Genomic DNA, 57,671 nt, shown 5'->3' with positions numbered 1-57,671 from the left:
CAAAAGCGTCGAGACATGGCTGTGCACCATCGCCTCGGCCCCGCCGGTCAACTGGCGAGGCGTCATGCCCTGGACGATCAGCTTGGAGGTGAAGGGATCGACGGCGTTGGCAACGACCGACGACGCATAGGGGTGGACGAGGCCGGTCGTCGCCGCGGACAGCGCGGCCACGAAATCGATCGCCGCAGATAACAGTGCAAGGCGCGGTTTCAGCACCTTGGAACGGCTGAAGACCACAGCGCCTACGCCGGCGGCGAAGGCGACGGCCAGCAAGGCGAAACCGGGCACGAACGCGGAGGAACCGTGCTCGACGCCCAGGATGGCGCGCAGCGAGCGCTGATAGTCGGCCGACGAGGCAAAGAGGTAGACGATGAACGGCAGCGCGGCTGCAATGATGAGATTGCTTGGCCGAAGGCGCATCAGGAGCTGCATCGGTGACCGTCCTCCAACAAAAGGCCCCGGCGCGGCGGGGCCTTGGACCACGATTACTTCACGCCCCAGTACTTGCTGATCAGCGCGTCCAGCGTGCCATCCTTCTTGATGGCCTCGATGCCTTCGTTGAAGGCGGCGACGTTTTCGTCACCCTTGCGGAAGACGAGGCCGAGCGGATCCGACTGGAGATTGCGGATCGGCACCACTAGCTCGCCCGCGAACTCCTTCTCGTAGGCGGCCGCATTGGCACCGTTGATGACGACGCCGTCGACATCCTTGTTCTTGAGCGCAATGACGGAGGCGCTGAAGCTATCATAGGCGACGACATTGTCCTTGCCGACTATGCCTTCGGCGACTTGGGCGTCGGTGGTGTTGGCTTGGGCCGAGAGCTTCTTGCCCTTCGACTTGAAGTCGTCGACGTTCAAGCCTTCATCCGCGACGCGCATCAGCACGGCTTGGCTGTTGACGATGTAGGGCTCGGAGAAATCCATGGCCTTCTTGCGCTCGTCGGTGATTGAGACGCCGGAGGCGACGAAGTCGAAATTGCCTTGGTCGAGCGCCGCGAAGATGCCGTCCCAGCCGGTGGTGACGAATTCGGCCTTGCAGTTGATCTTCGCGCAGACCGCGTTGACGACATCGACGTCGAAGCCGACGATCTGCCCGGTCGCGGTGTCGACGCTTTCCATCGGCGGCGAGGTGGTATCGGAACCCACCTTCAGCAGCTTGCCGCCAAGATCGGCCGCATGCGCGGTGCCGGACGCCAGCAAAGCCAGCGCCACGCCAAAAAGGATTTTCTTCATTCTGCTTCCTCCATTTTTCAAGGATTGGGGCAACCGAGGCGGCCGCCGAGATTGTCGGCCTGCCGCGCGATCAATTGCGGGCGGAAGACCTGGGTAAGTTGCGTGGCATTCTCGCCGGCCATTAGCCGCAGCAAGAACTCGCCCAGCCGGCGGCCGAGCACTTCGATGGGCTGATAGAGCGTCGTGACGGGTGGGCTGAAATAGGCGCTGACATTGATGTCGTCATAGGCGATGACGTCGACGTCCTCGCCGACCCGCAGGCCAAGCGCGTCAAGCGCCGACAGGGCGCCGAGCGTGGTGGATTCGTTGACACAGACCAACGCCGTCGGCGGCTGCGGCAGGGCGCGCAATGCAAGGGTGCTTTCGCACCCGAAGCGGGTGGAAAGGTCGCCGTCGGCAACCAGATCGAGCGACGGTTCGAGCCCTGCCTCGCGAAAGGCCCCAACAAAGCCGTCGATCCTGTCGAGCGCGTAGGAAAAGCGTCGGTCGGCGTTGATCAGGGCGATGCGGCGGTGGCCGCCGGCGATCAGTCGGGCAGTGGCGGCGTGGGAAGCCCATTCGTTGTCGACGTCGACATGGGCGTAGACGAGCGGCTTGCGGCAGCGACCGAGCGAGACAAAGGGGAAGTCCGCGCCCGTCAGCATGGCAATGCGTGCGTCATCTGCCAGGACGCCGGAGAAGATCAGCCCGTCAGCTAGCTTCTGATCGGCGACGCGGCGGGCAATCGCGCAAGCGTCGTCGAAGGAGCGATAACCGTAAACCGAGAGCTGGTAGTCACTGCCGTCAAGCGCCTGACTGATGCCGCTCAGGATCTGGGTGTATTCGACGCCATCCCATTCGTAGCCGGATGCCGAGGTGAGCGGCATCAGCACCGCCGCCTGGCAGGTCTTGCCGGTGCGCAGCGCCATGCCGCGCGCATTGGCCTGATAGCCGAGTTCCTTCGCCGCGGCGAGAATGGCCTCGCGGGTCTGCTCGGTGACCACGGGCGAGCCGCGCAGCGCCTTCGAGATCGTGCCGATGGAATAGCCGGTATGCGCCGCCAGCGTCTTGATGGTCGGCGAAAGCTGGCTTGCATGCTTCCTGCCCTCTGTCACTCGCCTTTCCTCTCTCCTTACGAAGGCATTACCGGCAAATAAAAACGATTTCAAGAAAAATAAAAACGTTTTTATTACGAAAAAAGGCAGCCTTGGAAGCCGTGCGGCCTGCGCTACTCGCTACTGCGCGCCGGACAGCACGGCTTCGAAGGTGTCCTCCAGGACCGACAGAAGATGGTCGGCGTTGTTCCGCGTGAAGATCATCGGCGGGCGCATCTTGAGCACATTGTCGAACGGCCCTTCCGTGCCCATCAGCACACCGCGCGCCCGGGCGCCGTCGCAAATCTTTTTGGCCAATGCGGTTGCCGGTTCCTTGGTGCGGCGGTCGGCGACCAGCTCGATGCCGAGGAACAGCCCCATGCCGCGCACGTCGCCGATCGCCTCGTGGCGTGCCTGCATGTCGCGGAAACGCTGGATCAGATAGTTGCCGATTTCGAACGCATTGCGACGAAGGTCGCCCTGCTCGATCACGTCGAGCACCGCCAGCCCCGCGGCACAGGACACCGGATTGCCGCCGAACGTGTTGAAATACTCCATGCCATTGTTGAACGAGGCCGCGACCTCGCGTGTCGTCATCAGCGCCGCCATAGGATGGGCGTTGCCGATCGGCTTGCCCATCGTGACGATATCGGGCACGACCCCTTGTGTCTCGAACGCCCACCAGTGGCTGCCGACGCGGCCGAAGCCCACCTGCACCTCGTCGGCCACGCACAGGCCGCCGGCCTCGCGCACCATGGCATAGACCTCGCCGAGGTAGCCTTCCGGCAGGAACACCTGTCCGGCGACGCTGGGGATCGACTCGGCCATGAACAGTGCCGGGGCGCGGCCCCCTCGGCGCATGGCGTCGATCTGTTCGGCAACGCTTGCGGCGAAGCGCCTCGCATGCTCCTCGACCGGCCAATCCGCGGGCGCGCGATAGCTGTCGGGGATGACCGCCTCGAAGACGTGCGGCTTGCGCCCCTTGCCGCCCTTGCGCTTGTATTTGTAGGGGCTGAGGTCGATCAGTTCCTGGGTCGTGCCGTGATAGGCCCAGTCGAGCACGATGGCTTCCTCGCGACCGGTGTGGGTGCGCGCCATGCGCAGCATCAGGCTGTTGGCCTCGCTGCCCGAGCAGGCGAAGGAGGCGACGCAGAGTTCCGGCGGCAGCGTCGCCGTCAAGCGCTCGGCATAGGCCACGATGTTGTCGTGCAGGTAGCGTGTGTTGGTGTTGAGCTTGGCGGCCTGCCGGGCGATGGCCTCCACGACATGCGGATGCGCGTGGCCGAGATGGCAGACATTGTTGAAGCAGTCGAGATAGGCGCGGCCGCGATCATCGATCAGCCAGACGCCGTCGCCACGAACGAACTTGATCGGCTCCGAATAGGAGATCGACAGGTTGGGCAGCATCGTCGCTTTGCGGGCAGCGACGATCTCGGCCGGGCTGCGGCCGGACTGCGTGAAAATCTCTGGCGGAATGCCGGCCAGCGCCGCCGCGTCGGGGAACAGTTCGCGCCAGACGTCCAGGTAGCCCGCCTCGCCGACACCCAGTATCGCGCGTGCCGAAAGGCTAATATCGGCCGAAATCTGCAGATGCAGATGCGGCGCCCAGCCGCCGTTTTCCGCATGCCTACCCATTGCGCCGACAAGCGCGCCGGCGGCAAGCTTCTGGCCGGGCTTCAGCCGCGCGACGACCTCGTGGGCAAGATGCCCCCAAAGCGTAACGAAGGGCGGGCAGTCCTCGGGCTCGTGCAGCAACGCCACGAGGCCGCCATAGCCGAGCGGTTCCTCCTCGACCTCGACGCTCCGGACCGTCGCGGCGAGCGGCGAATGGACCTTGGTGCCCGCCGGCATGAAAAGGTCGAGGCCGAGATGGCGGTCACGTCGTCCGCCGTCGATGAAGCGCGACTTGAACATGTCGCCGGAGTAGACGGTGCGCGCCTCGCCCCATGGCCCGATGCCGAGCGCGACGCCGGTTTTGCCCGCATGGGCGTCCCACCAGGCGGACGCTTTCTCGGGGTCGGCGGCGGCCGAGGCCACAGTCATCGGATTTGCGGCATCGCCATAGGGCACCAGCGCCTTGGCCAGCGTGGCGGGGTGCGGTTGCACGATCGGCGCCATGCTTTTGGCATTGCCATCGATCCAGGCCGCGATGTCGGTTGCGCCGGCCACCGCATCAAAACCGCAGGCATGGCGCAGGACCGCCGTGGCAAAGCGCGGGTTCATCGCATCGAGGCGGCGCAGCATGCGCCAGGCCGGCGCCTCGCTGATCGCCAGATATGGGTTGTCGCCGACGCGGCTGCGGCGCGCCGCCGAAAGCGTCACGCTGATGACCAACCGCGCCATGATGAGGTCGAACAAAAGGTCGAGCTCTTCCTCGCGCACCGGATAGCGGGCGTGGAAGCCGGCGGTCAGTTCGGCCGCAGCGCCGATCGGATCCTCCTGATCGAGAATCGCATAGGCGCAGGCCACCGCCACTTCGGCGATTAGCACCGTGTGCAGGGCGTCGCCGAAATCGATCATGCCGGCAACGTTGCCGGGGTGGTCCGGGTCGACGAGGACGTTCCAGTCATTGGCGTCGTTGTGGATCACCTGGGCCCGCAGCGTCGACAGCCGGGGCGCTACCTCGGCGTCGAAGCGGTCGAGGAAACGCTCGATCAAGGCCCGGTCGCCGGCATCGGCGACATGGGCGGAGCGCGCGCGGGCCTCCCCGGCGCGACGGATGTCCCAGTCCAGTTGGCGCAGCGCGCCCGGGTGTATGAAGCCCTGCAAGGCACGATCCATGCGGCCCAGCATCTGGCCGAGCGAATTGAGCACCGCGGGCGTGCGCTTGCTTTCGGCAAGGGGCCGGCCCGGAAGCCACGACACCATGCGCAGCGAATGACGGTCGCCCGAAGCCGCGAGGACCGTCGCCAGCGCCGTGCCCGATGCTGTCTTGCGCAGGCGCGGCAGCGAAAGCTCCGGCGCGACAGCCGCCAGATGGTCGAGCAAAGCGACCTGGAAAGCGCTTTCCAGGTCAGGTTCGCTGGCGTTGATGATCTTGAAGGTCCAGGTACCAGCGCCCGAAGCCAGCCTGAAATTCTGGTCGCGCTCGCTGTCCAGTAGGCTGAACTCGCCTTCCAGGCCGAAATGCTCCCTGGCCAGAAGGGCGGCCTGGCCGAGCGGGAAAGCGGGTGCGGGGTGGTGAAGATCGGTCATCGGGTCCGCCGGTTGTCGGAAAATGGGCTGGTCGAGAAAATCGGTGGATAGTTTTGCATGAGCGTGCAAATCAGACACCCGGCGAAGCGCCGGCCTGGCCGGCAGTCTGACGTGATCGGCCGGCATATTGTCGGCGTGCCATGGAGCCCGCGGTGAAGCAGCCGGATGTAAAAGACCAGGAGATCCTCGCCATCCTGTCGAAGGAGGCGCGGATTCCGCTGAAGGCGCTGGCCGCCCGGGTCGGCCTTTCGCGCAGCGCCGCCAGCGAGCGGGTGGCCCAACTGGAGCGTACTGGCGTGATCCGCGGCTACCGGGCCGATATTGGCCAGATGGACCGGGATGTTATCCGGGCCTTCCTGCTGGTGACGCTGGCACGCACGCCATCGATGAGCATTCTCGACAAGCTCGCCGGTTACGCCGAGGTCCGACGCGTCTCCTCGATCAGCGGCCAGCTCGACCTCGTCGTCGAGGTCGAGGTGCCGTCGATCGACCGGCTGAACAATCTGCGCGACAATATCGCCGGCGGCCCGGCGGTGCAGGACCTGACGACGCTGATTGTGCTGCGCCGGGATATCGACAGGGAGCAATGAGTGGGCGCTCAGATTATACTCCTCGGTTTCCTATATTGCCCGTCATCATGGCAGTTCTTTGCGCAAGACCCCAACGACCGCAGGCGGCTCAATGATCGGACTCGCTGATCTGACTGGCGAGGTCGGTTCGGCGTGGCCTATGCTCGGTTGTCCTTGGCATCCAATTGGGCTTTGACCTTCTGGCGCCGTACCCTTGCCGGCCCGAACGCTGCGCCGAACCGACCGGCGGCGCGGGTATCCGGAGTGTCGTCGCGCCGCCGGTCTAACGCCGATATCGAGGAGGCATCGCATTTTGGGAACACAGAGCCTTCGACGTGGGCGTATTACGTGAGATCGTCAGAAAACATGACGCTGCAAATGTTTTCCTATGCATTCATCAGGTCAGAGCCCTCGACCCGTTGGCACTCATCGTGTCGAAAATCCTCTGGCCGGCGACGCCGAAGCAATGCGCAAGGCCATCCTACTCCACCGCCCCAATTCCCTCCCATCGCCGTACCATGCCAGCGTCTATGTCAAAGAGATCGAGGACACGGCCGACCGTATGGCTGACCATGTCGTCGAGGCTCTGCGGCCTGGCATAGAAGGCCGGAACCGGCGGGTAGATGATGCCGCCCATCTCCGTCACCTGCGCCATGTTGCGGATATGTCCGAGATGAAGCGGTGTCTCGCGCAGCATCAGCACAAGCCGGCGACGCTCCTTCAAGACGACGTCGGCGGCACGGGATAGAAGATTGTCCGTCGTTCCCGTCGCGATCTCGGCAAGCGTCTTCACCGAGCAAGGAGCGACGATCATGCCGAGCGTCTTGTAGGAACCCGACGAGCAGACGGCGCCGATATCCTTGTTGGAATGCGTGACCGTCGCCAGCGCCTCAAGGTCCTGCTTGGTAAACTCCGCTTCGCTCGCGAGCGTGATACAGGCGGCCCGCGACACGATCAGGTGCGTCTCGATCTGCAGGTCGCGGAGCACTTCGAGCAGGCGTTTTCCGTAGACCACGCCGGAAGCGCCCGAAATGCCGACGATTATGCGTCTTGGGCGATCCGTCATCGCCTATCCCGCGGTTTTGAGGAGCAGGGCGGCGCGGGCCGCCGCCGCGTCGCTGATGCGGGCACGGACACCGTGGAAGTTCGGGCCGCGAGTCGCATCGAGGCCCATGCGGGAGGTCGTGCCGATGCCGCTCGCCGACGGGTCGAGCGCATTGCCGGGCAGACCTTCGACGATGACGACATCCTTGTGCGGCTGGAAATGCGTGGCGAGCGCCCAGAGCACCTCGCTGTCGCGGGTGATATCGACATCCTCATCCACGACGACGACGGTCTTGAGGTATTGGTCCCAGCCGAGCAGGCCGAGCATGACCTGCCGCGCTTCGCCCTCGCGCAGTTGCTTCATCGCGATATAAGCGTGGAAATGCGTGCCCGACGACGGGTAATGCACGGCGGTGATCGAGGGAAAGCGCGCCTTCAGCTTCTCCACCACCTCCGCCTCGCGCGGCACGCGGCCAAGGTTGAGGTGCTCGGCGGAATTGCCGCCGGCGACGCTGACGAGGATGGCGTCGCGCCGGCGCATCACGGTTTCGACCTTGAAGAGGTTATTGGTCGAGCGATCCGAGGAATAACCGGTGAACTCGCCGAACGGCCCCTCCTCCACATGGGCTTCGGGATCCAGGACGCCCTCCAGCACGATCTCGGCATGGGCGGGAATGCGGATGCCATATTTTGGCGTTCGCACAACCTGCAAATGCTCGCCCATCAACCCGCCGGCGACGTCGCGTTCGTCTTCGCCGAAGGCAAGGCGTGCCGAGGCGGCAAGCATGAAGAGCGGATGGCCGCCGATTACCATGGCGACCGGCATGGGCATGCCCCTCTCCTTCGCCATGTTCATCAAACGCCAGAGATGACCGCGCGAGTGCAACGATGTCGCCAGCGAATTCTTCGAATGGATCATCGCGCGGTGATAGCTGAGATTGCCGGCGCCGGTTTCCGGATGCTCGCCGATGATGATGCCGCTGGTGATGTATTTCGCGCGATCGGTATCAAAATGCTTCAGCATCGGCAGCATGTGGAGATCGACGGCATCGCCGCGGATGATCTGTTCGCTGATCGGGCCGGTTTCCAAAAGCTCCGGCTTCAGGGGTCGGTTGGCGCGGGCCTGGTAAGCTTCGTGCAGGCGGTCGGCAGTCGAGCCCAGAAGGCTCGCGATGCGATCCCGCGAGGCAAAGATGTTGCAGACCACCTCGCTATCGATGCCGTTGACATTTGTAAGGTGCAGCATTGGATGCCGCCCCTTGTCAGCGAGATTCCAAATCAGCGCTGTCGCGTCCTGATCGTCCGAAACCGGCCGGTCGATGGTGATGACGTCCTCCGGGTGTTCGGCCCGGTAGTCGGCCAGGAATCGGCGGACGTCTTGCCTATGGTGCTGGGTCATATCCGGGCCTTGGTGCTGCGCGTGGGCGATGGCGCCCCGCGGGGCGCCATCGTAGCAAATCAGGCGAGTTCCAGATGTTTGCCGCTGGCGCGGTCGACGCCGGCGTAGGAATCCTTCAGGCGAGCCTGGGCGTCTTTCAGGTCGCGCGGCGGAGGCGAAGGATCGATGCCGACGAGCTTAGCGATGTTGTTGCCGAGATAGCCCTCGAGATTGTCCTCGGACAGGTTGATACCGTGCGGCGGATCCTTGCACAGCACTTCCAACTCGCGCAGCCACATCCCCGGATCGTTTGGCGGGCTGTCGGTGCCGAAGACGATCTTGTTCTTGGGCAGTTGCTGGGCGAACTCGACGATCCGCGACTGGAAGCACCAGCCGGATTCGCAATAGACGTTGGGCGTGTCCATCGCCATCCAGAATGACTCGAACGAGTAATTGCCGCCCGTCTGGATGCCGAAATGACCGATGATGAAGTTGACCATCGGGAATTCGCGGATGATCGGGTAGAACATCGTCGGGATCGTGTACGGACCGTCGCCGGTGTGGATCAGCACGACGACGCCGAGCTCGGCGCACTTCTTCATCGCCGGACGCAGCCAGTCGAGCGCGCGGTCGGGACGATAGCCATGCATGTTCGCGTGCAGTTTCAACATCTTGAAGCCGTATTCCTTGACGTGGAATTCCAGCTCCGCCGCGCCGTTTTCGGGGCCCCAGCGCGGATTGTAGTTGAAGTTGCCGATGAAGCGATCCGGGTACTTCTGGCAGAGCTCGGCGCAATAGGCCATATAGTCGCGAATGCCGTCGCGACCCTTGCGGTTGCCGTCGCGGTAACCGGTGTTGCCCGGCGGTGGCTGGATAAAGCCCATGTCGATCCGGCGCGGCTTACCATTGATCATGTAGGGGCCGTCCATAAGCTTGAGCATGCGCTCGCCCGTGAACGGCGTGCCGGTGTGACGCCAGGCCTCGTCGACGAGGTTGGTCGGGTGAAGATGGGTATCGATAATCATTGTTCGCTCCGTTCAAAATTAAGCCGCGAGCGCGACGCCGTGCTTGCGCAGGTAAGCTTCGGCTTCCGCAACGGTGGCCGGCGGCTTGGTCGGATCGAGGCCGATCATGCGGGCGGTGTTGTTGCCGAGGTAGTCCTCCAGCGTATCCTCATCGAGATTGAGGCCCTGGGGTGGCTCGTGGCAAAGCACTTCGAGAAGGTTGATCCACATGCCTGGCTCGTTCGGTGGTGTGTCGGAGCCGAAGAGGATCTTGTGCTTGGGCAGAACCTTGGCGAATTCGACGATACGCGACTGGAGGCACCAACCGGATTCGACGTAGACACTCGGCGTGTCGAGCGCCATCTGCATCGGCTCGAACACATAGACGCCGCCGGTCTGCACGCCGAAATGCGCCAGGATGAAGTTCACTTCCGGGAACTCGCGGATGATCGGGTAGAACTCGGTCGGGATCGAGTACGGACCGTCGCCGGTGTGTACCTTTACCATCAGGCCGAGCTCGGCGCATTTCTTCAAGGCCGGGCGCAGCCAGTCGAGCGCGCGGTCGGGGCGGTAGGCGTGCATGTTCGCCTGCAGCTGCACCATCTTGAAATCGAATTCCTTGGCATAGCGTTCGATCTCTTCGGCGCCGTTCTGCGTGCCATAGCGCGGGTTGTAGACGAAACAGCCGAGGAAACGGTCGGGATGCTCCGTCACCATCTTTTCCGTATAGGCCATGTACTGGCGGATGGCGGCTTTGCCTTCCAGGTCCATGACCTCGTGGGTGTAAATGGTGTTGCCTTGCGGCGGTTGGATGAAGGCCTTGTCGATGCGGCGCGGCTTGCCGTTCACATAATACGGGCCGTCCATCATCTTCAAAAGCTTGTCGCCGGTGAAGGGTGGTCCATCGTGGCGCCAAGCCAGGTCCGCCAGGTCGGTGGGGTAGCAGCTTAGGTCAATTATCATTCTTGTTCTCCTGTCGTAGCGGGTCCGGTCGATGTGGGCCGCGCGATGAACGCCATGCCGGCAAACACCGGGCGTGGATCCGCGAACTCAGGAAACGCCGATGACGGAGAAGAACGGCCGGGGGGGGGCACAAACGGCGGGTGTTCCTTTCGTAGCCAGCATCGACATCGCAGCCTCATCTTCCAACAGACGTGAGCAATTGTCGGTGCTTCTACTCGACATCATAGGAACCATGGGGCCGACTTTTTGTCAACAAGATAATCACTCTAAGCAACTGTTTTTATGGCTTTTTTTTAAAAACGGCATCCACCGCCGCCTGCACTGGAGGATGCGCCTGCGGTTCAGACGGAGGACTTGGGCCAGCGTCAAGCGACAGGAGAAGCGCGGCTAGGCCGCCAAGCATGCGCGTAAGTTTCTGTCGATGCAGTCACGGTCGAGATTGCGGCCGATGAAGACGAACTTCGATTTGCGCGTATCCTCGCCCCAGGAGTGATCCGGACGGAAATCGACCAGCTTGTGCACTGCCTGGAGCACGAAGAAGCGCTCGTCGTTCGCCACTGAGACAATGCCCTTGGTGCGGAAGATGTCGTCGCCATACTCGCTGAGGTAATCCTTGAGGAAGCCCGCGAGCTTTTCGCCGTCGAAGGACTGCGGATAGACGAAGGAGTGGGATTTCACCGTCGCATCGTGCTGGTGCGGACGGAGCACGCTTGCCGGAGCACGATCATGACCGTGGTCATGGTGGTGGTCGCGCTCATGGTCATGGTCCGGATGATTGCACGTCGCGTCGTAGCATTCGAGATGTTGCTGGCCGTGCGCGTCGTGATCATCCTCCATATCGATGTCGAGGATTTCCGCCCGCTCGCGTACATAGGACGGCCGGAAGCCGTTGACGCCGAGGATGTTGGACAGGTCCACCTTGCCGTAGGTGGAACGCAGGATCGGCGCCGTCTGGTTGAGCTTGCGCAGCGTGTCCTCCAGAGAGCCGAGCGCTTCCTCGGAGGCAAGGTCGATCTTGTTGACGAGGATGCGGTCGGCGGCGACGATCTGGTTGACCGCCTGGTTGTCGCTGCCGTCGAGCACGGGATCGTAGAGATGCTGGTCGATATGCATGGCATCGACCAGCGTCACGACGGCATCGAGTTCGACTTCCTCAGCGACGCTGCGGTCGACGAAGAAGGCAGTAGCGACGGGAGTCGGATCGGCAAGGCCAGAGGTCTCAACGATGATATGGTCGAACTTGTCCTTGTGGCTCAAAAGCTTCTTCATCACCTCGATGAGGTCGTTGCGAACGTCGACGAAGCAGCAGATGCAGCCGTTCTGCATCTGGAATATCTCTTCGTCCGAGGCGAGCACGAGGTCGCTGTCGACATCCACTTCGCCGAACTCGTTCTCGATGACGGCGATGCGGTGGCCATGGCGCTCGGTGAGGATGTAGTTGAGCAGCGTCGTCTTTCCCGATCCCAGAAAACCGGTGAGGATCGTGATCGGGAGCTTCTTGTTGGCCGGCTCGATATGCATGTTCATGCGCCCTTCTCCCTCAAGGCTTTCAGGATGTCTTCGGGGGTGATCGGATAGTGATGGAAGCGGACGCCGATGGCGTCGTGGATGGCATTGGCGATGGCGGGGCCGATGGCGATGATCGGGTCTTCGCCGACGCCCTTGGCGCCCCATGGGCCGCCCGGATCGGGCGCGGCTTCGAGGATGATCGTCTCGATATCGGGCATGTCCATGGAGAGCGGCATCTTGTAGTCGACGAGGCCGGCGTTCAGCGACCGGCCGGTCTTCTTGTCGATGATGTAGTCCTCGGTCAGCGTGTGGCCGATGCCTTGCTGGATGCCGCCCTCGATCTGGCCCTGCGCCGCAATCGGGTGGATGACCCGGCCGATATCATGCACCGGGATAACGCGCTTGACCTCGACGATGCCCGTTTCCGTATCCACGTCCACTTCTGTGAAATGCGCGGCGAAGGAATAGGATTTCGTCGGCTCGTAGGTGCCATTGGCCACGATGTTGGCGGCCGGGATGCCGCGCGAGGGACCCATCGCCTCGGCAACCATCATGAAGCGGCCCGGCTCAGCCGTGACGAATATCCGGCCTTCGGAAAGGTCGATCTCGCTGGGCGTGACCTGCAGCTTCATCGCAGCCCGCTCGAGAACGGCCCCGCGCACCTTGGTGGCCGCCATCTTGGCAGCGGTGCCGACCAGATAGGTCGTGTGGCTGGCGAAGGCGCCGATGTCCCACGGCACGACATCCGTATCGCCATGGATGGTGCCGACATCTTCGAAGCGCACGCCGAGTTCTTCGGCAACGATCTGTGCCAGCGCCGTATGCGCGCCGGTGCCGAGACCGGCAGCGCCCGTGAGCAGTGTCACCGTGCCGTCCTCGTTGACCTTCACGGTCGCGTTGCCCTGTTCCTTGATGCCCGGATAGGCTGAAGAACCGTGCATTTCGCACCCGATGCCCCAGCCCTTGCGGATATGGGGGTGCTTCGGGTCCGGTGTACGGTCACGGTTGCGCAGTTTCTTCCAGTCGAGCACATCGATGCCGTGCTGAAGGCAGATTTCCAGGCCGTGGCCGAGGATCGGGTGACCGGACGGGGCGATATCGCCCGCGCGCACCACGTTCTTCAGCTTCAGGTCCGCCGGGTCCACGCCGAGCCTTTCAGCCGCCTCGTCCATCTGGATGTCGAGCGCATAGTAGCTCTGCACCACGCCGTAGCCGCGGAAGGCGCCGTTGATCGGCGTATTGGTGTAGACGCAGCGACCTTCTAACCGAACGTTCTCGCAGCGATAGAGCGAGGTCGCGGCATTGGTGCCGACGATGGTCACGCCCGGGCCATGCGAGCCGTAAGCGCCGGAGTCATAGACAAGCTTCATGTCACGCGCCACGAGCGTGCCGTCATTCTTGAAGCCCTGCTTCAACCAGACCCTGCACGGGTGACGCGAACGGCCGGCGACGAAGGTCTCGTGGCGGGTGAATTCCATCTTCACGGGCCGGCGCGTTTCCTTTGCGAGAAGTGCGCAAAGGAATTCGTGCTGGAAACAGTCCTGCTTGGCGCCGAAGCCGCCGCCCATGTGGTCGACGAGAACGCGCACCTTGGTGAGTGGCAGGCCGAGCACTTCGGCCAGGATGCCGCGCACCATGAAGGCGGTCTGCGTCGAGGTCCAGAAGGTCAGCTTGTTGGAGCCGTCCCAGTCGGCGATGCAGACATTCGGCTCCATATAGGCCGGATGCGGCCGCCCGCCGGAGAAGGTGCCTTCGAGTACGAAATCCGCCTCCGCAAACCCGGCGTCGATATCCCCGCGATTGACGCGCACCGGATCGAGTACCAGGTTGCCGCCAGGGCCGACGGCGTGGATCAGCGGCGCACCGGGTTGGGCTGCGTCTTCCGGCTCGAAGACGGCCGGCAAGGGCTCGTATTCGACCTCGATCAGATCGAGCCCCTCGTCGGCGATCTCTTCGCTGATGGCCGCAACGGCGGCGACGCCCTCACCCCAGAACCGCACCTTGTCGTCGAGGATATACTGGTCCTTGGTGCAAGAGGCCGAGCGCGGATGCGGTGAGCCGTAATGCAGCACGCGCGGCACGTTTTCATGGGTCAGCACGGCCTTCACACCGGGATAGGCGAGCGCCTTGCTGACATCGATGCTCTTGATGCGGGCGTGCGCAATGGCGGCGCGCTTGATCTTGCCGTGCAGCATGCCTGGCAGTTTGACGTCGCCTGTATATTCGGCCTCGCCCGTCACCTTTTCCAACACGTCGTCGCGCTTGACGCTCTTGCCGACAATCTTGAATTCCCGCTCTTCGATAGAGGTTGCCACGTTCATGACCTTGCTGCCTCCATCTCGAGCGCGGCGGATTTGATCGCGTCGAAAATCTTGGTGTACCCGGTGCAGCGGCAGATGTTGCCGCTGAGGCCGAAGCGGATGTCCTCGTCCGTCGGGCGTGGATTGTCGACGAGCAGCTTCTTGGCCATCATCAAGATGCCCGGCGTGCAGAAGCCGCATTGCGAGGCGCCGTGCCGCATGAAGGCATCCTGCAGCGGATGCAGCGTATCGACGCCGGGCTGGAGCCCTTCCACCGTCTCCACCGTCCGGCCCTCGGCCTCAACGGCGAGCATCAGGCAGGCATTGACGGGTTCGCCGTCGACGATAACGGTGCAGGCGCCGCAGTCGCCGACGTCGCAGCCCTTCTTGGTGCCGGTAAGACCGAGGTCGTCGCGTAGCGCGTCGAGTAGCGAACGGCAGGTATCCACCGTCATGTCGCGGGGCTCGCCATTGATGGTGAGTTCGACGGTCCGTTTCACGCGAAAGCCTCCAATGCCTGTTTGATCGCACGGCCGGTCAGCACACCGACCATGTCGCGTCGGTAATCGGCGCTGGCCCGCACGTTGCTGATCGGAGTGCACTCTTCCATCGCCTTGTTGGCAGCACTCTTGACGGTTGCCGCGTCGAGCCGGGTGCCACGCAGAACGGCTTCCGCTCCCGGCGCCCGCAGCACGGTCGCACCGACCGCGCCGAGCGCGATGCGGATGTCGCTGCACACGCCATCGTCCATGCAAAGGCTGACGGCGACGCCGACGGTGGAAAGCTCCATCGCTTTGCGACGGCCGTGCTTGAGATAGGCCTTGCCGCTGTTGTCGCCGGCCGGCGGCACGGTTATGCCGGTGACGATCTCGCCCTTGGCGAGCACGGTCTTGCCGGGGCCGGTGAAGAATTCGGCGAGCGGCACGACGCGCATGTTCGTGCGGCTGTAGATATGAATGAAGGCGCCGTCGGCGATCAGCGGCGGGATCGTGTCCGCCGACGGGGAGGCTCGACAGACATTACCGATGACGGTGGCGCGATTGCGCACCTGGATGGAGCCCAGCGAGGCGAAGGCCGCACGCAGGTTCGGATAACGCTGGCGCACCAGCATAAGGTGCTCCAGCCGACCGACGGTCACCAGCGCGCCAAACGTCAGGCCGCGGGTTTCGTCATAGGTGATGTCGGAGAGGCCGGGGATCTGCTTGATATCGACGACATTGCGCACGCGGCGCAGCCGTTCGCGGATTTCGACCAGAAGGTCCGTACCACCATTGAACAGAAAGGTGTCGTCGCCGAGATGGGTGAGAAGGCGGGACGCCTGCTCCAGTGTGTCCGCCCTATGGTATTCAAAGCGCCTCATGGCAGTCCTCATGGGTTCGGGGCTCTCCGGCGGCGCTAGGCCGCCGGACTATTGCTTGCCATTTCAGGCGGGGTCGGCTGCGCGGGCACACCGCTGTGCTGCTCAGTGTCCTGAGGCTCCTTCGCAGGCACGCCATTGAAGAGAATATTGAGCAATGCCGCTGCAAAGGTGCCGACCAGCACGCCGCTGTGCAGAAACTTTCCAACCGTGCCCGGCAGTTGATCGAAGATGTTTTCCGCAACGACCGGCACCATGGCCAGGCCGACACTGACCGCGACGATGTAGAGGTTGCACCGGTTGGTGGCGAAATCGACCTTTGACAGTATTTTCACACCGGTCGCCGAGACCATGCCGAACATCACGATAGCGGCGCCGCCGACGACGTAGCTCGGGATCGACGCGCTGACGAAGGCCACTTTCGGCAGCACACCCAGCAGGATCAGGATGACACCCCCTGCGGCGACCACGAAGCGGCTGAGCACGCCGGTAATCTGGAGCAGACCGACATTCTGTGCATAGGTCGTATAGGTGAAGGTGTTGAGCAGGCCGCCGATGATGTTGCCGACGCCATCGGTGCGCAGGCCGCGGGTGAGATCGCGCTGGGTGATCTTGCGCCCCGTCATCTCGCCGACCGCCAGGAACTGCCCGGTTGATTCGATCATCATGACCGTCATGACGGCACATAACGACAGGGTGGACCAGAATTCGAAGACCGGCCAGCCGAAGGCGAGCGGGTGGATGACACGCACCCAGTCGGCATCCGCCACGCCATGGAAATCGACCTTGCCGGCGGCAATGGTGATGGCAAAGCCGATGCCGATTCCCATCAGCACGGCTAGGTTCGACAGGAATCCCTTGAGAACACGGGTGAGCAGCAGGATCGAAAGCAGCACGACGGCCGCAACGGCAAGCGCGAAGGGCGCGCCATAGGCGGGGTTCGGGATCATGCCATCTGGTCCCTTGATCATCGGCTGCCCGCCCGCCGCCCAGTTCACGCCGACGCGCATCAGGGAGAGACCGATGATCAACATGACCGTGCCGGTCACGATCGGCGGGAAGAAACGCACCCAGCGTCCGAAGAACGGCGCGACCAAAATGGTGAAGACGCCGGATCCGATGACAGCCCCGATAATACCAGGCATGCCGAGGTCAGGATTGGTGCCCGTCGCGATGATCGAGGGCACCGCGGTGAACGAGACGCCCATCATGATGGGCAGGCGAATGCCGATTTTCCAGATGCCGAGCGCCTGGATGATCGTGACGAGGCCACAGGCGAACAGGTCCGCGCTGACGAGCAGGGCAATCTGTTCCTTGGGTAAGTGAAGCGCATTGCCGACGATAAGCGGCACGGCGACCGCTCCAGCATACATGACAAGGACGTGTTGCAGGCCCAAAGCCATGAGGCTCGGGATGGGATACATTTTTTCTACGGGATCCGCCGTCGTGGGATTGGTCATTCGCTTTCCTCCCAGCGAACAGCTTCCGGCGCGGTAGGGGCTTCATCGCCTCGTCGTTGACACCGCACGCCGTACGAGGAGCATCATGCGGCTGGTCAAATCAGCAAACAACCAGCATAATAATATTAATTCAACCAGTAACTGAATGAATTGCCCGGCATGGATATCACGCTTAAACAGCTTCGCGCCTTCGTCACCGTGGCCAATCTCGGGCAGTTTACGCTGGCCGCCGACAAGCTCGGCTCCTCGCAATCCGCCGTCAGCACACTGGTGCGGCAGTTGGAGACCAATCTCAACCTACGTCTCTTCGACCGGCACACCCGCCTGCTTCGCCTTACGCAAGCGGGCATGGACATCCTGCCGGTTGCCGCCCGCGCGGTCGCCGACATCGAGGGCATGGTGGAAAGTTCGCGGGAGCTGAACGCGCTCCGACGGGGGAAAGTTTCGATCGCGGCGGGCACCGTGCAGGCGGCGCTTCTGCTGCCGCCGCTCATCAACGATTTCAACAGGCTGCATCCCGATGTGACCGTCGAACTGCACGATGTGGCCGAGAAAACCGTGCTGGAGCAGGTCGCGAACGGATCGGTGGATCTTGGCGTCGGCACGGTGCCGGAGGACGACACGGAACTCGTTGGCACGCGGCTCACGACTGACGAGTTCCTCATAGTGCTGCATTCCGAAGACCCGCTGGTCAGACTTTCCGAGCTGCGCTGGACCGACCTTGTCGATCGCAAGCTGATTGGCCCGCAGCGCGGCAACCCGATTCGCGACCGGCTGGAAAACGAACTGGCTCGCAACGGCATCGTCCTGCCGCTCCAAAAGGCGATGCAGGAGGTGGCGTTGCCACTGACGATCATCGGCATGGTCGAAGCCGGCCTTGGCGTTGCGATAATGACTTCGGCAGTCGTTCGGCTAGCGACCTCGATGGGCCTTATCGTGCGAACGCCGACCGAACCACACATCAAGCGTGAGGTCAGCGTGATCCAGAAACGGGCGCGCTCCCTCTCCCCCGCCGCCCGCCGCTTCCGTGATTTCCTGCTCAAGTCGGTGCACTAAACTAGGCAATTCCAGCATATACGCTGCGGTTTTGCGCCCGAAATTGCGACCGCTCCGAGGTTGACCTCGCAAAAATTTCCGCGCTATCTGGTGGCGCTGCTGGACTGCGCGGTGCGCAGGCAGGCAGGGCGCAGCAGCCTCAAAGGAGCTTGTTGTGCGCGGAGCCCAACGCCAGCGCGTTCCGGTTAAACCGCCGCTCCCAGCCACACAGACCAGGAGCACCCATGGCTCACTCTTTGACAGACCGCGCCGCGCATTCCGAAGTGCCTGGCCGGCCGAATCGCCCCGACCTTTCCACCAACGCCATCCGCACCGCGAGGGAAGACCTCGCCGCCTGTTTCCGCATGGCGGCGCGCAACGGTTTTGAGGAAGGCATCTGCAACCATTTTTCCGCAGTCGTGCCGGGAAACGATGATCTCTTCATCGTCAATCCCTACGGTTACGCCTTTCGCGAACTCACGGCCTCGAAGCTGCTGATCTGCGATTTCAACGGCACCGTCATCGAGGGCGACGGCGCGCCTGAGGCGACCGCCTTCTACATCCACGCCGAAATCCACCGCCGCCTGCCGCGCGCCAAGGTCGCCTTCCACACGCACATGCGCTACGCCACAGCGCTCTCCATGACCGACGGTCCGCCGCTGATCTGGGCCGGTCAGACGGCCCTCAAATTCTACGGTCGCACCGCCGTAGATGAGCACTACAACGGTCTGGCGCTCGATAATCGCGAGGGCACGCGCATCGCGGAAGGCGCGGGAGATGCCGATATCGTCTTCATGAAGCACCATGGCGTGCTGGTGCTCGCGCCGACCATCGCAGAAGCTTGGGACGACCTCTACTACCTCGAACGGGCCGCCGAAGTGCAGGCGCTCGCCATGTCCACGGGCCGCACGGTTTCCCCCGTCGACCCGGCGATTGCCGAGGCCACCTACCGGCAGATGCGCGAGGGCGACGCAGACTCCGCCCGGGCCCATCTCGCCGCTATCCGCCGACAGCTCGACGCGGAAGATCCGCAATATCGGCACTGACCAGCTGAAAGGGCCTGTGCCATGCCATCGAATCGGCCCAGTGTCTCATGTTGTTGACTTTAATTGCTATTTTGCAGCTTCCAACAACCCTGCCGCTCGCGATTATTGCGAATATTTTATCAAACAATTGAAATAATGAATTTGTTTTAATTAATCCTCCATGCTTAGTTTTCCGCTACAACAAGAAAGTGGGGACAAATGGCACGTGGTAATCCAACTGTCTCGCTCGCACACCTGTCGTCCGGCCGGCCCTTTGCGCTCACTGGCGGAACAATCGTCACTGCCGATGGTTCACAAGCGGTCAGCGACATCATAGTCGGCGCGGACGGGCGTTTTGTCGCCGTAGAGCCGTTCCTCGACGCCACATCCTGCGACGCCCGCATCGATATCACCGGCATGCTGGTTTCCCCGGGCTTTGTCGATGCGCACCAGCATCTGGACAAGACCGGCGTGCTGCGCTTCACGCCCAATCCCTCCGGGACGCTGCAGGGCGCCCGCGAGGCCTTTGCCAAGTACGCCCAAACCGCCGGCCCCGAAGACATTCACAAGCGGGCGACGCGCACGGTCGAGCGATGTCTGTCTCGTGGCACGACAGCCATCCGCAGTCATATCAACGTAGACAAGGATGCCCGTTTCCATGGCATGGAGACACTGGCGGCGATCCGCGATGCCGAAAGAGACCGTATCACGCTCCAACTCGTTGCCTTCATGACGCCACATCCCGGCCAGGACTTCGACTGGCTTGAGAAGAACATCGATGGCGCGGTGGCGCTCGCTGATGCCGTCGGCGGCACGCCTGCCGTTTCCGAAGACCCGCCGCGTTATCTCGACATCCTGTTTTCCGCTGCGGTGAAGGCCGGCAAGCCGGTCGACCTGCATCTGGACGAGCACCTTAATGCCGGCGTGCACCTGCTGGATGCTGCCATCGAGAGGGTCGAGCGCTTCGGCATGCAGGGACGCACCGTCTTCAGCCATGTGTCGGTGCTCAGCGCCCTCCCCCGCCGGGAATTCCAGCGTATCGCCGAGCGCATCCGCACCCTCGATGTCGGTGTTGTCACGCTGCCGGCCGCCAACCTCTACCTGCAAGGCCGCGACGCCGAGATGCTGCCGCCGCGCGGCCTAACGCGCGTCGCCGAGTTGCACCGGGCCGGCGTCACCATCGCCACGGCATCCGACAACATCCAGGACCCGTTCGTGCCAACCGGCTCGGGTGACATGCTGGAAATCGCCCGCTGGACGCTCCTCGCAGGCCACCTGCGCGGCGACGAGCTTGCCGCCGCCCACCGCATGATCACGACCGCCCCTGCCCATCTGATGGGTCTCGGCAAGGACTACGGGCTGCGCTCATGCGCCCGGGCCGACTTCGTCGTAACCGATTGCACCGATACCGACACGCTGGTTGCAGGCGGGCCGGATCGCGCCTTCATTTTCTCGAGAGGACGCCTCGTCTCGGAAACGACGACCGCGCTCACGCGGGTCGAAAACAGCTGCCTGAAGGAGGACGCATAGCCGATCGGCGACTCCGGGGATTGAAACGACAATCTAATGGGAGGAACAAAATGAAGAAAACTGCAATTTCACGCCGGTCGCTCCTTGCGTCCGCTCTCGGATTAACGCTTGCCGGAACGATCTGGTCGGGCCTTGCCCGTGCCCAAGACTTCAAGATGGGGTTGCTCGTAACCGGCAGTGTAGCCGAGGAGGGTTGGAACCGTATCGCCTACGAAGCGCTGAAGCGCGTGGAGAAGGAACTCGGCGCCAAGATCAGCTATGTCGAGCTGCAACAGAATCCGGCGTCCTTCGAGAAGGCGTTCCGCGACTATGCAAGCCAAGGCTACCAAGTGATCCTGGGTCACGGCTTCGAGTTTCAGGATTCTGCCCAGACCGTTGCCGAGGAATATCCCGATACGGTGTTTCTCATATCATCGAGCAACGTCCATGACGGCAAGGTCATCGGCCTCAATACCGATTCCAGCCAGCCCTTCTACCTGATGGGAGCGATCGCCGCGAAGATGGGTAAGGCAGCGGGGCTGATCGGCGGAATGGAAATCCCGCCGATCAAGGAGGCGCTCGAAGGTTTCGTCAACGGTGCCAAGGATGCCAGCGCGGATTTCAAGGTGAGCCAAGTCTATCTCGGCAACTTTACCGATGCCACCGCCGCGAAGGAAGCTGCCATCAACATGATCCACGGCGGCGCCGATTTTGTCGTGCCCGACGCTGATGCCGCCGGTCTCGGCACGATCCAGGCGGTGCGCGAGGCCGGCCCCGAGATAAGCACATTCAGTATCTTCAGCGACCAGACGGAGATCGCGCCCAAGAACATTCTCGGCACTTACATTGCCGATTACGGACAGGGCGTGGTGCGGATCGTCAAGGGCATAAAGGAAGGGACAGTGCCGACCTCGAACGTCGATTTCGGCCTGAAGGACACAGACGTCGTCAAGTTCTCCTACAATGACAAGGCCGCTCATCCCGTGTCGGAGGACGTGCGCAAATATGTCGAGGATGTAAAGGCCAAGATAATCGCTGGCGAAATCAAAACGCGTCATCGACAGTAGGCCCGCCTTCCGGAGCGCCGGCTGCCCGGCGCTTCGTCCTCCCGTCTCCAGGTGGAGTTCAATGGCCGACATCAACATCCCCCCACCCACGAATGCCACTTCGATATTGGCCGGCGCGTCGCTCCGCGCCGGCTTGAGCAGGCTCGCCAAAGCAACTGCACCTCCTGTCGCGGCGGTGCTGCTCGCACTCCTAGCGGGGGCGGTTCTTCTTGCGGTGACCGGCTTCAATGCGTTCGACATCTTCACCGTGATGGTGAACGGCGTGTTCCAGGATGTCGGCTCCATCGCCGAAATGCTGCTCAGGGCGACACCGTTGATCCTGATCGGCATTGGCCTTTGCGTGGCTTTCCGCTGCAGCATCTGGAATATCGGCGCAGAGGGGCAGTTCTATGCCGGCTCCTGCGCAGCGACATTCTGCGGTGTCCACTTCGCCGGCCTGCCGTCATGGGCCCATATCCTGCTCATTCTGGTCGCCGGCGCCGTCGCAGGCGCGCTTTGGGCGGCGATTGCCGGCCTGCTGAAGGTTCTTTTCAACGCCAGCGAGATCGTCACGACGATCATGCTGAACTATATCGCGATCTTCATGACCAGCTATCTGGTCACAGGCCCGCTGATGGAGTCTGGTGCTGCCTATCCGCAGTCTGCAAAACTTCTGCGCGAAGTCTGGCTGCCACGTGTTGTACCTTCTACCAGGCTGCATATTGGCATCCTTATTGCGGTAGCGCTTGCAACGATCATCTACGTTTTCCTGTTCCGCAGCAGCGCCGGCTATGCGGTACGAATAGTGGGCATCAACTCGCACGCCGCGCGCTATGCCGGCATCAGCGTGCGCCGGAGCATCCTGCTCGCCATCTCCATAAGCGGCTCCATGGCGGGACTCGCCGGCGCGATGCAGATCGCCGGCGTCACCCATCGGCTCTACCAGGATATTTCACCCGGCTACGGCTTCGAGGCCATCGCAGTGGCCTTACTTGCGAACAACAACCCGGTCGGCGCGATATTTTCAGGCATTCTCTTCGCAGTGCTGGATTCAGGATCGGAGCTGATGCAGATCAACGCCCAGGTGCCACAAGTGCTGGTTTTCATCATACAGGGCATGGTGATCTTGTCGGTCGTCGGGTTCGCGGCATTCAAATTCCAGTCCGCGCGTCCGCAGGAGTAAAAGCCATGGATCACATCCTCACACTCAGCTTTCTGGCCACCACCCTCGGCGCGACCTGGCGGCTCGCCACCCCGATCATCTTCGCCTCGGTCGGCGAGGTAATCTCTGAACGTGCTGGTGTGCTTAACATAGGCCTTGAAGGCACCATGCTTCTCGGCGCGTTTACGGGATTTGCCACAGTCTACGCGACAGGCAATCTACCGCTCGGCTTCCTCGCCGCTGGGGCCGCCGGGGCCTTGGCCGGCCTTCTCTTCGCGCTCTTCGCGATCACCATCAAGGCTAACCAGATCATCGTCGGCGCCGCGCTCAACCTTCTTGGCCTTGGATTAACCTCATTTCTCTTCCGAACCTATCTGGTCCAGACAGGTCAAGGCGTGCAGATCGTTCCAGCGATGGATGTTCCTTTGCTCAGCCAAATCCCATATTTCGGAACACCGCTCTTTCGGCAGAACATTGTCGTCTATTCGACGATCCTCGTAGCGCTCGGCGCCTATTTCCTGCTCTTCCGCACCTCTTTCGGCCTGACACTGAGGGCGGTGGGCGAACACCCCAAGGCCGTCGATGTTGGCGGTCGAAGCGTGGCACTCTACCGATACGCGGCGGTGCTAATCGGCTGTTCGCTCGCCGGGCTGGGCGGCGCCTATCTGACACTGGCGCACGCGAACCAGTTCGTCGAGGGCATGACGTCTGGCCGCGGATTCATCGCGCTCGCGGTCGTCGTGTTTGCGAGATGGTCGCCCATCGGCGCCTTCTTCGTGTCGCTGCTCTTCGGCATGTTTTACGCCCTACAATTGCAGTTGCAGGCGGAGCCGAGCATCCACATTCCTTATCAGGTGCTGCAGGCCATGCCCTATCTCGCCACCATCGTTGCCCTGCTTCTGGTGCGTAACCGGACCGACACTCCGGCGACTCTCGGCGTTCCCTACCGCAAGGTCTAGGAGAGAACTATGCAAGTGCAGCCCTTCCTCCGCATGGACAACATCCGCAAGCGGTTCGGCAGCGTCATCGCAAGCGCCGGCGCGACGATCGAGGTCGAAGAGGGTGAGATCTATGCGCTGCTCGGCGAAAACGGCGCCGGCAAGAGTGTTCTGATGAACATCCTGTGTGGTATCCTCACGCCGGACGAGGGCGAGATCGTCTTCCGCGGCGCGCCGCTCAGGCTCGGTTCGCCGGAGCAAGCGGTCCGCCACCGCATAGGCATGGTGCATCAGCACTTCATGCTCGTCCCCAGTTTGACGGTGACCGAGAACTATATGCTGGGCCAAGGTTCGCCACTTCGGCTGCTCAGCCGGATGCGGGCCGTCTCATCGCGCATTAGCGAACTCAGCGATCGCTACGGACTAGACGTGCGACCGGATTCGGTGGTGCGGAATCTGTCGGTAGGCGAGCAACAGCGTGTCGAAATCCTAAAAGTGCTCTACCATGGCATCGACCTGCTGATCCTGGACGAACCGACCGCCGTGCTGACGCCTCAGGAAACGGACCGGCTGCTCGACTTGCTGCGCGATTTGGTGAGGGAAGGCAAGACCGTTATTTTCATTTCGCACAAGCTCGATGAAGTGATGCGCGTCAGCGATCGTGTCAGCGTCATGCGAGATGGCCGGGTCGTATTCACGACCAAGACCAGTGAGACGGACCCGCGCGAACTCGCCCGCATGATGGTGGGCCGCGATGTGCTCATGGATTTGCCACGCACCGCGGCGCAGCCCGGTCGGGTAGTACTTGCGGTCACCAATCTTCACTGCAACAACGAGCTTGGCCTGCCTGCGGTTCGGGACATTTCCCTCGAAGTCAGGCAAGGCGAGATCGTCGGGATCGCAGGCGTGTCCGGCAACGGTCAGAGCGAGCTGGCGCTCGCCATGACGGGGCTGGTTCCTACAACGGCTGGCTCGATAAAGCTGAATGGCGAGGAACTCCGAGGGCTTTCCCCCAGCGCGATCAACCGCCGACCCTTCGCTCATGTTCCCGAGGATCGGCATAAGATGGGGATCGTGCTGCCGCTTCCGTTGACAGAAAACGTCATCTTGCAGCGCTACAACCAGGCGCCTTTTTCGGCTCGAGGGCTGCTCGACCTGAATGCGATCGCCGACCACGCACGCGATCTGGTTAGCCGCTTTAAAGTGAAAGCGCGCGATGTCGACGTGCTCATCCACACGCTTTCGGGCGGCAATCAGCAGAAACTGGTTGTGGCTCGTGAGCTGGCGCGACGTCCAGATTTCCTGCTTATCAACCAGCTTACGCGCGGGATTGATATCGGCGCGATGGAGTTCGTGATGCAGGAGGTGCTCAAGGAACGCGAGGCTGGCAAGGCCATCATGCTGATCTCCACCGAGCTCGAGGAGCTTTTCGCCATCTGCGACCGGATCTTGGTCATCTATGAGGGGCGCATTATTGGCGAAATACCACCCGACCGTAGCCGGCTCGACGAGCTCGGCCTGCTTATGGCAGGCAAACGGATCGACACAGCACCCGCCGCGACGCTGATGCAATATGGCCATGTCGGTCGGTGATGCGATCACCCCAGCGGTTGCTGCCCGTCAATTAGACGCACGAAACAATTTCTTCCTTCAATCGCGATTGCGCAATGATCCTGTCTGCGCCTAATCTGAAACGACAAGGCTTGCCCCTTATGCGAGGCGGCGTCGACAGGCTTCACGGACAATCGCGTATGAATGTGACGCTCAGGCAGTTGCAGGCCTTTGTCTCCGTTGCCGATCTAGGCCGCTTTAACTTGGCGGCAGCACACCTCGGTCTGACGCAGTCGGCGGTCAGCATCATGATCAAGGATCTCGAAACCGAGCTGAAGCAGCGCCTGTTCGACCGCCACACCCGCATGGTAAGTCCGACACTGGCAGGCCGCGAATTCCTGCCCCAGGCGCGCAAGATCCTCGCCGACCTTGAGATCGCCGTCGGCAATATTCACGAGCTCAACACGCTTGGTCGAGGCCGCGTCACGGTGGCCTCGGCGATTGTACTTGCAGCGACGCTGGTGCCGCCGGTTATCGCGCGTTTCATCAGCCGCTATCCGGACATTGTCGTACAGATCAGGGACATGCCGGAAGAAGAAATCCGTCCCGCCTTGACCCGCAATGAGGTCGATCTTGGCATCGGCACGCTGTCCGGCGACGACGCCGAGATCGATGCCACGCTGCTCGGCCGCGATCGGCTGACGCTCGTCTGCCGCGCCGACCATCGCCTGGCGGGCCAAACTGAGGCACGCTGGAGCGATCTGAAAGGCGAGACATTGATTGGGCTCGCCAAGGAAAACCCCCTCCGGGACATGGTTGATCATGCGCTGCTGAAGGCCGGCGCTGAGCTGCGCACGAAGTACGAGGTCCGCTTTTCCACGACGGCCATCAGCATGATCGCGGAGGGGCTTGGCGTGTCGATCCTGCCCGAGAATTCGCAACAGCTCACCGCCTCGGTCAACGTCAAGTCGATCCTGCTTACCCTACCGACGATAAGCCGAGACATATCGCTTCTACAGAACCGCCAGTTCATGCTGTCTCCCGCCGCCGCTCGGATGAAAGAATTTTTCATCCAAGCGAGGCAAACGGCCATAGCAGATCGCGGGCCGCTCGCTCATGCTCAAAGATGAAATTTTCCAAACCACTTATCCCGACAATGAAATTGCTTTCGGCAAGGATGCGGCTTTCAATACGCCTTGGAGCAGACGCTTCGGATGGCGGGTTGACCGATGAAAGTGCTCTATATCTATTGCCATCCCTTGCCGGAGAGCTTTCACGCCGCGCTCCGCGAGCAGGCGCTCGCTGGCATGAGGGAGGCGGGCCATACCGTGGATCTAATGGATCTCTATGCCGAGAACTTCGACCCGGTGCTCACCACTGAAGGTCGGCGTCATTACCACGAAATTCCAAGCAATCGGGAGGGGTTGGAGGGACCTATCGAACGTCTCCAGCAAGCGGAAGCGCTGGTCGTCCAGTTCCCGACCTGGTGCTTCGGCCCGCCGGCAATGCTCAAGGGCTTCTTCGATCGTGTGCTGATGCCAGGCGTGGCCTTCGACATCAGCGACCCAACCAATGTGCGCCCCATGTTGACGAACATCCGCAAGATCGTGGGTATCGTTACTTACGGCCGGCCGCGTTATATGGCACTCTACATGGCAGACCCGCCCCGAAAAATCATCCGGCGCTACCTGAAATGGTTCACCAAGGGCGCACGCACCGAATATTACGCGCTCTATCACCTTAACGTTGCTAGCGACCAAACCCGGAAACGTTTTCTCTCCCACGTCCGGACCTCGATGGCGGCGCTATGACCAGCCGTGGTGCTGCTCATCCAATCTAATAACGTTTGAGCGTCACCTATCGACATCTGCCAAGAAAGCGCCTTATCCGACCAATTGGGAGGAGATAAACTGTGATCGAGCTCGAGACACGGCTAGAAAGTCAAATCAAAGTCATAACGCTTGCGCTTGCGAGATGTGCAATCTTGGCGTTGGCAGCTATTGTCCTGGCGGGTTGACCCGCAATGGGAGCAAGCTTGCATGAATGGCCTCTATAATGAATCCGACAAGAAGTCTCAGGATATCCATGAGTACGGGAGGTTTTAGATGGAGCGAGGGTCCGCCAATGCGAAACCCCGGCCTGATTGATGCAAGCCGGACGGGTCATTGCTGGGCAGTATCAGAGCCCTCTCAAAGCAAGCCTGCCGACCACGACACTATCTGTTGCCAGAGCCTGTTATAGCCGCCCCACGTCACAAACGACTCCGGAGCCCAGTGCGGCGCGCAATCCGATGTGAAGGCCACCGCGCGACCCCGTCCATACAAGCCGCAGGCGATGAGGGGATCCTCCCCCACGGACGCGACCAGTTTGCCGTCGGGCTTCATGCTCACTCGATTGTAGCCCAGAAGATGAGGCCACCCGGTTCCGAGCCCCGCCACGATAGGATGGCCATCGTTCTCGACACGTGGCGTGACACCTTGCGGAAACTCGGCACGGTCATCCGTGGACTGCAAATGCACGGGAAGGATCTCCTCGATGGGCGAACCCCTATACTGCCCCTTCGCCTCTATGCCTTGAAACGTAAGGTATCCACCGATCATCACGAACCCGCCGCCATCGGCGACATAGTCGCGGATTGCCTGGAGGCGGTTCGGCATAATCTTGCCTCTGACGAATGTGTCGCGATGAAGCAGCAGCGTGTTGGCGCCTATATCGCTCAGGATGACGCTGCCATATTCCGACAACTTCTCGACAGTAAACGGAAATTCCCGCGCCGCTACATGGGAGGGCTGATAATCGACTTGCCATCCGCCTGCCTCGAGGGCAGTCCGCAGCCAATCGATACCCTCGGAATATTCCGTGGTAGTGAAACTGTCGAAGCCCTTCTGGTGGATGCTGTGGACGCTCCAGGACTCTCCCGCGATGAGTACGCGACGATCTTTTTCCATTCTTCCCCTCTTTCATACCGATTTCCAAATGTTATAGACGCAGATCTCCGTTGGCGGCAGAACACGACCTGATCAGTTGAAATGCTGTCGAGCGTCGACGCCATCCTGGGTTTGTGCCGATCTTACTGGACGATGGTGCAGTTGCGTTGCCCGAACCAGACGACATCCTCGCGTTTGACGCCGAAAAGGTGATTGCCGATAAAGGGTTCAATCGCCCAGGCTCCGGTCATCGGCGTGCTGTTCCAGGCATCTATGTATCCGCCGTCATAGGAACTGCTGGCGCTCAGCGAATGGCCGATATTGGAAAGCCGGTCGAGAAGGACATAAGGCGTGCGCTCGAGCTCACGCAGGAACACGGCGAAAAGATCGCAGGCCCGCATGCCGGGCGTCACGGAAGCAAGCACGGTGGCATGGATGGCGTCCACGGTTTCGAGCGCTTTCGCCTGCGCCGGGTTGCCGCCGCGGATGAAGGTGCGGGTACAGTCGCCCCACCATCCGGTCTGTGTGATCGGATGAACGTCGATCATGCCGAGATCCAGGTTCCACAGTACTCGCAGGCTGGGCTTGTCGGTCGGAAAGCAGCTCAGGGTTCCCTGGCCAAAGCCGATGGTGGTGGGTGTCCAGACCCCGATGCCGCCAAGATCCTTCACATATCGGTCGGCGCGGTCGCGCACTTCGATCTCGGTTTCGCCCGGCTGCGCATCGGCGGCAATCGCTTCCGCAATCCGTATGGCCAGGCGCTGGGCCTCGATCAGCCCCTCGGGTGGATCGTCTTCGACGTGGACGTTCATCTGATCGGCTCCGTTCGTGGGATGGCTCGAACAAGGAATGCTAGCGGGAATCCGGTCAGGCCGGCTCAAGTTCGCGGATGGTTTCGACGAAGGTGCGCACATGCTGCGCATTCATCTCGCCCGTATCGATATGTCCTGCCTTCAGATAGCTCCCGACGATAACGGCGTCGCCGCAGGCCAGGTCCTGCCGGGCCGTGGCCGGAGTGACGCCGGCGCCGACCACGAGCGGGAACTTGGGCCCGAGGATGTCGCGGAATTCGCGGGTCTTCTGCGTCGGCGTCTGCAGACCAGTGCCGTCACCGGTCACGACGATGCCGTCGCAGCGCTCCTTGCCGATCAAAAGATCTTCCTCCAGCGAGCGGCCGGAGAGGTAGGGTTGGTACTTGAACCTAACGCCGCCCAGGACATAAGCGTCGCATCCGGCACGCTCAGCCGCGAGCCAGTCGCCAAAGTCGCGATCCTCGGTCGCGGGCAGGTGCCCGGCAACGGAATCCAGCTGGATGAACCGGGCATTATGGGCCTTCGCAACCTCGAAGGCCCGCTTGTCGTCCTTGAGGATGTTCACGCCGAACACGACGTCGCGGGCCGAGCCGGCAAGCCAGTCGCAAACGCGCACCACATCGTCGACGGAGCCGAAATAGTTCTCGACGATCACCGCATCCACGCCCGCGGTCCACAATATCTCTACCTCGCGGCGTGCGACGTCGAATTTATCCACGCTGTCTACGCCCTTCAGGTGAAGCATGGCCAGGATCGGCTTCGCGTTCTTGAAGCTGGCGAGAAAATTCATCTTTTGCATACTGGCACCTTTCCGGTCGTCTGGCTGAATTCCGGGGCATCCGGAATGAGTGGTATGATGTCCTGAAGCTGGTAGGCCGAGCCCGGAAGACGAAGGCTCCTGGCAAGCTCGGCAAGCTCGGGACGGCGGATCTTGGCGCGACGCAGCAGGTCGTCGTTGCCGAACAGCGCCCGACAGGTCCCGTCGAACACGACGCGTCGCTCCGCCATAGCGATCACACGGGCGAAATTCTCCGCAACGAAGCGCATGTCATGGGTGATGGTGACGACGGCGACGCCGGCGGCTTCGAGCCGCTCGATCAGCCGCGACAGGATGGCAAGACCGGGGCGGTCGAGACCAGCTGTCGGCTCGTCGAGAATCACGTAACGGCATTCGCTGACGAGGATGGCGGCGATCGCCACAAATTTGCGCATCACCAGCGGCAGGTCGCTCGGATTGGCGTCGAGATAGGGCGCGATGCCGGTCATGGCGGCGGCACAGTCCACCCTCTCGCGGCGCTTAGCCTCGTCCCAGCGGCGGTAGCGAGGCAGATATTCGAGTTCCGCCCGAACCGTGCTGGAAAATATCTGGTCGTCCGGGTTCTGGAACACATAGCCTACGGTTTCGGCGACCGTGGCAGTGGTGCGGCCGGTCGTGGCGATGCCGTCGATTACCACCCTGCCGCAGGCCGGCTGGTAGAGGCCGTTCATCAGCTTGACCGTGGTCGTCTTGCCGGCGCCGTTCTGGCCCACGATTGCCAGCCGCTCGCCCGCCGCGAGCCCGAAGCTGATCGTGTCGACGGCAAGTGAGCCGTTGGGATAGGCGAAGGAGACGCCCTCGAATTCGATGGCCATGGCCTATCCTTGCAATCTGGCGGAAATGACTTCGAACGCCTGCTGGCGGACGATCGGAAGGACCGGCAGCGCCTTGGCCGTGCCGGCCAATGCAAGCCCGAGATCGGTCACTTCCGGCCGGGACACGTCGGCAAGATCCATCACGTCCGAGATCAGGATCTCCTGCGGCGACCCTTCGCCAAGCACCTGTCCGTCGCCGAGCACCACGATGCGGTCCGCATACTGGGCGAGAAGATCGACCTTGTGCTCGACCAGCAGGATCGATTTGCCCCGCCGTTTAAGGTCGGCGATGATTTCGAAGACGGCCTCCGTCGCATCGGGGTCGAGCTGAGAGGTCGGCTCGTCGATCACCACGAACTCCGTGTCCATGGCCACGATGGACGCGAAGGCGACCTTCTGCCGCTGCCCGCCCGAAAGCTCGTTAGGGTTCTTGCCGATCAGCGGCCGCAGGTCGAGCCGATCAATCACGTCGAGCACCCGGGGAAAGATCTCGGCGCGCGGAACGCCGAGGTTTTCGAGGCCGAAGGCTATTTCCTCGAAAACGGTGTCCTTGATGCCGCTGATTTGGGTGAACGGGTTTTCGAAGACAAAGCCCACCGACCGGGATAGATCGGCCGGGTTCCAGTCGGCCAGATTCCGGCCCATGATCTCCACTTTTCCATCCAGCATGCCCGGATGGAATGTTGGAATGAGGCCGCGAATGAGGTTGCAGAGCGTCGACTTGCCGCTCGTGTTGGCACCAATGACGCCGTAAAGCAGACCCTTTTTGAGTTCGAGCGAGACGTCCCTCAGTGCCGGCTTTTCGGAATAGGCGTAGGTGAAGGTCACGTCTTCCAGTCTGACCAGGCTCATGGCGCAACTCCAGTCATGCTGAAGACGGTACCGGCGACGGCAACCGCCAGAAGGGCATATTCCCAGATCCGCGGGGATCGCAGGCAGACGAGCCGGGTGTGCTTGCCCTCGCTGTTGAAAGCGCGGGCATCGAGCGCGATCGCCCGTTCCTCCGCCTGCCCGAGCGCCGCCAGGAAGGCCGGACCGATGATGGGAAGAAAGGCGCGGGCGCGCATGAAGACGTTGCCTTCGGTTTCGATGCCGCGCGATTTCTGCGCATCGGCCACGACCCGCACGTTGCGGCTGAGATCCTTGATCGCCTGGAACGAGGCGAGAAGCACGTAAGTGGCGCGCGGCGTCACCCCCCGCTCCTCCAGCGCAAGCATGACATATTTGGCCGGCACCAGCGCGGCATAGAGGGTCAGAGCGCCGCACAGCACCATCACCACCAAGGCAAAGCGCGCCCCGATCATGACGCCCTCGTGGGTGACCCTGAGCGGCCCAAAGGCCGCCAGGACCGTGTCACCGGGCTCGAAGACCGCCCGAAACGCGAAGAGCACGAGGCCGATCGTGACGAACAGCTTCAGGTAGCGGGGCACAAAAACGCGCCCCACCCCCGCCAGCAGGGATATCCCTGCCAGCATGGCGCACAATATCGCCGGAGCGATGAGCCCAGGACGCAGAACCGCGACCTGGGTTATGCAGGAGAGCACTGCGAACACGATGAGCGGATTGATGTCGCGCACCGTGTTGCGCTGGGTCGCAGGTCGGCGAAGCGACTCTATGAATTCGCCGGCCGCATCGTGTTTGCGCAGGGTGTCTCCCGTGGCCATCAGTCAGCGCCCCCGCGATGACAGCGATACGGCCTTCTCGCGTGCCTGCAGATAGATATGACCCAGTGGAAGTTTGGCATAGAGCCGCTTCGGAATGCCCTTCAGAATGGCGTATACCACAAGCACCGTCGGGATCTTGTCGGCAAAATCCATCGGAATCTGCGCGACAAAATTCGCCGTGTTCAGATCAATGCCGGCTGCAGTCAAGGCTCCGACCACCCAGACACCACCGCCGACGGCGAGCCCGCCAAACACCCAGATCGTCAGCAGGGCGCCGAGCACGCCGCCGATCAGCGCGAAGGGAACGGCGCTGGCCAGCGTGAGCGGCAGGCTGGTGAACACGCCGCGCCTGGCAAGCGCACCTGCCAGGAGGCCGAACATTATGCTGAGAACGCCGAAGACCATCGTCTGCGGCGATGTGATGGAATTCAGGACATTGGACACCGCGCCGACCAGCGCCCCGGGGAGCCCGCCGCAGGTGGCGCCGACCAGAATAGTTCCGATGCTGTCGAGATAGACCGGCAGCTTGAGGAGCAGCGCGAACTGCCCGCCGACGAAATTGATGGCGATCCCTATTGGGATCATGAAGATGGTCAGCCGGCCGTAGCCGGCAATGGGTTTCCAGACATTTTCCTGCGACGACATATTTATCCTCCCTCTAGAATGGGCGATCAGGCGACTTTGAACCTGATCTCCCGGTTGCTTGACTTGATGAACGCACGAACGGCCTCCGCCGTGCCCATTCCTCCCCTTGCCCCGACCTTTCCGACCGATAGTGCGGCCGCGGCATTGGCGAACTCGGCTGCGGCGACGAGATTTTTCGTGGCGGAATAGGCATAGAGGAACGAACTCGAGAACGTATCGCCGGCGCCGGTAACATCGACGACCTCAACCTTGTGGCCGGGTATACGGGTGACCCCTTTGGCGCAGTGGAGCTCGCAACCCTCGCTGTCGCGGGTCACCACGATCGCCGTGGTGCCTCCCGCGATCAGCGCCTCGATGTCATAGCCGCAACCGGTAAAGCGCTGTTCGCCGATCGAGTTCATGAACAGGATGTCGCAATACTCGATCAGACCGGACGGGTGGTTCTCGAGATTGTAGACATCGACATCCATGACGATACGGGTCCCGCGTTCCTTGAGAGCAGCAAGAATCTGCGGCGCGCCACGGTCGCCCATTCGAAAAGGGCGCGCGTCGGTAAGCGTGGTGACGAAGAACTCGGCGCCGGCGATATGCTCGAACATCGCAGTCGAAATCTCGGTTCGCGTGATCCCGAGCTGGGGGATGATGACGACATGTTGCTCGCCGGACACCAGAATGATGCATTTGGAGTCCGGGACGGCCTCATCAAATATGACCCAGTCGGTGTCGAGGCCGGCCCGCCGAAGCTGACCTAGGAGTTTTTGTGTATGCGCGCCCGAATTCAGTTGTGAAATGAAGGTGGTGCGCATTCCGTAGTTAGCGAAGATCGCCGCCGCGTTCGCGACCATGCCGCCATATTGCGACGGCAGGGCCTCGACGATCACCTTGTCGCCGGCAACGGGGAAATGCGGCGCTAGGTAATATTCGTCCTCGGCGACATCTCCAAAGAACACCGAATAGGATCGGCTGGCTGTCATCTGCCCTCTCATATCGAAATCTGTCACCGGGTCGGTCCGGCGCGCTTTGCCGTCGATTCCCGCACCACTAGCTCCACTGGGAACAGGACCTGCTCCTTAACCAAGGGGGTATCGCCCTCCAGGAAGCTCAGCAGCGCCAGGGTGGCGACAGTGCCCAGTGCCGTGACGTCCTGACGGACCGTCGTGAGGGCAGGCCACATGTAGCGACTGGCCAGCACATCGTCGAAGCCGACTACGGAAACCTCGTTGGGGACATTGATCCCCTCAGCCTTCAGATGATTGATCGCGCCGATGGCCATGAAGTCGTTGAGCGAGAAGATTGCGGTGATTTCTCCGGAGCGCAGCGCCTCCATGTGCGGCATGACCGCATCGCGTCCGCCCCGCTCCGTGTAATCCGCCTTGGTTGCCACGAACCGCTTGCCGCCGCCGGCCATCCAGGCCGCCTCGAAACTGCCTGTGCGGCGGATGCTTGTGGCGGTGTTGGCGAACACGTCGAGCACAAGCACCGAGCGGTGGCCAAGCTCCAGCAAGTGACGGGCAACCATTTTGGCCCCGGCTTCACTGTCAGACACGTAGGAGCCGAAATCGGTTCCAGGGATTTCCTCGTCGACGAAGACCATCGGCATGTCGCCCAGCACACGATGCACCTCGCTATTGCTCGGCGGAGCGCCTGCGGCATAGACCACGCCATCGACGGCGCGCGACTTGACCATTCTGAGATATTGGATCTCGCGCTCATGGTCGAAACCGGTCGTGCACAGGATGACATTGTAGCCCCGGGAGACCGCCGCGGCCTCCACGCCTTTCGTAAGCTCGGCGAAAAAACTATTGCCTATGTCGGGGACGACGGCCGCGATGATCTTGGTCTTGCCTCGCGCCAGATTTTGCGCAGTGCGGCTAGGCTGGTAGCCAAGCCGCTCCATCGCCGCCCTCACCTTCACCTGGATTTCGGCGCTGACCTTCCGCTTGCCGCTCAACGTGTGGGAGACCGATGTCGGGCTGACTCCAGCTTCGATGGCCACGTCCATGATGGACGCCATGTGCTCCTCCAAGTGATCGATACGGAGCATAGGTATCTTGCAAAGCGCTTTGCGTCAACAGCAAAGCGCTTTGCTTTGTAAAGTTCGAGCTTTCGGCGAAAGCCGTGACAAGCAGATGCGAGGCCTGCCCTCAGCACAAAGGTAAAATCCGACGCCCGAGATAGGACATAAAGCACCGCCACTGCGCACCCACTCAGTCACCGGAATGTCACCCAGACAATCAATGAAATGAAGTGGTCGATTGTCCATCTTGATGCGGCCAGCTTCGAGCTCTGACCTCGGTGCGCTCGGCTTCGGCCACGTCGGCGAGGCGCTTGCTTCCTCGGTTCGAGCGTTCAAGCTGGCGGCCACGAAAGAAACCCGCAACACATGCACATACTGTTCGGTCGCGTGCGGCGTCCTCATTTATAGCATTGGCGACCGGATCAAGAATGCGCGCTCCAACATCATCCACATCGAGGGCGATCCGGACCATCCGGTCAATCGCGGGACACTATGCCCCAAGGGGGGCTGGGTTGCTGAACATGGTCCATGCGCCGACCCGTCTGACCGCACCGCGCTATCGCGCCCCAGGAACGAATGAGTTCAAGGACGTCAGCTGGGACTTTGCGGTATTCGGTCGCGGTGCGATGACGAACACCTGGCAGGACCCGGCAAGGTTCAGGCCGATCACGGCAACGATCGCACCGGTAACGACGGCGGCATCAGCATGCCGATCCGGCGTGCGCCTAAAATAACCACCAGTACATGTGCGGCTGGTCGAGATTGACACCGCGCATTTCAAGTACAACGCGTCCGCCGAAGTCGCGCTTTCCGGCGCGGGGGAGACGCTGCCCGGCGATGATGGCTGGGCGCCGCTACTTTCGCGCCGGCCGCTGCAGCCGGACACGCGCCATGTCTTCCGGATGGCTGAAACGAGCGAGCCGGTTTCTTACGTCAGAGTCGACGCCTATCCCGATGGCGGCATCTCGCGCGTCAGGCTGTGGGGCAACGTCGATCCGACCGCGCGTCGTGCAGCCGGCTATCGCTGGTTCAACGCGATGCCACCGGCACAGGCGACGCATGTGGTCATGGAGCAAGGTATGTCTTCCGAACTGGCGGCCCATCTGACGGCGTCTCGGCCACACACCGTTCAATCCATCGGTCGCTTCGCCGGGAGCGCGACGTCCGATGCGGACGCTCTGGCATCGCTGAACGCATTGCTGGACGGAGATATCACGTGACAGCCCCTTGTATCTGCACGGACAGAGATTTGTGCGATGGAAGCGACTGAGCCTCGAACCGGATGGCGTCCGGTTCGGGGTGGCGAAGTCAGCCGTCACCCCTGCGGCCACAACCGTGGATGAGCCTGGGATCTTCGCCTTCGTCACGCACGACAGAGAACCTCGGCGACCGAGTGTGCGCATTTATCGGCTACGGCGGTGCGCAGGAGCTTGTCGCCGCTGACGCCTCGATGGTGGTGCCGATCCCGAGCGGCGTTTCCGACGAACAGGCGGCGGGCGTGATTATCGCCCATGGCACAGTCTTGCATTCCCTTAGACAGCGCGCAGCCCTGAAGCCTGGCGAAACGCTGGTCGTGTCGGGTGCGACGGGTGGTGTCGGGCTTGCTGGCATCGAAATTGCCAAGAGATTGGGCGCTCGCGTTATAGCCTGCGCGAGCGGTGACGCCAAAATGAGCCAGCTGCGCCACCTCGGCGTTGACGTTGTTCTCGACTTCGAAACAGACGATCTGAAGAAGCGCATTAAAGCCGCGACTGGGGGCAAAGGCGCCGACGTTGTGCTCGATCTTACAGGGGGACCTAAGACTGAGAGCTTGTTGCGGGCAACAAGTTGGGGTGGCCGTTACATCGTCGTCGGCTTTGCATCCGGGAAGGTTGTGATCCATATGAATGACAGCAATTCCGCGTATCATTCGGACTTGTGACGCGGTCCTGTATCACCTCCATTTCAGAGGGTATCGCAAGAGCTTTTTGCGTCCCAACACAGGTCCAGGTAATGTCATCGGGCGCAGTGCATTCGGGAACTGAACCAATCCACAGAAATATCTTGTTGGTATTTTTGTTGGTCAGCGTTGCCACCAAGCGATCCTCAACCGACTGAAAACAAAGCGGGATTTCTTTGACTTGGATTCCGCCTCTGGCAAAAGAAAATCAAGTCCTTATGAAGCGATCCCTGGTTGCTGTCATATCGCATGCGCCTGTTGCAGGCGCGTTCGCGTGTCGGCGCTTAGGCTTTCTTGTCGCCATTGGGATTTGGTGCCGGCGCCTCCCGCACGTCTCGCGGTGGCGGATCGATGTGCTCAAGCTCTGACGGTGCTTCCTTGTCCGGCCGACTGACGGGTGGCTGCGGGCCGGGCTTCGGCTGCGGTTCTTTGATCTTGGCTGGCATATCCGGTTAACTGGAATCCACAGGCTCTTGTTCCCTGACGCTTTAAAAGAACCCGATGCCTTTAAAGGACCTGGAGACCGAAGCCGCCAAAAGCGTGTCACGGTGAAACAAACAGATCACAGTTTGCGATAGTCGGGATGAATGGTGCTCCGAAGAGCGTTCTAACTTTAGTTCGCCGGGTGCTCACATGAACCCCGAGCACCCAAAATCAAATGCTTTTGGGAGAACGACCATGAAACATCTCCTCATTCCGGTGATGGCAGGCTTGCTCATAGGTTCCACCAGCATGGCTTTGGCCACCAATGTCCACACGGTGACGGGCACAACAGGTCAGCCCAGCCAAGAAATCGGAACTGCTCAAACAGGAAGTGCGACCCCCGGCCACGCCAGCTCTGCTCCGGGCTCAGCCTTCAACCCGGATGGGAATGCCGGAACACATTACGCCGGCACCCAGCCACAAAACTCGAAAAATCCGAAGAGCGTATCTCAATACGACGCGGCCGGCTTCCAGCAGTCCCATAATCATTAGGTGACAGCACGGTCCGCGAAACAACAGGCCCGGCCGCAGAGGCAGCCGGGCCGGCGCATTCGCCAGTCGACGCCACACTTGTTGGCGTGGACAAGGCGCCGGGAAACTCGTCAGCAGCACGTTTCGTGCTCACGTAAATCTATTTACCTGCCGGTCATAGCAGGCGCGGCGCTGGTGAAGGCAGTTTTCCAACCCTCTGATTTCGGAATTTATCGGGACTAGGCTTCCGCCGGCGTGCCCGCCCTGTCACAAAGATCGATTGACGGAACGACTTTGCTCTCACCGGGCTTCTGTCGGATTCAATTTGCTTGGCGCCCCACAATCCCTAGGGCAAACTCCCTGCCGGGGCTGCAGGAGGTGAAATGAGAGCACGCGCAGCAACGCTGGGGGATCTCGAGGACGTCTTCCATGGCCTGTCCAAGCGGATGTCGGAAGAGTACGCGGCGGCTGGCAAGGACAGCAAGATCGCCTACGACAATCTGATGATGAATTTGAAGGAGGGCCGGGCGCACGCGCTTGTCGAGGGCGAGAAGGCCGTGGCGATCATCGCCTGGCATGAAAACAGCGACGCCGCCGACACGCTGTTTGCCGCGCAGGAGGATTTCTTCCGCGGCTCGACCGTCCGTTTCTGCAAGCGGCATATCAGGCATATCCAAGCGCTCGCCGGCAACCTTCCCATCCACTCGCGCAGCTGGCTCAAGGGGCCCGATGTCGCCAGATGGTTCGGCATTATCGGCTATGTCGAACGCGGCCAGGAGAACGGCGCCAAGCTGTTCGAACTGCCGCCGGCCCACGCCAGCTAAGGAACCCCGGCTGGCGGCAGGTGTTCCTCCTTGCCGCTGAGCATACCTCGCCATCGCCCGCGCAAATTCGTCGATGCGGTCACCTCTTCGGCTCCAAGCGCCTCGGTGGCCTTGCGAATTGCACTCTCGGCCGCCTTGGACTGCCTCAGCAAGCGGCTTGCACTAGGCGACGATTGGCGAGATGTTACTGAGGGCAACCGGGACCAAACCGGCAGGCCGAGATCGATATGGCTGCTGGAAATGTCGCGAGCCTCCTTCGCCGTTCTTACCTTTGTTGTCTTGCTGGCGCCGGTAGAGGCAAGCGAGCGCATGTCCCATCTGCTTGACCGCTCCAACCTGCCGATCTCCTATCTTCGCGAATCGGATATTGTGACCGCATACACGACCGCAATGGCGCGCTTCCGTCTGCGGTTCGCAGGACGTGCCGGCGAAACCAATCATGCGGTCTCTCTCGAACCATTGCTTTTGCGGGCGGAATTCCGTGCGCGGACCTGGCGGTCGGCGGACGGCAGCTTGTTGCAAGGCTTCGCCGGCAAGGGCGGCTTCCGATTGACCTTCGGTAACTGCCTAGCGCGCATCTGCGCTGCCAGCGAATGCAGCGATGCCGGTTGGCCGGTATACGCCTGCAGCGACGGACGCAAGCGCAAGATGTCCGTCACGGATTTTGTGACGGCAAGCTTCGATGGCGTGCCCTATCGTCGATTGAGCGCCTCCCCTTCACAGGAATGAGGGCGCGAGGTGCCCACCATCATACCGAGGCAGGCGTGCAGCAAGGGCGGTGTTCCTTTCCCGCACCGCGACGCCTTCCCAGTCAACAATTGCCCGCCTCACGCCCAGCGCCGCGGCTCCCCGCCGCGGTCGCGCAGGACGTTGCGGCGCTGAAATTGACGCGCGGCATCATCTTTTTCCCGCGAACATAGTCCAAATAGAATAGGATGGTGGCGCGCCATCCAAACGCGGACACGTTGTTGCATTCGACCCACGCGGCCGGAAAAATCGGTGACAAGCGCCGCCGGAACGTGTTGAAGGTGACAGTCGACACAGAGAGGGATGTGCGATCGGGTTGCACTCGGCAAGTGTTGATGGTTTGTTGCCGGTCTGCGGAGAACGAGTGATGCGAGAATCGATCGGTCAAGACGAATATGGGTCGGCGAACCCTTTCGATCCGGACGACCTGCCCAATCTGAATGCGATCGGACCGGGGATCGGCAGTAACGACTTCGAGAAATACGCGGTTGCCGTGATCATCGTGTTCGGCGCCCTGATCATCGGCGGGCTTATGGCAGCGTCGATGACTTTCGGCCATCGCAACGGCTTCCTCTTCGCGCTGGGCGGCGCCACGTCGGCCTGGATATCGGGTAACGCGCTGCTGCTCGACCGGCCACGCATCTATGCGCTGTTCGTCGGCATCGCTGCCCTGATGCTGATTGCATCGACCGTCACGCTGGTGACCTGACGGCTCCTGCCGGGCCATGAGGCGGAGGCCGGTCCCGAAAGGCGGAATCCGGCCTCGTCAGGCAAGGAACAGGTTTGCGGCCTGTCAATATCCAAGCGCTTCGCCCGATGCCGCGCGGCTGTCGATTGCACCATTGTAGCGCGCGCCGCCGCCCTTCTTGATTTCCGCCAGGCTCTTGCCGCCGACCAGGATTCCGGCCGCCTGCCCCCAGCTATGGTCAGCGAGATCGAGGTGATAGCCCATGCCGGCCAGCAGCCTTTCGGTGTCGGGCGAAAGGCCGAACGGCTCGATATAGACGGTGTCGGGCAGCCATTGATGATGAATGCGCGGCGCATCGATCGCCTCCTGGATGTTCATGCCGTGGTCGATGACGTTGACGATCGCTTCCAGCGTGATGGTGATGATGCGCGAGCCGCCGGGGCTGCCGATGACCATGAACGGCTTGCCGTCCCTAGCCACGACTGTCGGGCTCATCGAGGACAGCGGCGTCTTCTTCGGCTGGATAGCGTTGGCTTCGCCCTGGACGAGGCCATAGAGGTTTGGCACGCCGGGTTTCTGGGTGAAGTCGTCCATCTCGTTGTTGAGCAGGATGCCGGTGCCGTCCGCCACTACGCCGGCGCCGAACGAGCCGTTCAACGTGTAGGTGACCGCGACCGCGTTGCCGTCCTTGTCGATAATCGAATAGTGCGTCGTCTCCTTCGATTCGCCAAAACCCTTCGGCATCAGGTCCTGCGACACACCGGCCCGGAACGGATCGATCTTGTCGCGGATGTCCTTGGCATAGGCTTTATCCAGCAGCTTGGAGATCGGGTTGTCGACGAAATCGGGATCGCCGAGCGCCGAGTTGCGGTCGACATAGGCGTGGCGCATCGCCTCGACCATGACATGCACCGTTTCGGCCGAGCCGGCGCCGAGATAGGACAGCGGGTAGCCTTCCAGCACGTTGAGGATTTCGCAGATGATGACGCCGCCTGAGCTCGGCGGCGGCGACGAGATGATCTCGTAGCCACGATAGGAGCAGGTGACGGGCTTCAGCTCGCGCACCGCATAGTGTTCGAAATCACCCTTGGCCAGGATACCGCCCCTGGCGCCGCTCGCCTTGACGATGGCGTCAGCGATGGCGCCTTTGTAGAAGGCATCGGGACCTCTCTCGGAAATGGCTGAGAGCGACGCGGCAAGGTCGGGCTGAACCAGCTTCTCGCCGATGCCGTAGGGCTTGCCACCGGGTTTGAGGAAGGCGGCGGCCGCCGCTGGGTCCCTCGCCAACCTTTCAGCGCCGCCGGCGAATGAGGCTGCATCGCCCTGGTTGAGGATGAACCCGTCCTTGGCATAGTTGATCGCCGGCGCCATCAAATCCTGCCTGGACAAGGTGCCGTATTTCTGGCGCGCCATCTCGAAACCGGCGACGGAACCCGGTACGCCGACCGCGAGGTAGCCGTCGAGGCTGGCGCCCTTCACCGGGTTGCCGTCCTTGTCGAGATACATGGTCTTGGTCGCGGCAAGCGGCGCCCGCTCACGAAAATCAAGGAAGGTCGATTTACCGTCCTTGAAGCGGATGGTCATGAAGCCGCCGCCACCGATATTGCCGGCGTTGGGGTAGACCACGGCCAAGGCATAGCCGACAGCGACAGCCGCGTCGACGGCATTGCCGCCCTTTCTCAGGACCTCGACGCCAACTTCGGAAGCCAGATGCTGGGCCGTGACGACCATGCCGTTCTCGCCCTTGGCCGGTGCTGGTGACGCGGCGAAGGCCGATGGCGAAAAGGCGAAAGTGATGGAAAGGCTGAGGGCGATCAGCGTCCGGCGGGTGAGGTGCATGGCGGGTTCTCCAGGTGGTGCTTGCTAAGAAGAGCTACTTGGAGCGATCGAGTCCATCTTCAATGAAGACATTCACGGGTTGGTGACTGCCCGCTTGTGGGGAGATACAGGGCGTGAGGGATCGCCAACCTTCAGACGTTTGTTCATCCAGGTTTGATTGTGAGGCAGCTCAATCAGCTGAGACGTCGGCGGGACAGCGCCCCCCTCTGTCCTGCCGGACATCTTCCCCGCAAGGGGGGAGATCGGCTCTACCTCAAACGATCCCGCCGGAGCCGCCTGCGACGGCTGGCCGTTCGGCCGCGACCTTGGCGCGGTAGCCCGCTGCCCGGTAAGCGGCGACCGGATCGATGGCGCCACCGGTCTTCAGCCGCGCCATGGCAAGGATCGGCTCGACATCGGTGCGGTAAGCCGCCTTCAGCATCTGCGTCGCCATCAGCGCGTCATTGCCGTCCTGAAAACCTTCAAGCGCCTTGCGGTCGACCAGCAGCGCCTGCGCATAGGCGCGCTGCACCTCGACCGCCGACAGCATCAGGCTTTCGATCGGATCGGTGACGTTGTGGCTCTGGTCGAGCATATGGGCGGGATCAAAGCCTTCGGCGCCGGAAAGCTCGGCATCGACCAGTTCGTTGAAGACGAGGAACAGCCGGTAGGGATCGATCGAGCCGGCATCGAGATCGTCGTCGCCATATTTCGAATCGTTGAAGTGGAAGCCGCCGAGTTTTTTGAACTGGATCAGCCGCGACACGATCATCTCGATGTTGACGTTGGGCGCATGGTGGCCGAGGTCGACGAGGCAGAACGCCTTGTCACCCAATTCCTTGGCGATGATGTAGTTGGTGCCCCAGTCCTGCACGACGGTGGAATAGAAGGCCGGCTCGTACATCTTGTGCTCGGTGAACAGCTTCCAGTCGGCCGGCAGGCCGGCGTAGACTTGCCTCATGGCATCGAGATAGCGCTCGAAGGCTTTGGCGAAATTGACCTGGCCGGGGAAATTCGAGCCGTCGCCGATCCACACCGTCAATGCCCTGGAGCCCAGCGTCTTGCCGATCTCTATGCATTCGAGATTGTGCTCGACCGCCTGCCGGCGCGTACCGGCATCGGAATGCGACAGCGAACCGAATTTATAGGAGAGCTTCTGATCCTTCGTGTCCGAGAAGGTGTTGGAATTCATGGCATCGAAACCGAGACCGAAGCGGGAAGCCGCCTGCTTCAGCCGGTTCGGATCGGCCTTGTCCCACGGGATGTGCAGGGAGACGGTCGGGGTCGCCTGCGTCAACTGCTTGATGACGGCGCAATCCTCGATCTTGTCGAAGATGTCGCGTGGCTCGCCAGCGCCCGGGAAGCGGGCGAAGCGGGTGCCGCCGGTGCCGACGCCCCAGGAGGGGATCGCGACGGCGAATTTCTCGACCTTGTCCCTGATCGCATTGATGGCAATGCCGCGCCGGTCGAGGCGTTCGCCGAGCGAGGCGTAGTCGCGCTCGAGGTGGGCCTTGCGCGCGGCATTGCTCTTATCGACGATGTCGGCGGAGATGATGGATTCGGACACTGCTGTTCCTCCCAGAATGCATTCGGTGAGCGCTGCCCCTCATCCGGCCCTTCGGGCCACCTTCTCCCCGTATAGTGACGGGAGAAGGGAAGCGCTTCGAGGTTAGCTCAGCGCGTAAAGCTCTGTGCGTTGCCGGCGTCGACGTTGATGATGTTGCCGGTCGACTTGGCCGACATGTCGGAGGCCAGGAAATAGATCGCTTCGGCGATGTCTTCCGGGAAGACGGAGCGCTTCAGCATCGAGCGCGAGCGGTAGTGCTCTTCGAGATCGTCGGTCGACATCTTGTAGGCGGCGGCGCGTTGTTCCTTCCACTCGCCGGTCCAGATCTTCGAGCCACGCAACACGGCGTCCGGGTTGACGACATTGACCCTGACCTGCGCTTCCGCGCCTTCCATCGCGAGACAGCGGGCGAGATGGATTTCGGCGGCCTTGGCGGTGCAATAGGCGGCGGCATTGGGTGACGCGGCAAGGCCGTTCTTGGAGGCGACGAAGACGACATTGCCGCCGATCTTCTGTACCCGGAACAGCCGGAACGCTTCCCGCGAGACCAGGAAATAGCCGGTCGACAGGATATCCATGTTCTTGTTCCACAGCGCCAGCGTCGTCTCCTCGATCGGCGCCGAGGACGCAAGCCCAGCATTGGAGACCAGAATGTCGATGCCGCCGAACTCGACCGCGGTCTCGGCGAAGCCGGCGACGACCTGATCCTCCGAGGTGACGTTGATGAGGACCGGCCGGACGAAATCCATGCCAAAGACCTTGGCCAGTTCCTCATTGGCGCTGGCGAGCGCCGCCTCGTCTATATCGGCCAGCACCACGCAGGCGCCTTCGCGCAGCAGGCGGTTGGCCGTAGCCCGGCCGATGCCGCCGGCGCCGCCGGTGACCAGCGCGATCTGGCCGGCGAGAGACTTCGGCGTCGGCATGCGCTGCAGCTTCAGGTCCTCGAGCAGCCAGTACTCGATGTCGAAAGCCTCCTGCGCGGGCAGGCCGACATAGGACGAGACGGTGGACGCGCCGCGCATGACGTTAATGGCATTGACGTAGAATTCGCCCGAGATGCGTGCGGTCGCCTTGTCGCCGGCGAAGGTGAACATGCCGACACCGGGCATCAGATAGACCACCGCATTGGGATCGCGGATGGCGGGCGAATCCGCATGCTTGCAGCTGTCGTAGTAGGCTTGGTAGCCGACACGATATTCGGCAATGTCGTCGGCGAGGCGCGCGATGACGGCATCAATGTCAGGCTTTGCCGGGTCGAATTCGATGACCAGCGGGCGGATCTTGGTGCGCAGGAAATGATCCGGGCACGAGGTGCCGAGTGCGGCCAGCGGGCGCAAATTTTTCGAATTGACGAATTCGAGCACGGCGGCCGAATCGTCGAAATGGCCGAGCTTGTGGCTCTTTTCCGAGATCAGGCCACGGATTCTCGGCATCAGCTTGGCGGCAATGGCACGGCGGTCAGCGGCGTCGAGCGACTTCACCACCTCACCACCGAAAATCGCCATGCCTTCGGAGCGGCGCTCGAACCATTCGATCGCCTGGTTGATCACCGAGATCGTCGTCTCGTAGCATTCCTTGGGGGTGTCGCCCCAGGTGAACAGGCCGTGGCTTTCGAGGATGACGCCCTTGGCGGTTGGGTGTTCGAGGCAGAATTTCTCCAGCCACAGGCCAAGCTCGAAGCCCGGCCGTTTCCATGGCAGCCAGCCAATGACATCGCCGAAGATCTCCTTGGTCAGCGCCCTGGAATCTTTCGCGGCGGCGATGGCGATGATGGCATCGGGATGCATGTGGTCGACGAAGGGCTTCCGCACGTAGGCGTGCAGCGGCGTGTCGATCGAGGCCGCGCGTGGATTGAGGTTGAAGGTGCAGTGGGGCAGATAACCCACCATCTCGTCCTCATGCTCGACGCCGCGGTAAAGCCCCTTCAGCGCCCGCAACTTGTCCATGTAGAGGGTGGCGAAGCCGTCCAGCTTGATCGAGGCGCTGTCGCCGCCCGAGCCCTTGACCCAAAGCACCTCGACATTCTCGCCGGTGAGCGGATCCTTCTGCCAGATCTTCGAGGAGGTATTGCCGCCGCCATAGTTGGTGACTCGCTTGTCGGAGCCGAGCGTGTTCGAGCGATAGACCAGAAGCTCGGGCTCGCTCATCCCCTGTGCCTTCGCATCATCCCACAGATTGGCGAGGCGCGAGCCGGAGCGCTTGTCGAGCATAGGTAATCCTCCCTTGGAGCGCGGACGATGCGCTCCTTTTTCGCCCGGGAATGTCTACGCAAGAGCCGAGCTTGTCAATCACAAACGATCAACATCAATCATATTGCATTGCACAATGGAATTATATGATCGGAAATGATTGACACTGCTCGTTTTGGGTGCCTAGATGCTGAGGCAGGGAGGAACCATGCACGAAAAAGAGCGCCACAGGATCATTCTGTCCGCCGTCCAGGAAAAACCTGTGGTCACGGTGCAGGAGATGGTCGACCTGACGGAATCCTCCGAGGCGACGATCCGGCGCGACATCGCTGCTCTCCATGTCCAGAAACGCCTGCGCCGGGTGCGCGGCGGCGCCGAGGCGATCTCGCCGCCGCAGTTCATCGGGCTGGCGGGCCGCCCCTTCTCCGTCAACGAAACGCTCAACGCCGCGCAGAAGCGGGCGATCGCACGCGAAGCGGTCGAACTGTGCAAGGACGGCGAGCCGATCATCATCAATGGCGGCACCACCACCTTCCAGATGGTGCATTTCCTGACCGGTCGCCGCATGCCGATCTTCACCAATTCGTTCCCGATCGCCGAGCACCTGCTCAAGCACTCCAAGAACACGGTGATGCTGTCGGGCGGCACGATCTATCGCGAGCAGAACATCATCCTGTCGCCTTTCGACAACGACGTGACGCGCAATTTCTACGCGCGCCGCATGTTCATGGGCGCTCAAGGGTTGGGGCCTCTCGGCCTGATGGAAGGCGATCCGCTGCTGATCCAGGCGGAGCAGAAGCTGATCGACCAGGCCGACGAACTGGTGGTGTTGGTCGATTCCTCGAAATTCCGCAAACGCTCCAGCCTGATCCTGTGCGGTCTTTCGCGCATCGCCACCGTCATCACCGATGACGGCATCGAAGACCGCGAGGCAAAGATGCTGGAAACCGCGGGGGTGACGCTGATAGTCGCCCGCAAGTCGACAAAGGAAGAATCTTCACTGCAGGCCTGAGACACCTCACGCCCGCAGCGGCGATGGAATGCAACGCTCAAGGGAGGAAATTCGATGAGCTTCTTGAAGAAATTGATGGTGACGGCGGCCTTCTCGGCCGCCATGTTCGTGAATGCCGCCTACGCTGAAAATGTCAAGATCGCGCTGGTGGTGAAGTCGCTCGGCAACGGCTTCTTCGATGCCGCCAACAAGGGCGCGCAAGAGGCGGCCAAGGAACTCGGCGACGTCGACATCATCTACACCGGCCCGACCAAGGCGACCGCCGAGGCGCAGATCGAAGTGGTCAATTCGCTGATCGCGCAGAAGGTCAACGCCATCGCGATTTCCGCCAATGACGCCGACGCGCTGGTGCCGGTGCTGAAGAAGGCCATGGAGCGTGGCATCACCGTCATCTCCTGGGATTCGGGCGTCGCCAAGGAAGGCCGCCAGCTTCACCTCAACCCATCCGACACCGGGCTGATCGGCGAGACCATCATCAAGCTGGCCGCCGACTATCTGCCGGAAGGCGGCGATGTCGCCATCCTGTCGGCCTCCTCGACCGCGACCAACCAGAATTCCTGGATCGAAGCGGCCAAGAAGGTGCTGCCGGAGAAGTTCCCCAAGATCAAGCTGGTCGCCACCGTCTATGGCGATGACGACTCGGCCAAGAGCACCGATGAGGCCAAAGGCCTCTTGAAGTCCTATCCGAACCTGAAGGCGATCATCGCGCCGACCACCGTCGGCGTCGTCGCCGCCGCCCAGGTCGTCACCGACGAGAACCTGATCGGCAAGGTCAACGTCACCGGCCTGGCGCTGCCGTCGGAGTTCAAGAAGTTCATCGACAATGGCGCCAGCCAGGCCGTTGCGCTGTGGAACCCGATCGACCTCGGTTACTCCGCCGTCTACCTCGCCCATGACCTGGCGGTGAACAAGGAAGAGGCCAAGCCGGGTGCGACGCTGTCGATCGGCCGCGTCGGCAAGGTGACGCTCGACGACACCAATTCGGCCGCGATGGCTCCGCCCTTCCAGTTCGACAAGAGCAACATCGAGAAGTTCTCCAAGATCTATTGATCCTGGCGCCCTTCAATGGCGCGGCGGGGCTTTCGTCCCGCCGCGACTTCAAACGGACCTAGTTTCGGGGCTTGATACGGATATGGACACGACAGCCCAACGCAGCGAGACAAAGGAGCGGCCTACAGCCTCGGCTCCACGCCTGACGCTGTCCGGCATCTCCAAGAGCTTTCCCGGCGTGCGGGCGCTGCACAATGTCAGCCTTTCGCTTTATCCAGGCCAGGTGACCGCACTGATCGGTGAAAACGGCGCCGGCAAGTCGACGCTGGTCAAGATCATGACCGGCATCTACCAGCCCGACGCAGGGATCATCAGCATTGACGGACAGCCCGTCACCTTGCCCAGCGCGCATGCGGCCTTCGGAATCGGCGTCACCGCCATCCATCAGGAGACGGTTCTGTTCGACGATCTGAGCGTCGCCGAAAACATTTTCCTCGGCCATGCGCCGCGCAGCCGCTTCGGCACCATCGACTGGCGCACGATGCGCAAGAATGCGCGGGAAGTGCTCGACACGATGCATGCCGGCCATATCGACGCCGATGCGCGGCTCAGGGATCTCGGCATTGCCAACAAACATCTGGTCGCCGTCGCGCGCGCCATGTCGATCGATTCTCAGATCGTCATCATGGACGAGCCGACCGCCGCCCTTTCGACGAAGGAGATCGAGGAGCTGTTCCTGCTCATCGAGTTCCTCAAGGAACAGGGCAAGGCGATCCTGTTCATCAGCCACAAGTTCGACGAGATCTATCGCATCGCCGACCGCTACACCGTATTCCGCGACGGCGAGATGGTCGGCGAAGGCCTGATCAGGGATGCCGGCCAGAGCCAGATCGTGCGGATGATGGTGGGCCGCGCGGTCGACCACATCTTTCCGCAGCGCAAGGCCGAGATCGGCGCGCCGGTGCTCTCCGTTTCCGGCCTGTCGCACCCGACCGAATTCAACGACATCGGCTTCGAGCTGCACAAGGGCGAGATCCTGGGCTTCTACGGCCTGGTCGGTGCCGGGCGCAGCGAGGTCATGCAGGCGATTTCAGGCATCACGCGCACCAGCAGCGGCACGATCACGCTGGAAGGCAAGGCGATCGCGCCGAAATCGGCGGCGGATTCGATCGAGGCCGGCATCGTCTACGTGCCGGAGGAACGCGGCAAGCAGGGCGTGGTGATCGGCCTGCCGATCTTCCAGAATGTTTCTCTCCCTTCGCTCGCCCGCACCTCCAAATCCGGCATGCTTCGGCTGGCGGAGGAATTTTCGCTGGCCCGTTCCTTTACAGAGAGGCTTGACCTCAGGGCCTCCTCGCTCAGCCAGGATGTCGGAACGCTTTCGGGGGGAAACCAGCAGAAGGTGGTCATCGCCAAATGGTTGGCGACGACACCCAAGGTAATCATCCTGGACGAGCCGACCAAGGGCATCGACATCGGCTCCAAGGCCGCCGTGCACGGCTTCATGGCGGAGCTTGTGGCGCAGGGCCTGTCGGTGATCATGGTGTCGTCCGAACTGCCCGAAATCCTCGGCATGTCCGACCGCGTCGTCGTCATGCGCGAGGGTCTCGTCGCGGCGGTCTACGACAACAAGGGACTGGACGCCGAGACGCTGGTCAGGACGGCAGCGGGGATCGCGGCATGAAAGCATTCCTCAAATACCGCGAAATCTGGCTGCTCGCAGCCATCGTCGTGCTGATCGGGCTGATCTCGACGCGCTTTCCGGCCTTTGCCGATGCAGGCAACCTGCGCCAGGTGTTCAACGACACCTCGATCCTGATGATCCTGGCGCTCGGCCAGATGGTCGTTATCCTGACCCGCTCCATCGACCTGTCGATGGCCTCCAATCTGTGCTTCACCGGCATGGTGGTGGCGATGCTGAACGCCGCCCATCCGGCAATCCCGATCCCGCTGCTGATCGTCATCGCGCTCGCCGTCGGGCTGATGCTCGGCGCCATCAACGGCCTGCTGGTGTGGCGGTTGAACATCCCCTCGATCGTGGTGACGCTGGGCACACTGACCATCTATCGCGGCGCTACTTTCGTCCTGTCCGGCGGCGCCTGGGTCAATGCCGACAAGATGAGCCCGGACTTCATCGGTTTCCAGCGCGCTGCTTTCCTCGGCATTCCCGTGCTGTCCTTGATCGCCATACTGGTCATCGGACTGTTCTTCGTGCTGATGACACGCACCGCGCTCGGCCGCTCGATCTATGCCATCGGCGTCAATCCGACGGCGTCGGTCTATACTGGCATCGATGTCGGCCGCACGAAATTCATCGTCTTCTGCATCTCCGGCATGATCGGTGGCCTCTGCGGTTATCTCTGGATTTCGCGCTACGTCATTGCCTCGGTCGAGGTCGCCAACGGCTATGAGCTCAACATCATCGCCGCTTGCGTCATCGGCGGCATCTCGATCGCCGGCGGCATCGGTTCGGTCGGGGGTGCCGTGCTCGGTGCGCTGTTTCTCGGCATCATCTCCAACGCGTTGCCGGTCATCAACATCTCGCCCTTCTGGCAGATGGCGATTTCGGGCAGCGCCATCATCCTGGCCGTCGTGCTCAACGCGCGCGGCGAACGCCAGCAGGGCCGCATCATCCTGAGAAAGATGGAAGCGGCATGACCGACGTCCCCGCCCCTCGCCACATTCCCGACCGGCTCGACAAGCCGCTCTCTTCGGCGATCTTTTCCTGGGAAGCGCTGCTGGTCGTGGTGGCTATCGCCATCTTTGCCATCAACAGTTTCGCCTCACCCTATTTCCTGGACCCCTATTCGCTCTCCGATCTCACCTTCAACTTCACCGAAAAGGGTCTGATCGCCTTTGCAATGGCATTGCTGATCATCTCCGGCGAGATCGATCTGTCGGTGGCCGCCATCATCGCGCTGGCATCGACCATGATGGGCATGGCGGTGCAGGCCGGCGCCGGCACGCCAGTGCTTGTCTTGATCGGCATCGTCGTCGGCCTCGGCTGCGGCGCCTTCAACGGGCTGCTGGTCACGCGCCTCGGCCTGCCTTCCATCGTCGTCACCATCGGCACGATGAGCCTGTTTCGCGGCATCGCCTTCATCATCCTCGGCGACCAGGCCTACAAGGGCTATCCTGAAAGCTTCGCCTTCTTCGGCCAGGGTTACGTCTGGTGGGTGGTGTCGTTCGAACTGGTGCTCTTCCTCATCGCGGCTGTCGTCTACTGGTTCATGCTCCACCGCACGAGTTTCGGCCGTCGTGTCTTCGCCATCGGCAACAATCCGGTCGCGGCACAGTTTTCCGGCGTGCGCGTCGGCCGCATAAAATTCATCCTGTTTTGCCTGACCGGCCTGATGTCGGGCATCGCCTCGGTGCTGATCACCTCGCGGCTCGGCTCGACACGGCCGTCCATCGCCCAAGGTTATGAGCTCGAAGTCATCACCATGGTGGTGTTGGGCGGCGTCAGCATCCTTGGCGGCGCCGGCAGCATTCTGGGCGTCGTGCTCGCCGCCTTCATCATGGGGCTGGTGACCTTCGGCCTCGGCCTGCTCAACGTGCCCGGCATCGTCATGTCGATCTTCATAGGCCTGCTCCTGATCATCGTCATTGCGCTGCCGATCGTCTGGCGGCGGCTGCGCGGGGGACGCCTGGCCTGATGCCCGAGAAGTACGCATTCAAGATGATGCTCAAGCCCGGCATGAAGGCCGAGTACAAGAAGCGCCACGATGAAATCTGGCCGGCGCTGGTCGCGTTGCTCAAGCAGGCCGGCGTCTCCGACTATTCGATCCATCTCGACGAAGAGATCAATATCCTGTTTGGGGTGCTGTGGCGGCGCGATGGTCACGGCATGGACGATCTGCCGAAGCATCCGGTGATGCAGCGCTGGTGGGCTGAAATGGCCGACATCATGGAGACCAGGCCGGACAATGAACCGGTGGCGGTGCCCCTGGAAATAATGTTCCATATGGAATGAGCGCGATCCGCAACGTCGCCGTGATCGATATCGGCAAGACCAACGCCAAGGTGGCGCTGGTCGATCTCGCCACATTGAGCGAGGTAGCGCTGCGCCGCAGGGCGAATGCGCCGGTGCGACAGGCGCCCTATCCGCATCACGATGTCGAAGCGCTGTGGGTTTTCATCCTCGACAGCCTTGCGGCGCTCAACCGCGAACAGCGCATCGACGCCATTTCGATCACCACCCATGGCGCGACCGGCGTGCTGGTCGATGCCTCCGGCGAACTCGTGCTGCCTGTTCTCGACTATGAATTCGACGGGCCCGACGAGCTTGCGGAAGGCTATGGTGCGATCCGCCCGCCCTTCTCCGAGACCGGCACGCCGCGCCTGCCGCTCGGCCTCAATCTCGGCGCGCAATTCTTTTGGCAGCAGCAAAGCTTCCCGACGGAGTTCGCCAGGGCCGCCGCGATGCTGATGTACCCGCAATATTGGGCGCTGCGCCTGACCGGTATCGTCGCCAACGACGTCACCTCGCTCGGCTGCCACACCGATCTGTGGAACCCCTGGACGGGGGATTTTTCGGCGCTGGTCGACCGCTTGGGCTGGCGCGACCTGATGGCGCCCGTGCGGCCGGCCAGCGATCGTCTTGGCTCGATCCTGCCCGCGCTTGCGGAGCGGACCGGGCTCGACCCACAAACGCCGGTCTTTTGCGGCCTGCACGATTCCAACGCCTCCCTGCTGCCGCATCTCCTGTCCGATGCGCCGCCCTTCTCGGTGGTCTCGACCGGCACCTGGGTGGTATCGATGGCGGTCGGCGGCAAGGCGGTCGCGCTCGATCCAGCAAGGGATACGCTGGTCAATGTCAATGCCCTCGGCAACCCCGTGCCCTCGGCGCGGTTCATGGGCGGCCGCGAATTCTCGCTGCTGACCGAAGGCTCGGCGCAGAACTGGAACGACAGCGATGTCACCGCGGTGCTGGCGCGCAAGACATTGCTTTTGCCTTCTATCCAGCAAGGCTCGGGGCCGTTTCCGCATCACACCGCCGCATGGCGCAAGGGCGAGGCCATCCCTCCCGGCCAGCGCTTTGCCGCGATCTCCTTCTACCTGGCGCTAATGACCGCCACTTGCCTCGACCTGATCGGCGGCGATGGCCCGACGACAGTCGAGGGACCTTTCGCGCGCAACCAATTGTTCACGCGGATGCTTGCCGCCAGGACCGGCCGCGCGGTCATCGCATCGGAAGCCGCTACCGGCACCAGCATCGGGGCCGCCCTGCTGGCATCGGACCAGGGTGCCGCGCATGGCAAGGGCCAGACACAAGAGCCGCCGGCCGATCCGGCCTGGGCGGAGTATGCGCGCGCGTGGCGGGCGGCCGTCGAGGCTATTGGCTGATCAGAGGATCCGCTTGCCGAAGGCCGACATGACGAAGTTGATGGTATCGGTGCCGATCCTGGGCTCCAGATCGGCACTCAAACCGGAGACATTCATCGACAGCAGTCCGCCGGAAAGCGCGATCGCCTCCATCGCCTGATGCGTCTCGCGCACGGTGAGGCCGCCGGAACCAGCCGCCCAGCCGGCGAATTCGGTCACATCAGGCGAGTAGCTGACGTGAAATCCTTGCGTGCCCGAGGTGGCGATGCGGATCGCCTCGTGCATCAGGTCGCGCATGCCCATGGCGTCGATGTCGGTCATGGTGAAGGCCGAGACGCGCGAATCCTTCAGCACCCGCACTTCGGCCGGGTCGGCATGGCGCAGTCCGATGATGACAACGTTTTCCGGCGACAGCTGCGGCTGCAGCGCGCCGGCCTTGTGGTCGAGGCCAAGCGAGCGCGCCAGTACCGACACTTCCGGCAGGTCGATGCCGTCCTCGTCCTCGGGCATCAGCGCGGCGATGGAATCGATCCAGATCAGGCCGAAGGAGTGCGTCGCGCCCGCCGTCGCCGTCAGCGCCTTGTGAGCGATACGACGATCGGCGCCTGCAGTCAGACGGATCAGTCCGGAGGGCGGCCGATCGATATCGGCCAGTTCGACGACATCGAAGTTCATCGCCTCCAGCCGGGCGCCGGTTCCCTCCCGGGCGAGGATGCGGGCCGCTTCCGCTTCGGCCGAAATCGACACCATCTTGCGGCCGGAGAAATCCGCGACATCGTGCATTGGTGCTTTTTCGACATATTCCGAGGTCATTGCCAAAAGCATGGCGCCATAGCTCATGCGGAAGGCGACGCGATCGCCAACGGCGAGCGGCGGGTCGGCGTCCTGGACATCGAGCAGCAGATGGTCACTGGAGGCGCCGAGCACCCTTATCCCTTTGCCGATCGGGCTCAGCCCTTCGACCAGCACATCCTCCCGGCCGATATTGGCGATGGCGCGCAACCTGTCGCCTTCGTCGGGGAAGACAGGCTGGTTGCCGAAGGCGTCGTAACCGGAGGTGCCGATCGGCCGTGACGGCTTGAGCTTGACCTCGATGACGTCGCTGGTCAGCCGGCAGGCATCGGGTTCGAGTTCGGCCCATGGCACGTCACGGAAGGTTTCCACACCACCCTGCAGGATCGCCTCGCCGACGCGCAGATTGTTGATACCGGCCGGCAATTTGCCTTCGAGCAGCAGCGGCAGGGACGACGAGGCGCCGCCGGAGATGAAGTCCAGGCTTTTCCCGGACAGCCGCTCGGTCTTGTAGGCATGGGCGACGAGCTGGCCGAGATTTTCCTCCGTCGGCATGATGGCGCCGAAGCAGCCGAGATTGGTGCCGATGCCGGCGATGCGTACGCCCTTCATGTCGAGAATCTGCTCGACCGTGGGGATGAGGTCGTTCGGCCAGATGCCTTCCCGGAGATCGCCGAGATCGATCATCAGCATGATGTCGTGTACGCGGCCCATGCGCTCGGCGATGCGCGAGATTTCGCGGATGATCGTCAGCTCCGACTGCAGGCTGACGTCGACGGTGCGCACCACTTCCTCCACACGCGCCATCGGCGGACTGCGCAACAGCATGATCGGCGCGGTGATACCGCTGTCGCGCAGTCGGCGGATGTTCTCGAAGCGGGATTCGGCAATGCCGGCGACGTCGCCGCGCAGCATGGCGCGCGCCACCTGCGGCATGCCGCAAGTGCCCTTGGTGACGCCGAACACCTTGATATCAGAAAGCGCGCAACGATCGACAATGGTACGTGCATTGCGCTCGATGCGGCCAAGGTCGATGGCGACTTGCGGTCCCGACATTTTATCCCCTGTAGACCAATCCCTGCGGGTCGATCTCCGGCTTGCGGCCGGCGACGAGGTCGGCGAGGAATTTTCCCGAGCCACAGGCCATTGTCCAGCCGACATGGCCGTGGCCGGTGTCGAGATAGAGGTTTTTGTAGCGCGCCGGGCCGATGACCGGCACCGAATTCGGCATCATCGGCCGCAAACCAGCCCATAGCTCGGCCTTCTTCTCGTCGAAGGCACCGGGGAACAGGTCCTTGCCGGTCCTGAACATGGTGGCAAAGTCGCTGGGCTTGTGGGTGCGGTCGAAGCCGGTGAATTCGGCGGTGGAAGCCAACCGCAAGCGATTGCCGAGGCGCGAATAGGCCATCAGCTGATCCTCGTCGGCGCCGCCCATGGTCGGCCCCTTGCTCTCGTCCTCCAGCGGAATCGTTGCCGTATAGCCCTTCACCGGATAGACCGGCAGGTCGATGCCGTAGCGCCGGCCGAGCAAACCGCTCTCCGGCCCCATCGAGATGACCACTGCGTCGCCGACGATCGGTCCGGCCGAGGTCATCACGCCCCGCACCCGGTCGCCCTCGATATCGAGGCCCTCGACCGTCGTGCCGTAAAGAAAGGTCACGCTGAGCTTTTCGGCGGCGTAGGCGGCCAAATTTTCCACGAACTGCCGGGAATCGCCGGTCTGGTCGATCGGCGAGTAGACGCCTCCGACGATCTTTTCCTTCACCCCGGCAAGACCTGGTTCAAGCTCGACCAGCCGGTCCCGGCCGACGATCTCGATCGGCAGGCCATGCTCGGCCAGATAGCGATAGTTGTCGGTGCCGGTGTCGAGACTGTGCTGCGAGCGGAAGAAATAGAGGATGCCCTTCTTGCGCTCGTCATAGTGGATGCCGGTATCGGCTGAAATGGCGTTGATGCAGTCCCGCGAATAGAGCGCGAGCCGCAGCTTGACCTGGCTGTTGGCGCGCAGGCGGGTCACTGTGCACTGGCGCAGGAAGCGCAGGCTCCAGGCGAGAAAATAAGGATCGAAGCGCAGCCGCACCTTGATGCCGAGATCATGATTGTAGAGCCCGCGCAGGAACGTCTTGAGTGCCGCCGGCGAGGCCCAGGCGGTGGCATCCCCCGGAGACACCAGCCCGGCATTCGACTGGCTGGTGCCCCGCGCCGGCGCCGCATGGCGCTCGATCACGGTGACCTCGTGACCGTCGGCGGCCAGGTAATAGGCGGCCGCCGTACCGACGACGCCGGCTCCAAGCACCGTTATCTTCATGCCATCCCCCAAACCTCTTCGCGGCACGGCGCCTCCACGCCGTATCGCGAATGCTTGCATAGCGCGTCGCCGCGCACCTTGCGAGCCCTTGGGGCTTGTGAGCCCCTGGGAAAGCGCGCTCAGCTCCGCGCGGAGTTCTTGCTGGTCAGGATGCGCTCCCAGGCCAGCGCGTCGTTGACGATCTGGTCGAGATCGTCGCGCTGCGGGGTCCAGCCGAGTTCGGACCGCGCGAGATCGGAATTGGCAACCACCGCCGCGGCATCGCCGGGACGCCGGTCGCCCATCCTGACCTCGAAGTCATGGCCAAAGGCGCGGCGCACGCTGTCGATGACCTCGAGCACCGAATAGCCATGGCTATAGCCGCAATTGGCGACGAGGCTGGCGCCGCCGGCGCGTAGCCGTTGCAGCGCAAGGCGATGCGCGGCGGCCAGATCGCTGACATGGATATAGTCGCGCATGCAGGTGCCATCCGGCGTCGGATAATCGGTGCCGAAGACCTGCATGAACGGGCGCTTGCCTAGCGCGGTCTCGCAGGCGACCTTGATCAGATGGGTGGCGCCCGGCGTCGACTGGCCGGTGCGGCCCTTCGGGTCGGCCCCGGCGACGTTGAAATAGCGTAGCGCCGTGTAGCGGATGTCGTGCGCAAGGCCTGCATCGCGCAGCATCCATTCGCTCATCAGCTTAGACAGGCCATAGGGCGATTCCGGCGCCAGGCTGGCATCCTCGCGCACCGGTTCCAGTCCGGCGCCGCCATAGACGGCGGCTGTCGAGGAGAAGATGAAATTCGGCACACCTTCGCGCACCGCGGTTTCGATCAGCGTGCGTGTCTTCGAGGTGTTGTTCTCATAGTAGGCGAGCGGGTCGGCGACCGATTCCGGGACGACGATGGAACCGGCGAAATGGATGATCGCGTCGACCTTGTTCTCCCGGATGATCGAGCCGACCAGTTCCTTGTCGGCGACATCGCCGACGACCAGCCTTGCCTCCGGCGCCACCGCCCATTCGAAGCCGGTGGAAAGCCGGTCGAGAACGACCACGCTTTCGCCCGCATCCAGCAATTCCCAGACCATATGGCTGCCGATATAGCCTGCGCCACCTGTCACCAAAACCGTCATCCGCATCCTCGCTTACCCTAGATTTATCGGAAACTGTCTCAACAACCGCCTTACTGGAAAGTCTGCCGTCTGCCCATTAAAACCCGATGTAACCAGCGTTCACTTGATGTGGCATCATGCGGAAACAAAAGTGAACCAAAGAGCGTGCCACGGATTGGGAATAGGCCACGATCCGCCGTCGTTAGGAACAGGTCCGGGGCGTGGCATTTTGACCAAATCGGCCCGGTGGACGACCAAAAGGCCAATGATTATGATCCCGCCCAAAATTGGGAAGTCGAGATGAATTACCAGCGTTTCTTCGAGGAGGCGATCGACCAGCTCCATGCCGAGCGTCGCTACCGCGTCTTCGCCGACCT

52 protein-coding genes and 1 pseudogene (1 of these 53 running past the window's edge) are annotated in these 57,671 nt (G+C 62.2%); 25 read left to right on the top strand and 28 right to left on the bottom strand.

Features of this window, described 5'->3' with window-relative positions; genetic code table 11:
• From FJ960_RS09155 to FJ960_RS09140, 4 genes are all read right to left on the bottom strand, one after another.
• Positions 1–432: the beginning of an amino acid ABC transporter permease gene (locus FJ960_RS09155; RefSeq protein WP_140713348.1), read on the bottom strand. Its footprint begins 1,218 nt before the window's first position; 432 of the gene's 1,650 nt are visible here — the first part of the coding sequence; it begins with the start codon at positions 430–432; the stop codon falls past the left edge of the window.
• A gap of 53 nt (positions 433–485) precedes the next feature.
• Positions 486–1,232 (bottom strand): transporter substrate-binding domain-containing protein, encoded by a 747-nt coding sequence (locus FJ960_RS09150; RefSeq protein WP_140713347.1) that lies wholly within the window; start codon positions 1,230–1,232, stop codon positions 486–488.
• 17 nt (positions 1,233–1,249) lie between these two features.
• The gene (locus FJ960_RS09145) at positions 1,250–2,326 is read right to left on the bottom strand and encodes a LacI family DNA-binding transcriptional regulator (RefSeq protein WP_140713345.1); all 1,077 of its coding nucleotides are present in this window, start codon (positions 2,324–2,326) and stop codon (positions 1,250–1,252) included.
• 120 nt (positions 2,327–2,446) lie between these two features.
• Positions 2,447–5,500 (bottom strand): aminotransferase class III-fold pyridoxal phosphate-dependent enzyme, encoded by a 3,054-nt coding sequence (locus FJ960_RS09140; protein ID WP_140713343.1) that lies wholly within the window; start codon positions 5,498–5,500, stop codon positions 2,447–2,449.
• A 152-nt stretch (positions 5,501–5,652) separates the two neighbouring features.
• Between FJ960_RS09140 and FJ960_RS09135 the strand changes: the two genes are divergently transcribed.
• Complete coding sequence (locus FJ960_RS09135) at positions 5,653–6,090, top strand: Lrp/AsnC family transcriptional regulator (protein WP_140713341.1); 438 nt, start codon at positions 5,653–5,655, stop codon at positions 6,088–6,090.
• A 460-nt stretch (positions 6,091–6,550) separates the two neighbouring features.
• Here the strand turns inward: FJ960_RS09135 and FJ960_RS09130 are convergent, their stop codons facing one another.
• The 4 genes from FJ960_RS09130 to FJ960_RS09115 are packed head-to-tail and all read right to left on the bottom strand — an operon-like array spanning position 6,551 to position 10,458.
• Positions 6,551–7,135: a UbiX family flavin prenyltransferase gene (locus FJ960_RS09130; protein WP_140713339.1), complete on the bottom strand. Its 585-nt coding sequence runs from the start codon at positions 7,133–7,135 to the stop codon at positions 6,551–6,553.
• A gap of 3 nt (positions 7,136–7,138) precedes the next feature.
• A complete protein-coding gene (locus FJ960_RS09125) occupies positions 7,139–8,512 on the bottom strand; it encodes a UbiD family decarboxylase (protein ID WP_140713337.1) in 1,374 nt (457 codons plus the stop codon).
• A gap of 59 nt (positions 8,513–8,571) precedes the next feature.
• The gene (locus FJ960_RS09120; protein WP_140713335.1) at positions 8,572–9,516 is read right to left on the bottom strand and encodes an amidohydrolase family protein; all 945 of its coding nucleotides are present in this window, start codon (positions 9,514–9,516) and stop codon (positions 8,572–8,574) included.
• Positions 9,517–9,534: 18 nt separating this feature from the next.
• Positions 9,535–10,458 (bottom strand): amidohydrolase family protein, encoded by a 924-nt coding sequence (locus FJ960_RS09115; protein ID WP_140713333.1) that lies wholly within the window; start codon positions 10,456–10,458, stop codon positions 9,535–9,537.
• Positions 10,459–10,558: 100 nt separating this feature from the next.
• On the opposite strand from FJ960_RS09115, the gene FJ960_RS09110 reads away from it, so the two are divergent.
• Entirely contained in the window at positions 10,559–10,849 is a 291-nt protein-coding gene (locus FJ960_RS09110; RefSeq protein WP_140713331.1) for a hypothetical protein, read from the top strand.
• Here FJ960_RS09110 and FJ960_RS09105 read toward each other — a convergent pair.
• Genes FJ960_RS09105 through FJ960_RS09085 form a run of 5 tightly spaced genes read right to left on the bottom strand, consistent with a single transcriptional unit; the run spans position 10,846 to position 17,084 of the window.
• On the bottom strand, positions 10,846–11,985 hold the full coding sequence (locus FJ960_RS09105) for a GTP-binding protein (protein ID WP_140713329.1): 1,140 nt from the start codon (positions 11,983–11,985) through the stop codon (positions 10,846–10,848). The two genes, FJ960_RS09110 and FJ960_RS09105, sit on opposite strands and share 4 nt — an antisense overlap.
• Positions 11,982–14,288, bottom strand: coding sequence for a xanthine dehydrogenase family protein molybdopterin-binding subunit (locus tag FJ960_RS09100; RefSeq protein ID WP_140713327.1), 2,307 nt, complete (start codon positions 14,286–14,288; stop codon positions 11,982–11,984). The genes FJ960_RS09105 and FJ960_RS09100 overlap by 4 nt, the downstream gene beginning before the upstream one ends.
• Complete coding sequence (locus FJ960_RS09095) at positions 14,285–14,767, bottom strand: (2Fe-2S)-binding protein (protein ID WP_140713325.1); 483 nt, start codon at positions 14,765–14,767, stop codon at positions 14,285–14,287. Before FJ960_RS09095 ends, FJ960_RS09100 begins: the two co-directional genes overlap by 4 nt.
• The gene (locus FJ960_RS09090) at positions 14,764–15,627 is read right to left on the bottom strand and encodes a xanthine dehydrogenase family protein subunit M (RefSeq protein ID WP_140713323.1); all 864 of its coding nucleotides are present in this window, start codon (positions 15,625–15,627) and stop codon (positions 14,764–14,766) included. The genes FJ960_RS09095 and FJ960_RS09090 overlap by 4 nt, the downstream gene beginning before the upstream one ends.
• Positions 15,628–15,662: 35 nt before the next feature.
• On the bottom strand, positions 15,663–17,084 hold the full coding sequence (locus tag FJ960_RS09085) for a nucleobase:cation symporter-2 family protein (protein ID WP_140713321.1): 1,422 nt from the start codon (positions 17,082–17,084) through the stop codon (positions 15,663–15,665).
• A gap of 159 nt (positions 17,085–17,243) precedes the next feature.
• Here FJ960_RS09085 and FJ960_RS09080 point away from each other — a divergent pair, with 159 nt between their 5' ends.
• The 9 genes from FJ960_RS09080 to FJ960_RS09040 all read left to right on the top strand — a co-directional run bounded on the left by FJ960_RS09080 (position 17,244) and on the right by FJ960_RS09040 (position 27,161).
• Positions 17,244–18,140 carry a LysR substrate-binding domain-containing protein gene (locus FJ960_RS09080; RefSeq protein WP_140713587.1) on the top strand — a complete coding sequence of 299 codons (897 nt, stop codon included), beginning with the start codon at positions 17,244–17,246 and terminating at the stop codon, positions 18,138–18,140.
• 224 nt (positions 18,141–18,364) lie between these two features.
• Positions 18,365–19,165 carry an aldolase gene (locus tag FJ960_RS09075; RefSeq protein ID WP_140713319.1) on the top strand — a complete coding sequence of 267 codons (801 nt, stop codon included), beginning with the start codon at positions 18,365–18,367 and terminating at the stop codon, positions 19,163–19,165.
• Positions 19,166–19,363: 198 nt separating this feature from the next.
• Positions 19,364–20,674 carry an amidohydrolase family protein gene (locus FJ960_RS09070; RefSeq protein ID WP_140713317.1) on the top strand — a complete coding sequence of 437 codons (1,311 nt, stop codon included), beginning with the start codon at positions 19,364–19,366 and terminating at the stop codon, positions 20,672–20,674.
• A 155-nt stretch (positions 20,675–20,829) separates the two neighbouring features.
• Positions 20,830–21,720: a BMP family protein gene (locus FJ960_RS09065; protein WP_348642351.1), complete on the top strand. Its 891-nt coding sequence runs from the start codon at positions 20,830–20,832 to the stop codon at positions 21,718–21,720.
• Between the two features lie 61 nt (positions 21,721–21,781).
• On the top strand, positions 21,782–22,882 hold the full coding sequence (locus FJ960_RS09060; RefSeq protein WP_140713313.1) for an ABC transporter permease: 1,101 nt from the start codon (positions 21,782–21,784) through the stop codon (positions 22,880–22,882).
• Positions 22,883–22,887: 5 nt separating this feature from the next.
• Entirely contained in the window at positions 22,888–23,820 is a 933-nt protein-coding gene (locus FJ960_RS09055; RefSeq protein WP_140713311.1) for an ABC transporter permease, read from the top strand.
• Positions 23,821–23,829: 9 nt separating this feature from the next.
• Positions 23,830–25,392, top strand: a complete 1,563-nt coding sequence (locus FJ960_RS09050; protein WP_140713309.1) for an ABC transporter ATP-binding protein — start codon at positions 23,830–23,832, stop codon at positions 25,390–25,392.
• 158 nt (positions 25,393–25,550) lie between these two features.
• Positions 25,551–26,480 carry a LysR family transcriptional regulator gene (locus FJ960_RS09045; RefSeq protein ID WP_140713585.1) on the top strand — a complete coding sequence of 310 codons (930 nt, stop codon included), beginning with the start codon at positions 25,551–25,553 and terminating at the stop codon, positions 26,478–26,480.
• A gap of 99 nt (positions 26,481–26,579) precedes the next feature.
• Positions 26,580–27,161, top strand: coding sequence for an NAD(P)H-dependent oxidoreductase (locus FJ960_RS09040; RefSeq protein ID WP_140713307.1), 582 nt, complete (start codon positions 26,580–26,582; stop codon positions 27,159–27,161).
• A gap of 378 nt (positions 27,162–27,539) precedes the next feature.
• On the opposite strand, the gene FJ960_RS09035 is transcribed toward FJ960_RS09040, so the two are convergent.
• The 9 genes from FJ960_RS09035 to FJ960_RS08995 all read right to left on the bottom strand — a co-directional run bounded on the left by FJ960_RS09035 (position 27,540) and on the right by FJ960_RS08995 (position 35,044).
• On the bottom strand, positions 27,540–28,298 hold the full coding sequence (locus tag FJ960_RS09035) for a glutamine amidotransferase (RefSeq protein WP_140713306.1): 759 nt from the start codon (positions 28,296–28,298) through the stop codon (positions 27,540–27,542).
• 122 nt (positions 28,299–28,420) lie between these two features.
• Positions 28,421–29,089, bottom strand: coding sequence for a M24 family metallopeptidase (locus tag FJ960_RS09030; protein WP_181174190.1), 669 nt, complete (start codon positions 29,087–29,089; stop codon positions 28,421–28,423).
• 55 nt (positions 29,090–29,144) lie between these two features.
• The gene (locus FJ960_RS09025) at positions 29,145–29,879 is read right to left on the bottom strand and encodes a BtpA/SgcQ family protein (RefSeq protein ID WP_210243276.1); all 735 of its coding nucleotides are present in this window, start codon (positions 29,877–29,879) and stop codon (positions 29,145–29,147) included.
• Entirely contained in the window at positions 29,876–30,721 is an 846-nt protein-coding gene (locus FJ960_RS09020) for an ABC transporter ATP-binding protein (RefSeq protein ID WP_140713301.1), read from the bottom strand. Before FJ960_RS09020 ends, FJ960_RS09025 begins: the two co-directional genes overlap by 4 nt.
• A gap of 3 nt (positions 30,722–30,724) precedes the next feature.
• Entirely contained in the window at positions 30,725–31,573 is an 849-nt protein-coding gene (locus tag FJ960_RS09015; protein WP_140713299.1) for an ABC transporter ATP-binding protein, read from the bottom strand.
• Entirely contained in the window at positions 31,570–32,385 is an 816-nt protein-coding gene (locus tag FJ960_RS09010; protein ID WP_140713297.1) for an energy-coupling factor transporter transmembrane component T, read from the bottom strand. The genes FJ960_RS09015 and FJ960_RS09010 overlap by 4 nt, the downstream gene beginning before the upstream one ends.
• Positions 32,386–32,388: 3 nt before the next feature.
• The gene (locus FJ960_RS09005; RefSeq protein WP_140713295.1) at positions 32,389–33,030 is read right to left on the bottom strand and encodes an ECF transporter S component; all 642 of its coding nucleotides are present in this window, start codon (positions 33,028–33,030) and stop codon (positions 32,389–32,391) included.
• Between the two features lie 26 nt (positions 33,031–33,056).
• The gene (locus FJ960_RS09000) at positions 33,057–34,004 is read right to left on the bottom strand and encodes a carbohydrate kinase family protein (RefSeq protein WP_181174189.1); all 948 of its coding nucleotides are present in this window, start codon (positions 34,002–34,004) and stop codon (positions 33,057–33,059) included.
• Positions 34,005–34,027: 23 nt separating this feature from the next.
• Positions 34,028–35,044, bottom strand: coding sequence for a LacI family DNA-binding transcriptional regulator (locus FJ960_RS08995; protein ID WP_181174188.1), 1,017 nt, complete (start codon positions 35,042–35,044; stop codon positions 34,028–34,030).
• A gap of 253 nt (positions 35,045–35,297) precedes the next feature.
• On the opposite strand from FJ960_RS08995, the pseudogene FJ960_RS08990 reads away from it, so the two are divergent.
• From FJ960_RS08990 to FJ960_RS08960, 7 genes and pseudogenes are all read left to right on the top strand, one after another.
• Positions 35,298–35,658 (top strand): annotated as a pseudogene (locus FJ960_RS08990) (formate dehydrogenase); the annotation flags it as partial.
• Between the two features lie 135 nt (positions 35,659–35,793).
• The gene (locus FJ960_RS08985; protein WP_140713289.1) at positions 35,794–36,267 is read left to right on the top strand and encodes a hypothetical protein; all 474 of its coding nucleotides are present in this window, start codon (positions 35,794–35,796) and stop codon (positions 36,265–36,267) included.
• Between the two features lie 173 nt (positions 36,268–36,440).
• Positions 36,441–36,968: a zinc-binding dehydrogenase gene (locus tag FJ960_RS08980; RefSeq protein ID WP_181174187.1), complete on the top strand. Its 528-nt coding sequence runs from the start codon at positions 36,441–36,443 to the stop codon at positions 36,966–36,968.
• Between the two features lie 696 nt (positions 36,969–37,664).
• The gene (locus FJ960_RS08975) at positions 37,665–37,961 is read left to right on the top strand and encodes an adenylate cyclase (RefSeq protein WP_140510765.1); all 297 of its coding nucleotides are present in this window, start codon (positions 37,665–37,667) and stop codon (positions 37,959–37,961) included.
• 362 nt (positions 37,962–38,323) lie between these two features.
• Positions 38,324–38,764, top strand: a complete 441-nt coding sequence (locus FJ960_RS08970) for a hypothetical protein (RefSeq protein ID WP_140713285.1) — start codon at positions 38,324–38,326, stop codon at positions 38,762–38,764.
• Positions 38,765–38,794: 30 nt separating this feature from the next.
• Entirely contained in the window at positions 38,795–39,493 is a 699-nt protein-coding gene (locus tag FJ960_RS08965; protein WP_246672667.1) for a hypothetical protein, read from the top strand.
• Positions 39,494–39,878: 385 nt separating this feature from the next.
• Positions 39,879–40,220, top strand: a complete 342-nt coding sequence (locus FJ960_RS08960; protein WP_140713283.1) for a hypothetical protein — start codon at positions 39,879–39,881, stop codon at positions 40,218–40,220.
• Between the two features lie 84 nt (positions 40,221–40,304).
• Here the strand turns inward: FJ960_RS08960 and ggt are convergent, their stop codons facing one another.
• The 3 genes from ggt to FJ960_RS08945 form a co-directional block, all read right to left on the bottom strand.
• On the bottom strand, positions 40,305–42,038 hold the full coding sequence (gene ggt, locus FJ960_RS08955) for a gamma-glutamyltransferase (protein ID WP_140713281.1): 1,734 nt from the start codon (positions 42,036–42,038) through the stop codon (positions 40,305–40,307).
• A 253-nt stretch (positions 42,039–42,291) separates the two neighbouring features.
• Positions 42,292–43,584, bottom strand: a complete 1,293-nt coding sequence (gene rhaI, locus FJ960_RS08950) for an L-rhamnose catabolism isomerase (RefSeq protein WP_140713279.1) — start codon at positions 43,582–43,584, stop codon at positions 42,292–42,294.
• A 107-nt stretch (positions 43,585–43,691) separates the two neighbouring features.
• Positions 43,692–45,794, bottom strand: coding sequence for a bifunctional rhamnulose-1-phosphate aldolase/short-chain dehydrogenase (locus tag FJ960_RS08945; protein WP_140713277.1), 2,103 nt, complete (start codon positions 45,792–45,794; stop codon positions 43,692–43,694).
• A gap of 187 nt (positions 45,795–45,981) precedes the next feature.
• Between FJ960_RS08945 and FJ960_RS08940 the strand changes: the two genes are divergently transcribed.
• The 7 genes from FJ960_RS08940 (at position 45,982) to FJ960_RS08910 (ending at position 53,121) form a co-directional block, all read left to right on the top strand.
• On the top strand, positions 45,982–46,785 hold the full coding sequence (locus tag FJ960_RS08940) for a DeoR/GlpR family DNA-binding transcription regulator (protein WP_027145694.1): 804 nt from the start codon (positions 45,982–45,984) through the stop codon (positions 46,783–46,785).
• Between the two features lie 54 nt (positions 46,786–46,839).
• Complete coding sequence (gene rhaS / locus FJ960_RS08935; RefSeq protein WP_140510758.1) at positions 46,840–47,835, top strand: rhamnose ABC transporter substrate-binding protein; 996 nt, start codon at positions 46,840–46,842, stop codon at positions 47,833–47,835.
• A gap of 82 nt (positions 47,836–47,917) precedes the next feature.
• A complete protein-coding gene (locus FJ960_RS08930) occupies positions 47,918–49,459 on the top strand; it encodes a sugar ABC transporter ATP-binding protein (RefSeq protein WP_140713275.1) in 1,542 nt (513 codons plus the stop codon).
• Positions 49,456–50,433 (top strand): ABC transporter permease, encoded by a 978-nt coding sequence (locus FJ960_RS08925; RefSeq protein ID WP_140713274.1) that lies wholly within the window; start codon positions 49,456–49,458, stop codon positions 50,431–50,433. Before FJ960_RS08930 ends, FJ960_RS08925 begins: the two co-directional genes overlap by 4 nt.
• Positions 50,430–51,431 (top strand): ABC transporter permease, encoded by a 1,002-nt coding sequence (locus FJ960_RS08920; protein ID WP_140510753.1) that lies wholly within the window; start codon positions 50,430–50,432, stop codon positions 51,429–51,431. Before FJ960_RS08925 ends, FJ960_RS08920 begins: the two co-directional genes overlap by 4 nt.
• On the top strand, positions 51,431–51,748 hold the full coding sequence (gene rhaM, locus FJ960_RS08915) for an L-rhamnose mutarotase (protein ID WP_140713272.1): 318 nt from the start codon (positions 51,431–51,433) through the stop codon (positions 51,746–51,748). The genes FJ960_RS08920 and rhaM overlap by 1 nt, the downstream gene beginning before the upstream one ends.
• Complete coding sequence (locus tag FJ960_RS08910; RefSeq protein WP_140713270.1) at positions 51,745–53,121, top strand: FGGY-family carbohydrate kinase; 1,377 nt, start codon at positions 51,745–51,747, stop codon at positions 53,119–53,121. The genes rhaM and FJ960_RS08910 overlap by 4 nt, the downstream gene beginning before the upstream one ends.
• Here the strand turns inward: FJ960_RS08910 and FJ960_RS08905 are convergent, their stop codons facing one another.
• From FJ960_RS08905 to galE, 3 genes are all read right to left on the bottom strand, one after another.
• Positions 53,122–54,948: an alanine racemase gene (locus tag FJ960_RS08905; RefSeq protein ID WP_140713268.1), complete on the bottom strand. Its 1,827-nt coding sequence runs from the start codon at positions 54,946–54,948 to the stop codon at positions 53,122–53,124.
• Position 54,949: 1 nt separating this feature from the next.
• The gene (locus tag FJ960_RS08900) at positions 54,950–56,200 is read right to left on the bottom strand and encodes a D-amino acid dehydrogenase (protein ID WP_140713266.1); all 1,251 of its coding nucleotides are present in this window, start codon (positions 56,198–56,200) and stop codon (positions 54,950–54,952) included.
• A gap of 119 nt (positions 56,201–56,319) precedes the next feature.
• On the bottom strand, positions 56,320–57,315 hold the full coding sequence (gene galE / locus FJ960_RS08895; RefSeq protein WP_140713264.1) for a UDP-glucose 4-epimerase GalE: 996 nt from the start codon (positions 57,313–57,315) through the stop codon (positions 56,320–56,322).
• Positions 57,316–57,671: the final 356 nt, after the last annotated feature.

This window comes from Mesorhizobium sp. B2-3-11 (assembly GCF_006442215.1).
Classification (GTDB): domain Bacteria; phylum Pseudomonadota; class Alphaproteobacteria; order Rhizobiales; family Rhizobiaceae; genus Mesorhizobium; species Mesorhizobium salmacidum.
The sequence above is the reverse complement of the archived record's forward strand: the minus strand, read 5'-3'. Positions and strand labels throughout refer to the sequence as shown.

Coding starts and splice junctions, on each gene's coding strand:
- FJ960_RS09150 (WP_140713347.1), bottom strand. CDS start 1,232: ATGAAGAAAATCCTTTTTGGCGTGGCGCTGGCTTTGCTGGCGTCCGGC.
- FJ960_RS09140 (WP_140713343.1), bottom strand. CDS start 5,500: ATGACCGATCTTCACCACCCCGCACCCGCTTTCCCGCTCGGCCAGGCC.
- FJ960_RS09130 (WP_140713339.1), bottom strand. CDS start 7,135: ATGACGGATCGCCCAAGACGCATAATCGTCGGCATTTCGGGCGCTTCC.
- FJ960_RS09125 (WP_140713337.1), bottom strand. CDS start 8,512: ATGACCCAGCACCATAGGCAAGACGTCCGCCGATTCCTGGCCGACTAC.
- FJ960_RS09120 (WP_140713335.1), bottom strand. CDS start 9,516: ATGATTATCGATACCCATCTTCACCCGACCAACCTCGTCGACGAGGCC.
- FJ960_RS09115 (WP_140713333.1), bottom strand. CDS start 10,458: ATGATAATTGACCTAAGCTGCTACCCCACCGACCTGGCGGACCTGGCT.
- FJ960_RS09110 (WP_140713331.1), top strand. CDS start 10,559: ATGACGGAGAAGAACGGCCGGGGGGGGGCACAAACGGCGGGTGTTCCT.
- FJ960_RS09105 (WP_140713329.1), bottom strand. CDS start 11,985: ATGAACATGCATATCGAGCCGGCCAACAAGAAGCTCCCGATCACGATC.
- FJ960_RS09100 (WP_140713327.1), bottom strand. CDS start 14,288: ATGAACGTGGCAACCTCTATCGAAGAGCGGGAATTCAAGATTGTCGGC.
- FJ960_RS09090 (WP_140713323.1), bottom strand. CDS start 15,627: ATGAGGCGCTTTGAATACCATAGGGCGGACACACTGGAGCAGGCGTCC.
- FJ960_RS09085 (WP_140713321.1), bottom strand. CDS start 17,084: ATGACCAATCCCACGACGGCGGATCCCGTAGAAAAAATGTATCCCATC.
- FJ960_RS09080 (WP_140713587.1), top strand. CDS start 17,244: ATGGATATCACGCTTAAACAGCTTCGCGCCTTCGTCACCGTGGCCAAT.
- FJ960_RS09075 (WP_140713319.1), top strand. CDS start 18,365: ATGGCTCACTCTTTGACAGACCGCGCCGCGCATTCCGAAGTGCCTGGC.
- FJ960_RS09070 (WP_140713317.1), top strand. CDS start 19,364: ATGGCACGTGGTAATCCAACTGTCTCGCTCGCACACCTGTCGTCCGGC.
- FJ960_RS09065 (WP_348642351.1), top strand. CDS start 20,830: ATGGGGTTGCTCGTAACCGGCAGTGTAGCCGAGGAGGGTTGGAACCGT.
- FJ960_RS09060 (WP_140713313.1), top strand. CDS start 21,782: ATGGCCGACATCAACATCCCCCCACCCACGAATGCCACTTCGATATTG.
- FJ960_RS09055 (WP_140713311.1), top strand. CDS start 22,888: ATGGATCACATCCTCACACTCAGCTTTCTGGCCACCACCCTCGGCGCG.
- FJ960_RS09050 (WP_140713309.1), top strand. CDS start 23,830: ATGCAAGTGCAGCCCTTCCTCCGCATGGACAACATCCGCAAGCGGTTC.
- FJ960_RS09045 (WP_140713585.1), top strand. CDS start 25,551: ATGAATGTGACGCTCAGGCAGTTGCAGGCCTTTGTCTCCGTTGCCGAT.
- FJ960_RS09040 (WP_140713307.1), top strand. CDS start 26,580: ATGAAAGTGCTCTATATCTATTGCCATCCCTTGCCGGAGAGCTTTCAC.
- FJ960_RS09035 (WP_140713306.1), bottom strand. CDS start 28,298: ATGGAAAAAGATCGTCGCGTACTCATCGCGGGAGAGTCCTGGAGCGTC.
- FJ960_RS09030 (WP_181174190.1), bottom strand. CDS start 29,089: ATGAACGTCCACGTCGAAGACGATCCACCCGAGGGGCTGATCGAGGCC.
- FJ960_RS09025 (WP_210243276.1), bottom strand. CDS start 29,879: ATGAATTTTCTCGCCAGCTTCAAGAACGCGAAGCCGATCCTGGCCATG.
- FJ960_RS09020 (WP_140713301.1), bottom strand. CDS start 30,721: ATGGCCATCGAATTCGAGGGCGTCTCCTTCGCCTATCCCAACGGCTCA.
- FJ960_RS09015 (WP_140713299.1), bottom strand. CDS start 31,573: ATGAGCCTGGTCAGACTGGAAGACGTGACCTTCACCTACGCCTATTCC.
- FJ960_RS09010 (WP_140713297.1), bottom strand. CDS start 32,385: ATGGCCACGGGAGACACCCTGCGCAAACACGATGCGGCCGGCGAATTC.
- FJ960_RS09005 (WP_140713295.1), bottom strand. CDS start 33,030: ATGTCGTCGCAGGAAAATGTCTGGAAACCCATTGCCGGCTACGGCCGG.
- FJ960_RS09000 (WP_181174189.1), bottom strand. CDS start 34,004: ATGACAGCCAGCCGATCCTATTCGGTGTTCTTTGGAGATGTCGCCGAG.
- FJ960_RS08995 (WP_181174188.1), bottom strand. CDS start 35,044: ATGGCGTCCATCATGGACGTGGCCATCGAAGCTGGAGTCAGCCCGACA.
- FJ960_RS08975 (WP_140510765.1), top strand. CDS start 37,665: ATGAAACATCTCCTCATTCCGGTGATGGCAGGCTTGCTCATAGGTTCC.
- FJ960_RS08970 (WP_140713285.1), top strand. CDS start 38,324: ATGAGAGCACGCGCAGCAACGCTGGGGGATCTCGAGGACGTCTTCCAT.
- FJ960_RS08960 (WP_140713283.1), top strand. CDS start 39,879: ATGCGAGAATCGATCGGTCAAGACGAATATGGGTCGGCGAACCCTTTC.
- ggt (WP_140713281.1), bottom strand. CDS start 42,038: ATGCACCTCACCCGCCGGACGCTGATCGCCCTCAGCCTTTCCATCACT.
- FJ960_RS08945 (WP_140713277.1), bottom strand. CDS start 45,794: ATGCTCGACAAGCGCTCCGGCTCGCGCCTCGCCAATCTGTGGGATGAT.
- FJ960_RS08940 (WP_027145694.1), top strand. CDS start 45,982: ATGCACGAAAAAGAGCGCCACAGGATCATTCTGTCCGCCGTCCAGGAA.
- rhaS (WP_140510758.1), top strand. CDS start 46,840: ATGAGCTTCTTGAAGAAATTGATGGTGACGGCGGCCTTCTCGGCCGCC.
- FJ960_RS08930 (WP_140713275.1), top strand. CDS start 47,918: ATGGACACGACAGCCCAACGCAGCGAGACAAAGGAGCGGCCTACAGCC.
- FJ960_RS08925 (WP_140713274.1), top strand. CDS start 49,456: ATGAAAGCATTCCTCAAATACCGCGAAATCTGGCTGCTCGCAGCCATC.
- FJ960_RS08920 (WP_140510753.1), top strand. CDS start 50,430: ATGACCGACGTCCCCGCCCCTCGCCACATTCCCGACCGGCTCGACAAG.
- rhaM (WP_140713272.1), top strand. CDS start 51,431: ATGCCCGAGAAGTACGCATTCAAGATGATGCTCAAGCCCGGCATGAAG.
- FJ960_RS08910 (WP_140713270.1), top strand. CDS start 51,745: ATGAGCGCGATCCGCAACGTCGCCGTGATCGATATCGGCAAGACCAAC.
- FJ960_RS08905 (WP_140713268.1), bottom strand. CDS start 54,948: ATGTCGGGACCGCAAGTCGCCATCGACCTTGGCCGCATCGAGCGCAAT.
- FJ960_RS08900 (WP_140713266.1), bottom strand. CDS start 56,200: ATGAAGATAACGGTGCTTGGAGCCGGCGTCGTCGGTACGGCGGCCGCC.
- galE (WP_140713264.1), bottom strand. CDS start 57,315: ATGACGGTTTTGGTGACAGGTGGCGCAGGCTATATCGGCAGCCATATG.